The following is a 48,861-nucleotide window of genomic DNA, read 5'->3' on the forward strand; positions in this document are numbered from 1 at the left end:
AGCGCAATGCCTGGTCGTGCGGCACCAGCACGGCGGCTTCGGTGCCCTGCATGTTTTCCAATTTCGGGCGTGAAGCCTACGACTCGCGCCCCGCCAATTACGAAGGCATGCTGGATGTACTTCTGCATGCCGGCCTTGCCGTACTCTGGATCGATAACCAATCCGGCTGCAAAGGCGTCTGCGACCGCGTTCCCAGCGTGGACACCACACAACTAAAGGTGCCCGGACTGTGCGACGGCGGCGAATGTTTTGACGAAGTTATGCTGCGGGGCCTCGACGAACGCATTGCCGCCCTGCCGCCCGAGCGCAGAGCCAAGGGCGTGGTGTTGGTGATGCACCAGATGGGAAGCCACGGCCCGGCGTATTACAAGCGATCGCCGCCCGCATTCAAAAGGTTTTTACCTGAATGCACTGACAATGCCTTGCAAAGCTGTGAGCGCGCTGGACTGATCAACGCCTATGACAACAGCATTTTCTACACCGACCATCTTCTTGCCTCTGCCATTCAATGGCTCAAGACGCAGGAGACGCACAACGCGCCCGCCATGCTCTATCTGGCCGACCACGGCGAGTCGCTCGGTGAAAACAATCTGTACCTGCATGGTATGCCATACAGCATTGCACCCGATGTGCAAAAACGGGTGCCCTGGATCACTTGGTTGTCGCCAGAATTCGAGCAGCGTAGCAAGATCACCACGACCTGCCTCAAGCAGCAACTTGACGACCCGGTCAGCCATGACAATTATTTCCACTCAGTACTGGGTTTGATGAACGTGCAAACCAGCGTTTACAAACCCGCGCTGGATATCTACGCCCACTGCGCCAAATCCTAGGGTCAAGGGTGCTCGGCAAAGTGTTTAGGCTTGATACGGCGCCAGCCGTGCTGTTCAAACTGGATTTATTTTTTTCTTAAAAACCCAAGCTGCTGAACTCATCGGGCGGTGAGGCCAGCCTTGGTCACTGAGTACGAAGGTGCACCTCTGGACTCCACGCCCCAATACAAGGCTGCACCCGCCAGCAGCGACATCAAAAAGGCGACCAGCAAGCCGATGGCGTTAGCAATGACTTGCGTGGGCCAAAAACGGCTGACAACGGCATTGACCAGCAAGCACACCGGAAAATGAATGAGAAAAACCGAATATGAAACCTGACCGAGTTTCGACAGCCACCGCGGTTGTACCCAGCGCCCCGAAAAGATGTCCTGTTGAAGTCCGAACAGCCCGAACGCCACCACCAAGGCAACGACAAGTCGCCCCCTGAAATCAAGTGCCAACGCTACTCCGCCCAACCCGGCGATGGCGATCAACCACGCACTCCCCTTCCCTGTACTGGCATTATTTGCCGCTGCTGATGCCCAAAAAGCCAGCAGGCCCAAGGCGTAAGAGCCAAAGAAATAGAGGCCGGTCATGTCCAGACCGGTGTCGCGGTTGAACAAAAGCAATGACGCCATAGCCAGTATCAGCAACAAAGCAATCCCCAGGAGCCGCACAGGCGCTCCCGGCCAGCGAACCTGAAGTTGCCGCGCCGTGCCGAAAACAAGCACCGTCATTGCAAACAACTGCAAATCGATCGCCACATACCAGACGCCTGCGGATAGCGCTTCCTGGCCCAGTACATCCTGCAGCAGCAGCACATGGGCAACAAGCTGTGGGAGTGTCGGTGCGGCAGGAACGGAGGGATCGTTAAACCACGGACGCACCCACGCGGCGATCAGCACACTCACGGCGAGTGCCACCAGATAGGGCAGCACCAGCCGGCGATAGCGCCGAAGAATAAGGCGGCCCGGTTGCCTGAAGGTCGCAACCCCCATCGGTGCCAGCGAACTGGCGACGAGAAACCCGCTGACAACCAGAAATACCTGAACCGCCATGCGCCCATAGTCGTACAGCCAATCCGTCAGACCCGGCACAAAGGGATACATCACGTCCGACATCGGGCCATAAAAAACCAGGTGATGCCAGACGATCATCACGCAAGCAATGCCCTTGAAGGCATCGATGCCGACCAAGCGCTTGTTAGGCAGGGTCATGGGCTATCAGGCGGGCTCCAGGGCGCTAAAGAGCCAGCCTTTCTCGTGCTTCCTGATACTCGCGCTTGAGCTGGGCCACAAAATCAGCCGTGCTTTGCACTTTGCCGATAGAGCCAATGCCTTGCCCGCAACCCCAGATATCTTTCCAGGCCTTGGACTTGTCACCGCCAAAGTTCATTTGACTCGGGTCGCTCTCGGGCAGGTTGGCTGGGTCCAAGCCGGCGGCACGGATCGATGGGGCCAAGTAGTTGCCGTGCACACCCGTAAACAGGTTGCTGTAGACGATGTCGTCAGAACTACCCTCCACGATAGCTTGCTTGTACGCATCGGCGGCGCGCGCCTCGTAGGTGGCGATAAAGGCTGAGCCAATGTAAGCAAAGTCAGCGCCCATGGCTTGTGCCGCGAGAACGGCGCCACCAGTCGAGATCGCGCCCGACAGCGCGATCGGGCCGTCAAACCACTGGCGGATTTCCTGGATTAGGGCAAACGGGCTTTTGACGCCGGCATGCCCGCCGGCACCGGCCGCCACTGCCACCAGGCCGTCAGCGCCTTTTTCTATCGCCTTATGCGCAAATTTGTTGTTGATGATGTCGTGCAGTACAACACCGCCGTAGCTGTGTGCGGCGGCGTTGATATCTTCGCGGGCGCCCAGGCTCGTGATGTAGATAGGCACCTTGTACTTCACGCACATCGCCATGTCGTGTTCCAGCCGGTCGTTGGATTTGTGCACGATCTGGTTGATGGCAAACGGTGCTGCGGGTTGATCGGGATGGGCGAGGTTGTAGGCGGCCAGCGTCTCGGTGATTTCGGCCAACCAATCGTCCAGCTGCGCTGCCGGCCGCGCATTGAGTGCCGGCATGGCGCCTACGACACCGGCTTTGCATTGCTCGATCACGAGCTTGGGGTTGCTGATGATGAATAGCGGCGAGCCGATGATGGGCAGCGGCAGCTTGTTCAGTGCGCCAGGAAGTCTGGACATGGTCGCTCCGTCATGGTGAATAAATAAATGAAGAACAGCCTGCAAGGGGAGGTCATTGAGATCCCGCAGCTATTAATTTGGTAAAAGGAAAAGCCACGAGAACCTAGAAGGCCTCCAGCGCCAGTGCGCTTACGCAGTCCGCGCCTTCGACGATGCTGTCACGCAGGCCGGGCGCTTTGGTCAACAGGTGGTCTGCGTAAAAGCGGGCCGTGGTGATCTTCGCCTGCATGAAGCCGCTATCCAAGCCTTGCACGCCTTGGGCCAACTGCTCCTGGGCCACCAGCAAGGAGCGCGCCATCTGCCAGCCTGCAACCACATTCCCCGCCAGCATGAGGTAAGGCACGCTACCCGCAAATACGGCATTGGGGCTGGTCTTGGTGTTGCTGGCTACAAACTCCGCCACATCCACAAACGCGAGGCGCGCGGCCTTCAGGCGCTTGGCTACCGCCACCGCGTCGTCGCCACCCTGCTGGAGTAACTCTTTTTCAGTCGCTTCAATCTGCTGGGCAATGCCTTTGGCGGTCTGCCCACCGTCGCGCGCGGTTTTGCGCCCAATCAGGTCGTTAGCCTGGATGGCGGTCGTGCCCTCATAGATGGTGAGGATCCTGGCATCGCGATAGTACTGCGCCGCGCCAGTTTCCTCAATAAAGCCCATGCCGCCATGGACCTGCACGCCGAGCGAGGTGACTTCCAGGCTCATCTCGGTGCTGTAGCCCTTGACCAGCGGCACCATGAATTCGTAGAACGCTGCGTTCTGCTTGCGCACGTCCACATCCGGGTGGTGGTGGGCCGCATCGTAAGCGGCGGCGGCCACCGACGCCATGGCGCGGCAGCCTTCAATATAAGCGCGCATGGTCATCAGCATGCGTTTCACGTCAGGGTGATGAATGATGGCTACGCTGGCTTTGATGGAACCATCAACGGGGCGGCTCTGCACGCGTTCTTTGGCAAACGATACCGCTTTTTGGTACGCCCGCTCTGCAATCGCAATGCCCTGCATGCCGACAGCGTAGCGCGCCGAGTTCATCATGATGAACATGTACTCCAGACCGCGATTTTCTTCGCCGACAAGATAGCCCACGGCGCCGCCATGGTCACCGTATTGCAGCACGGCCGTAGGCGAGGCCTTGATGCCCAGCTTGTGTTCGATGCTGACGCAATGCACATCGTTGCGGGCACCCAGGGAGCCGTCTTTATTGACCATAAATTTAGGCACGACGAACAGGCTGATGCCCTTCACGCCTTCGGGCGCCCCGCTCACCCGCGCCAACACCAGATGGACGATGTTTTCAGCCATATCGTGCTCACCGTAGGTGATGTAAATCTTGGTACCGAATACCTTGTAGGTGCCGTCCGGCTGCGGCTCGGCGCGGCTACGGACCATGGCGAGGTCTGAGCCGGCCTGTGGCTCAGTCAGGTTCATGGTGCCGGTCCACTGGCCGCTGACCAGCTTTTCAAGGTAGACCGCCTTGAGTTCATCAGAGCCGGCGGTCAGCAGCGCCTCGATAGCGCCGTCGCTCAGCAACGGACACAGAGCAAAACTCATATTGGCGGAGTTAAGCATTTCGCCGCAGGCCGCTCCAATGGTTTTAGGAAGGCCCTGGCCGCCAAAGTCTGCCGGGTGCTGCAGCCCTTGCCAGCCGCCTTCGACGTATTGCTTGAAAGCTTCCTTGAACCCGGGGGTGGTCGTGACGACGCCGTCTTTCAGGCTCGAAGGATTTTTGTCCCCTTCCCAATTGAGCGGCGACAGCACGCCCTCGTTGAACTTGGCGCATTCCTCCAATACAGATTGCGCAGTTTCAAAACCTGCGTCTTCAAAACCTGGCATCTGCGCGACCTGGTCGATACCGGCCAGGTGCTGGATGTCGAACAGCATGTCTTTGAGGGGGGCTACATAACTCATGAACGTCTCTCCACTTAATTCGGGGTGCCGTTGCCTATTACTTCAAGCAGTCAGCGCACTAGCTACCAGATATACATACAAAAAGGGCATCTAACGAGATGCCCTTTGATTTCATTGCCGTGACGCGTTTCAACGCTACAGCGCGGCAACCAGCTCCGGCACGGCCGTGAACAGGTCCGCCTCAAGTCCGTAGTCAGCCACGCTGAAAATCGGTGCTTCAGGGTCTTTATTGATCGCCACAATGACTTTGGAGTCCTTCATGCCGGCCAGGTGCTGAATGGCACCCGAGATACCCACAGCAACGTAGAGTTGCGGTGCCACGATCTTGCCAGTCTGACCCACCTGCCAGTCGTTGGGCGCGTAACCCGCATCCACCGCCGCCCGCGACGCGCCCAGCGCAGCCCCCAGTTTGTCAGCCAGCGGCGTCAGCACTTCGTCGAATTTCTCGCTGGAGCCTAGCGCGCGACCACCCGAAACGATGATCTTGGCCGCCGTGAGTTCAGGCCGATCGCTCTTGGCAATTTCGGCACTGACAAACGACGACTTGCCGCTATCCGTCACGCCCGCCGGAGTTTCAATCGTCGCGGTTCCCCCACTGGCCGCTGCAGGATCAAAACCGGTTGTACGAACAGTAATGACCTTGGTCGCGTCCAGGCTCTGAACGATCGCAATGGCGTTGCCGGCATAGATGGGACGCTCAAAAGTATCGGTCGCATCGACTTTGGTGATGTCCGATATCTGCGCGACGTCTAGCGTTGCGGCCACGCGGGGGGCAATGTTCTTGCCGGACGCCGTGGCCGGAAACAGGATGTGCGAATAGGCCGGCGCCAGAGCGACCACCTGCGCCGCCATGTTTTCAGCCAGTCCATGCGCAAACTGCTCGCCTTCGATGTGAATCACTTTGGCGACGCCAGCGATCTGGCTCGCGGCCTGGGCAGCCGCTTCTGCACCTTTGCCGGCGACCAGCACATGCACATCACCTCCGCATTGGGCGGCAGCGGTCACGGTGTTGAGGGTCGCGGGCTTGATGCTCGCGTTGTTGTGTTCGGCAATCACTAAAGAGGTCATCGTTTTACTCCATTCAGACTGGCTACTTTTAAATTACTTTGGCTTCGTTTTTGAGCTTGTCGACCAGCGCGGCGACGTCAGCCACCTTGACACCGGCGCTGCGCTTGGGCGGCTCGCTGACTTTGAGTGTCTTGATGCGCGGTTTGACATCCACCCCGAGGTCTTCAGGTTTGAAATTGTCGAGCTGCTTTTTCTTGGCCTTCATGATGTTGGGCAAAGTCACATAACGCGGCTCATTGAGGCGAAGGTCGGTCGTGATAATGGCCGGCAAGGTCAAAGACACGGTTTCGAGGCCGCCATCGACTTCGCGCGTGACCTTGACCTTCTCGCCTTCCACTTCCACCTTGGACGCAAAAGTGGCTTGCGGCCAGTTCAGCAGCGCGGCCAACATCTGACCGGTCTGGTTGCAATCGTCATCAATCGCCTGCTTGCCCAGAATCACCAGTTGCGGCTGCTCCTTATCCACCAGCGCCTTCAGCAACTTGGCCACCGCCAGCGGCTGCAGCTCTTCGGCAGTTTCGACCAGAATGGCGCGGTCGGCACCAATCGCCATGGCTGTGCGCAAAGTCTCCTGGCACTGCAGCACGCCGCAGCTTACCGCGATCACTTCCGTCACGACGCCCTTTTCCCTGAGCCTTGTGGCCTCTTCGATAGCGATCTCGTCAAAGGGATTCATGCTCATCTTGACGTTGGCAATATCGACGCCGGTGCCGTCTGATTTGACGCGGACTTTCACGTTGTAGTCGACTACACGCTTGACGGGTACCAAGACCTTCATTGCAAAACTCCAGAGTTTGTTAATTGACGTTGACTTAAAAATAGGTTTTTCATTTTAGACTGCTGCCTTTAAGGTGTCGCATGCGGGTTGGCAGAAGCCGCTTTTTTTATGCCAGCAGACAGTAAAAAGAACGATCGTACTATTTTAGTATAAATGGAGGCGCGTGAAAGTTAAAGCACCCAATCAGACGGGGGTCTTGCCCACCGCAATGACAGCTGGCAGTAACTCCGCCCCTTTGCCGCCGGTATGAAGCACCCGCTGCGGAAAAGGAATTTCAATATGGTGCTCCCGCAGGGCATGGAGAATAGCCACGTTAATATGGGAGCGAAGGTTTTGCTGACCATTTTCGGGATCTCCCATCCAATAGTTCAACGTGAACTCAAGACCATCCGCCCCGAAGTTTGTCAGATTGACTCCGGGCTCTGGCTCCGATAACACGCGGGCTTGCATCACGGCGGCCTCAATCAGCAAGCGCATCACCAGCGCAACGTCGCTGTCGTAACCAACCGACACCACCGTGGACTGCAGTAGCCGGGAATCACTAAGCGACAGGTTCTCTATGCGGTTGCTGATAAACATCTCATTGGGAACGATGGATTCCCGGCCCGACAACGCACGTATGATCGTGTAACGGGCGTTGATGTCGGTGATGCGCCCTTCAAAATTGTCGACGCGCACGTTGTCTCCGATGCGCACACTGCGTTCGGCGAGAATCACAAAACCGCTCACGTAGCTGGCTGCCAGTTTCTGCAAGCCGAAGCCAATCCCCACGCCAATCGCCCCACCAAGTACCGACAAGGCGGTCAGGTTAATACCGACTGAGGACAGTGCCAGCAGCAGGCCCACGAACATCAGCACCGCCCGGGTGGCGTTGCTCACGGCCTTGCGCAAGGACAACTCGCCGCCCGTGGCCGAGCGCAGCAGACGAGATTCGATGGCCGAGGAAATCCACAAGGTGATGAGCAGCACGACAGCCGCCGTGAGAACGCCTTCCAGCATGGTGCGCACCGACATCATTGAGCCGCCGACCTTCCACTTGATGTCGTCTAGCTCGTCAAGAATGACGGGTAGCAAACCGCTGACCCAGAGCACCATGGCGATCCACGCCAGCCATGAAATGCTGCGCTCCAGGGCGCGCACTATCGGCGCATTTTGAAACGCGGACTGGAGTACCTTCACCCCGAGTCGAATCAACGCCAAGGACAACAGTACCGGAATCGCCACTTTGAACACGGCCAACGGAAACAACCGACCCAATAGCGCCTGGGCCGCATAAGCGAAAGACAACAGCAGCATAGGAAAGAGCACGCCGTCCACCAACCGGCGTCCAAAGAAAATCGAGGCATCGTCAACCACACGGCGGGCTCGGCTGAGTACCCGCACTACCAGCCAGGCCAGCAGCGCGCAAGTCGCTAAAACCGCCAGTTCAGTCAGCGCGGAAGGCTGGGTCAGCGCCGCAAACCAGGCGTCCAGGCTGTCAATTCGCGTCGAGGGCGCATTCAGAAAATTCAAGATCCCGCCACTGGCCATTGGGGCTTCCTTTTGTCTATGAAGGCTTGTACGCCTTCCTGGGCGATTGCGTGGATCATGTTGCATGCCATGGTTTGGCCTGCAAGCTGGTAAGCGGCTTCTACGCTGGTTTCGCGTTGTTTATAAAAGAGCGCTTTCCCCATGGCAACTGCCTCGCGCGGCTTGGACAACAACGCTTCAAGAAGTTTTTCGACTTCGGCGTCAAGCGCCTCAACCGGCACCACGCGGTTGACCAGACCGCGCACGCGGGCCTCATCGGCCGTAATGAACTCACCCGTCAGCAACATTTCCATCGCCTGCTTGGCCGGGATGTTGCGGACCAGCGGCACACTGGGTGTGGCGCAAAAAAGGCCCACGTCAATGCCATTGACCCCAAAGCTGGCATGGCTCGCGGCCACCGCCAAATCACATTGCGCCACCAACTGGCACCCCGCTGCGGTTGCCAGGCCCTGAACCTTGGCAATCACGGGCACTGGCAAATTCTGGAGGCTGAGCATCATGCGCGTGCATTGGGCAAACAGCTTTTGATAATAAGCAAGTTCAGGCCGTGCGCGCATGTCCTTGAGGTTGTGGCCAGCGCAAAATGCCTTGCCTTGCGCCGACACCACCACTGCCCGGGCGGAACGGTCAATCGCAATGGTATCGAGCGCAGTTTGAAGGGCTGCCAACACCTCTTCACTGAGCGCGTTAAAGGTGCTCGCCCGGTTCAGGACGAGGCTATGAACCCCTCGCTCGTCCTGCGTGTGCAGCACCGGAGGCGACAGATCAGCGGAAGCAGCGGTCATGAAAATTCCTATAAATCAGCCAGCACCCGGATGTGCGCCTCCACGCTGCGCGCCAACGCGCTAAGGTTGTAGCCACCTTCGAGCGACGACACGATCCGGCCCTTGGAATGGCGCTTGGCCACATCCTTGATGCGCTGCGTAATCCAGGCGTAGTCCTGCTCGACCAGGCCCATTTGACCCATGTCATCTTCACGGTGCGCATCGAATCCAGCACTGATAAAAATCATTTCGGGCTTGAACTCTTCCAGGCGCGGAATCCACATCATCTCGATCAGCTCGCGCACATCCATCCCTTTTGTGTAAGCAGGTACGGGAAGGTTGACCATATTGCTGGCGTGCCCCTCAAAGCCGCTGTAGGGAAAGAACGGGTGCTGGAAAAAACTTACCATCAGCACCCGGTCATCCCCGCTGAGAATGTTTTCGGTTCCGTTGCCGTGGTGCACGTCGAAGTCAACAATGGCGACGCGCTTGAGGCCGTGGCGCTCCAGCGCGTATTTGGCCGCAATGGCGATGTTGTTGAAAAAACAAAATCCCATGGCCTTGTTGCGTTCCGCATGATGCCCCGGCGGGCGCACGGCGCAAAACGCGTTCTCCATTTCCCCCGCCAACACGCTGTCGGTGGCGGCAATGACGGCGCCTGCCGCACGCAGCGCCGCATTCCAGGTGTGGACGTTGAGTGAGGTGTCAGGGTCAATCTGAGCGTAGGCAGGGCCGCCCGCCGTGATGTCATCCGCCAGTTGATCGCACAAACCTCGAATCGCCGCCACCAGCATGCGGTCGTGCGCGAGTTCGATATCTCCGAGCGGGGCCTGCGGGGCCTCGCGCCGGACCAATGCGTCCCCCACGCCGGTGATCAGCAACCGGTCTTCAATCGCATCCAGTCGCTCGGGGCACTCCGGGTGCCCTGCGCCCATTTCATGCTTCCAGCAGTCTCTGTGAGTGAAATAACCAGTCGCGTTCATAACGGAAAACTTTTGCGGTAAGGTTGACGACATGCACGTTAAAGAAAAACTTCAAGCGCTCCTGAATCAGCTTAACACGGTCATTGTCGGAAAGCCGTCACAAGTCAGCGACTGCGTAGCGTGCTTGCTCGCAGGGGGGCACCTCCTTATTGAGGATGTTCCGGGGGTAGGTAAAACCACATTGGCTCACGCGCTGTCGCGCTCTTTTGGACTTCAGTTTTCGCGGGTGCAATTCACTGCCGATTTGATGCCCAGCGATTTGTCGGGTGTCTCGATGTACGAGCGCGAAAAGGAAAGTTTTGTATTTCACCCTGGACCGGTGTTTGCCCAGGTGCTGCTGGCTGATGAAATCAACCGCGCCAGCCCCAAAACCCAAAGTGCCCTGCTGGAGGCGATGGAAGAAAAGCAGGTCACGATCGACGGCGAAACCCGCCCGCTACCGGTTCCCTTTTTTGTGATTGCCACGCAAAACCCGCACGACCAGCTCGGCACCTACGCCTTGCCGGAATCCCAGTTGGACCGTTTCCACATGCGGATTTCGCTGGGTTACCCGGATCGCGACGCCGAGAGAAAACTGCTCAACGGCATTGACCGCCACGAGATGGTCGACAACTTGCGCGCCGTGCTGACGCCGCTCGACCTTTTAGAGCTGCAGCAGCGGGTTCAACAAATTCATGCCGCTGAGCCGCTGCTGAACTATCTACAGGATTTGATTGCCGCGACCCGCTCTGGGCGCTGGTTCTTCCAGGGCCTGAGTCCGCGTGCAGGCATCGCCATCATGCGCGCTGCCAAGGCGCAGGCTTTCATGAGCGGCCGGGACTATGTCGCGCCCGACGACGTTGCCGCGGTGCTGCCGCAAACGGCAGCACATCGCCTCACGCCTGTCAGCAATGCCGGCCGGGGTTCGGTGGAGCAGGTGCGCGCCATGCTTGACGCCGTCGCGCTTCCCTGAGCGCTCGGACCACAGCTTGTCATGACCGCTTTCGCGTTCATTCCTAACCCGGTGGCCTTCATCAGGGCTCGCATGCAGGCCTGGTGGCTTGCCAAATCACCGTTCACCGATTTCGTCACGCTGACCCAGCGAAATGTTTACATACTGCCGACACGCCCGGGGCTGATGCTGGCCCTTACGCTGCTGGTGCTGCTGATCGCGTCCATCAATTACCAGCTCAACCTGGGCTACCTGCTGACGTTTTTGCTGGCGGGCGCCGCCTTGGTGGGGATGCACGTCAGCCACGGTACCCTGCGTGGGCTGGCTCTGAATTTAGAAGCACCGCCGCCACACTACGCAGGTGCAGCAGCTGTTTTTGATGTAAAGCTTACGAATACCCGACGCTCGGCGCGCCACGGCATCGGCCTGAGTGTTCTCAGTCACCAAGCGGGAGATACTGAAGAAAACAAGCACCGCCACTGGGCGTGGACCGACGTACCGGCGCAGGGCAGCAGCGTGGTACAGGTCGCGTTCACACCAGCGCGACGCGGGCTGCACCGCTTACCAACGTTGACTGCCGAAACCCGTTTTCCGCTCGGCACTTTCCGGGTCTGGACCGTCTGGCGACCTGCTGCTCAGGTGGTGATCTATCCAACTCCGGAAATCAATCCGCCGCCACTGCCGCCCGCCGAACCCCGTTCCGGCGGCGCTGCGGCTGCGGCGCGACCGCAGAACAGCGGTGAATTTGACGGTATCAGGGCATACCGGCGCGGCGATCCCATGAAGCGGGTGGTCTGGAAAAAGGCTGTGAATGCGCTGAATGCCAGCGGCCCGAGGGGTGGCCAGGACAGTGGGCTGGTGGTGCGTGACAGCCAGCAAGCCCAGCGCTATGAACTTTGGTTGGACCTCACGCAGGCAGGTCCGCTGGCAGCGGAGCAAAAGCTCTCCCGGCTCTGCGCCTGGATTCTTCAGGCCGATCGACTGGGGCTGGACTATGGCTTGCGCCTAGCGGCACTGGAAATCACACCGGACAGCGGCGAGACGCATAAGCGGCACTGCCTGGAGGCACTGGCCCTGTGCTGACAACGACGCACCTCAATTTTTCGAGGCTTCGCCATCTGCCACGCGACAGTCGGGACACGCTGTTTTTGTTAGGTGTGATTGCCTGGGTGCTTTTGCCGCAAGTGAATCACCTGCCGCTGTGGTGCAGCGCGCTGGCAGGGGTCGTCTTGCTCTGGCGCGGCTGGCTCGCCGTGGTGACCGGTCCGCTGCCTGGAAAATTATGGTTGTTGACCTTGCTGGGCGTTACTCTTGTCGCAACATTTTTGACGCACGGCACCTTACTGGGGCGAGACGCCGGCGTGACTTTGCTGGTAGTGCTGCTGACACTTAAAACAATGGAACTGCGCGCCAAGCGCGACGCTTTCGTAGTTTTTTTCCTCAGCTTTTTTTGCATGCTGAGCAGTTTTTTCTACTCACAGTCTTTATTGACAGCGTTCAGCATGCTGTTGGGGTTAATCGGACTGCTGACCGTTTTGGTCAATGCACACCTGCCGGTCGGCAAACCACCCTTGCTGCTCGCTGCCAAAACCGCCGGCTGGATGACCCTCCTGGGCGCACCCATCATGCTTGTGCTTTTTTTGCTGTTCCCCAGATTGGCCCCTTTGTGGGGGGTGCCCAGCGATGCCATGACTGGACGCAGCGGCCTGAGCGACAGTATGCGGGTCGGCACCATTGCCCGTCTGGCATTGGACGACAGTGTGGCCATGCGAATCAAGTTCGCGGGCAGGCCCCCCCCTCAACAAAGCCTGTATTTCCGCGGGCCGGTACTGTCAGCCTTTGATGGTCGTCAGTGGCAGCCCGCGCCTGCCAGCCTGCCTTCTCGCTATTTGCTGCCGGCCAACCTGCAAGTCTCTGGCTCCCCGATCGACTACGAAGTCACGTTGGAGCCGACCAGCCGTCCCTGGCTTTTTGTGCTGGAAGCGGCGATCCATAGCCCGGAATTAGCCGGTTACCGCAGCGTCATGGAAAACGACCTTCAATGGCTCACCAGTCGCCCCGTCAGCGACCTCGTGCGCTACAAGGCCCAGAGCTTCCCGGCGTTCACGCATGGGCCGCTGCAGCCTGTGGCCGGTCTACAGCAGTTTACAGATCTGCCGCCGGGTTTTAACCCGCGCACGCTGGCACTGGCTGGCGAGTTACGGCGCGACCCGCGTTACGTCAATGCGAGTGCACGCGTGCTGGTGCAAGTGGCGCTCGACCGCCTGCGCAGCGGTGGCTACACCTACACGCTTGAGCCCGGCGTGTATGGCCGGAACACAGCCGACGAATTCTGGTTCGATCGGAAGGAAGGCTTTTGTGAGCACATCGCCTCGGCTTTTGTGATTCTGATGCGCGCAATGGACATCCCCGCCCGAATCGTCACCGGCTATCAGGGCGGCGAGCTCAATGGTGTCGATGGATTTTGGGTCGTCCGACAAAGCGATGCGCACGCCTGGGCAGAGGTCTGGCAGGCCGGCGTGGGCTGGATGCGCGTGGACCCGACGGCTGCCGTAGCACCCGGACGCACCGGCTCATTTCAGCGGCTGGTCGCACCTCAAAGCGTCGTTGCGCAGGCCTTGGGTAACTTCAGCCCCACCTTGACAACCCAACTTCGCGCCACTTGGGAAGCCATGAACAACGGCTGGAATCAGTGGGTGCTTAACTACACCCAGGGCAAGCAACTGAACCTATTGAAAGACATCGGTTTTGATTCCCCAAGCTGGGAGGATTTAAGCTACGTCCTGATAGGCATCATCGTCAGCGCGAGCTTGGCTGGCGCGGCCTGGACGCTTTGGGAGCGTGCCCAGCACGACCCCTGGTTGCGCCTGCTAGCGCGAGCGCGCAAGCGGCTGACCAAGGCCGGGTTTGAAAGTACAGCCGCCACTTCCCCACGCCAGTTGGCCCTGCAGGTGCTGGCACTGCAGGGGAGTCAGGGGCAGGCACTGCATGACTGGCTCATGGCGCTGGAATTAGAGCGTTACGCCGCCACGGTCGCCGGCGCAGCGAGCCGGTTACAGCAGCTCAATAAACTAAAACACCAATTCAACCGACTTGCATGGCCTGCTTAAAATTGAAGCCAGCCGATCTACTTTCTTCGCATGACACTTCCAACCCTTCCTCCTCCTCATCGTCTTCTATTCACTATTTTTTTTATAGCTGCTGTTGCCGGTACGGCCCTCGTTAGCGAGGCAAAACCGCTTAAAAGGCTGGTCTCTGCCACCGCTGATGAAGCTTTAGAAGACACGTTTTATTCAACCCGCCCCGAGGCCATGCAGTTTGCCGACGACCTGGCCAGCCGCCGCAACCTGGACCCAATCTGGGTTCGGGACGCGATCGGCCGGTCGCGCTATATTCCGACGGTTTCGCGGCTGATGCAGCCCGCCACCAAAACCTTTGTCAAAAACTGGCAGGTTTACCGCAGCCGCTTCGTTGAGCCCATCCGCATTGCGGCGGGCGTGCGCTTCTGGCAGGCCAATCGGCAGGCACTGGAGCGCGCAGAAAAAGAATACGGTGTGCCGCCTGAAATCATCGTCGGCATCATTGGCGTGGAAACTATTTACGGCCGCAATACCGGCAGCTTTCGCGTGATGGACGCGCTGGCCACGCTGGCTTTTGATTTCCCGGACAACCACCCGCGCGCCAAGGAGCGCAGCGAGTATTTCAAAGGAGAAATCGAGCAGTTTCTGACCCTGCAAAGCCGCCGGGGCGCCGATCCTTTTGATGCCCTTGGCAGCTATGCTGGCGCCATGGGCATGCCGCAATTCATGCCTTCCAGCTGGATCAAATACGCGGTGGACTTCGACGGCGACGGCATCATCGATTTGTGGAACAGCCCGGCCGACGTGATAGGCTCCGTGGCCAATTATTTCAAGTCGTTCAACTGGCAGCCCGGCATGCCCACCCATTACCCGGTGACTTTCGACGCGAGTCGTCTGGACATGGACGCCTTGATGGCGCCTGACATTTTGCCGACGTTCAGCGTCGCCAGTTTCACGGCCAAAGGCGCGGTGCTTGAAGGGTCCGCGCTGCAACACGCCGGGCCGCTCGCATTGATCGAATTACTCAATGGCCCGGCTGCACCGACGTATGTGGCGGGCACCGAGAATTTTTACGCCATCACGCGCTACAACTGGAGCAGCTATTACGCGATGGCGGTGATTGAGTTGGGGCAGGAAGTGGCGGCGCGCGTCAGGGAGTAAACCGCTCCTAAATGGCTCGCTCCAGAGCGGGCCGCAACACTGAACTCGTCCATGCGGTTACCAAAGTGCGTGGCCCATGGTAGGGAGTGCCTCCTTTGCAAGATAGTACCTCTCCCCATTAGCCTTCACCCAGAGCACATGTATTCTCCAAATCACATGACCTAGCAAAGTCAACGGATCGGAGGGAGGCATATGACGACATACATGTTTCTGAAACGCGCAGCATTCTCACTGGCGTTTCTTGCCATTTTTGGATATATCCCGGTCGTGAAAGCTAATCCGCTTTTTGCAAGACAAACCGGTTTGAAATGCGCTTCCTGTCATACCATTTATCCAGAACTGACGCCGTTTGGCCGAAAATTCAAATTGGGTGGCTATACCCTTGGAGAGCGGCAGAAAATTCCGCTTGCGCTAATGGCTATCGTTTCAAGGAATTCGATTAATGACAACACGGATAAATCGACTGGCGAAAAAATTTACGGCAAAAACGGAGATTTTGCCTTGGAAGCCATCAGTCTTTTTTCAGGTGGCAAATTTACTGATAATGCCGGTGGCTTTATTCAATGGACTTATAACAATATAAGCACTACGGATAATCAACACTTTTATGGCCATAGCGCGCTCGATAACACGGACCTGCGCTTGGTAAAAACAATTGGGCCTGAAGAAAAGTCGATGCTTTTCGGCCTCACATTGCACAACAATCCTACGGTTCAGGACGTTTTTAACACAACACCAGCCTGGAGTTATCCGTATTACAGTCCGAGTCTTGCAGCCCCCGGCCGAGGTACACAGACTTTTCTAGAGTCGGGCGCCCGTGTGGCCGGCGTTGGCATCTATTCCTATTTATTTGATTCGCTTTATCTGGAAGGTACCTCCTATCAAACTGCGAAGGGTGCTTTCTCGGTCTTGCGTGCCGGCACTCCAGAAAGTCAGAGGATTTCCCTTTCCGGATCCAATCCTTACTGGCGAATTGCGTATACATTTGGCGATGAAAATCAGAATCTAACACTTGGTCACTTCGGCGCGAATGTGGCGGTCGATGTGGCGGATGGGATCACCCCGGCGGATCGATTTCGTGACCGGGGATTCGATGTCCAATACCAGTTTTTTAGTAAAGATAAACATCATATTGTCACTGCTCATGCTTCCGTGATTAAAGAAAAAACCGATTGGCGGTCCGGCTTTCCTAACGGGATTAATGACAATCCAAGCTCTACGCTGCGTTCCACCCGAGCGAAGATAAGTTATCTTTATGATCGAACTTATGGAATTACCGCCGGCGGGTTCAAGGTCACAGGAGATGCTGATTTCGCCCGATTTGGATCGACTACGGGAAATCCAGATACTACCGGCTACATTCTTGAATTAAATTATTGGCCAACTTTCAACTTTCTTTGGGATCCTCAAATGAACGTACGATTCGGCCTCCAGTACACCGCCTATACCAAATTTAATGGCAGCGCATCAAATTATGATGCCACTTTACGAGATGCCAAAAATAATAATACCCTTTACCTCTATGCCTGGTTTATGTTCTGAAATTTTGTCGTTGGTCTTTTAACCAATAAAGAAATAAGTACTGACTACCTCTCTGGGGTGAATTGAACCAATTTGCATTTTACCGTGTAGAAATCTTACCCACTCGAATTACAGGAAGCAGGAACATGAATAAAATCGAACCCATCTCTCGGCGAAAGATGATTTTGGACAGCAGCGTACGGGGTTCCATTATATTTTTGCCAATCGCTATCTTCTCAGCGTCAGTCAAAGCCGGTTCTTCCAATAAGGCCATGCTTCATTATCAGGAAGACCCCAAAGATGGACAAATGTGCTCTGGATGCGCAGCCTTCACTCCTTCAGCTGCATCGGATGAGGGCAATGGTTCCTGCAAGATTGTTGGGGGGCCAGTGAAACTACGTGGGTGGTGTATAGCTTTTTCACCCCGTTGAAAATCCAAGCGGGGAATTCCTCTCCACTAACCCAAAATTCTTAATGTTCCCGACGAAGCCGGGTAGACGTCCACCCCCAGTGGCAAAAACCCGCTGATATTTTTGTTGCGACGGTCAGCGGCTTTTGAAGGCATTCTGCTTTAGCAAAGCGTCATCCTCATAGACTCGCCCGAGCAGTCGGTTGAGCGCCGACAGCCGCTCAGGCTCGGTTGGTCGAAGCACCCCCTGATTCTGCAGGATCGTGATCAGCTTGGTCGGTGACACGTGCTTGTCACCAACGATCTCGACATGACCAGCACGCGCCTCGACCCGTCGCGCGCGGCCATCAGTTTCAACGGGCAGACTACGCTGTTCGTCCAGGGAGAACACGTCGTCCGCCTCGACGCAACGCCCGTCTTTTTCGCGCCGGCAGCTGCCACGTTCGTCCGTATCGATCTTCAGATAGCTACTCACTTGCGGCCGCAGCGCGCCCGGTTCGAGAATAAAGCGCGAGGAGTAGGTGATGTCAGCCCACTTGGCCCCCGTTATCAGGTAGCAAGTCGCTGGCAGCAGACCCAGCGTGAGCGGGTACAACCAGACCTTGCCGCAGGTCTGCGCCGCCGCTATGCCGGCAAAAGGGCCAGAGATGGTCACCAGGCGCAGATCCGTCAGAGCAGACCCTGGCGCCGCCGTGAGCTCAAGTTCGGTCAGTGATTTGCGTGCGATCAGTGCACCCTGGCTGTGCCCGATCAGCGTGATTTGCGGCGATCGGGTTTGCGCAGCAAGTTGATCCACCGCGCGATGGAGATCAACAGCGCTGCGGGTGAGTCCGGCGCGGTCATCGTAACTGAAGCAGGCACTCTGTTGACCGTGGAACGCCAGGACTTGCGCCAAACCCCTAAACTCACCGGCAGAGCCGAAGCAACCGTGCACCAGCACATTAATCGGTTGACTGGAATCCAAACGCAAACGGCGATCCGGATTGTCGGTGCAAGGCCCTAGGCCGGGGATGGAAAGCGTCACGTCTGCCGGTGGCAGGCGGCCGGTTTCAATCTCGAAATTCGCCGGGTCCAGCGGCTCACGCGAGGCGCAGCCGCCGAGCAAGGAAATTAGTGTGATGAGCGCGGCAAGATGCCTCATGACCGACCTCGTGACGAAAGGGTAGATTTGCGAGTTTAAGGGCTTTTCGCCTCCGGCGTGTGCAGATCGTTTGGCGCAGAAATGCGCCCTAAAAACTCAAACTGGCTGGATCGTAATCTTCACACTCATGGACTCCACGCCGCCGCCCTGCCGCACACCCTTGATCGGGGGGCAAGCGTTGTAGTCGGTACCCATGGCGAGTCGTATATGGCGTTCGTCAATCAGGCAACTGTGGGTCACGTCGATGCTGACCCATCGCCTGGAAGCCACATCGAGGCACACCTCCACCCAGGCATGACTCGCAAGGTCGGGCTCGTTGGCGGCGTAAAAATAGCCACTCACGTAACGGGCCGGAATGCTTAGGCTTCGGCATATCGCAACCATCACGTGGGCCTGGTCCTGGCACACGCCAGCACCTGCTTCAAAGGCCTCCAGCGCTGTGGTAGTCACGCTTGTGCTATATTTTCGATAGCTTACTACGTCAGCTATGCCTTGGCTAAGCGCTAAAAGCATACCCAAATCAACCACGCTGGAGCCACTTATCGGACTCACGAAGCGACGGCCGAATTCAGCCAGTTTCGGATGCGGTCGCGCTAAATGCGTGGCGCGCAAATAGAAAAGAGGGTGTGGCAGGCTGTCCACATCGGTGAACTCGGCCACCCCCAACGTTTCGACATCGCCCGCTGCGTTGACAAGACTCCAGCGCACGTTGTCCGCGACCTTACCGACAAAGGTGTAGGAATGAATGCTGTTACCAAAAGCATCGCACTGGGCAAAAAGCTTCTCGGGCGCACCGAGGCTCCAGAAATGAACCGTTTGCGCAGGGCCGGACTGCGGCGTCAGCCAGAGTGTTTGCAACGCGTAGCGCAGCGGCTCGGTGTAGCGATAGTCGGTGGTGTGCCTGACGTGCAGCTTCATGGTCAGAGCCTGAGGTTTCTCTTGAACAACGCACTGTTCAACGGGTAGCCGGCATCAAAAACTCACGGTTGATGTTCGCGCCAAGTTCGTTGACGCGGTCCAGAAATTGCGTCAAAAAAGCATGCAGGCCCGTCGCCAGGATCTCGTCGATTCGGGCGTAGCGCAAATCAGCCCTCAATTTGCCCGCGCAACGCAGCGTTTCACTCGACGCGTCGCTGGTGACCATGGCAAGGTTGCTCATCACCTCGTTAAGGCAAGCCAACAAAGAACGCGGCATGTCGGCCCGCAAAATCAGTAATTCGGCCACGCGCTCAGGTTTGACGACATCACGGTAGACCTTGCGGTAGACCTCAAAGGCCGAGACGCTGCGCAGGATCGCGCTCCAATGGTAAAAATCGTATTCCTGATCACTGTCGCTGCCGGCGCCAGCGGAATCGCTTTGCACGGCATGAAACTTCACATCCACCAGCCGGGCGGTATTGTCGGCACGCTCCAGAAAAGTACCCAGACGGAGAAAGTGGAACGCTTCGTCCTGCAACAGGGTGCCCAGCGTTACGCCGCGCGACAAGTGCGAGCGAAATTTGACCCATTCAAAAAACTGGCCAGGATTGCGCTCAAAATCACCTTGGCGCAACATGCGGATGACTTCAAGGTAAGTCTGGTTCTGCGTTTCCCACATCTCGGTGGTCAGCGTGCCCCGCACAGCGCGGGCGTTTTCGCGGGCGTTCTGCAGGCACGAAATAATGCTTGAAGAGTTTTTCTCGTCACGCACCATGAAGTCCATCACATCGCGCCGATTGATGCTGTCGCCATACTTGACGGCGTAGGGGACTTTCAGCTCGCTGATGCTGAGCAGGCCTTCCCATCCCAGTTGGGCCACCGCAGTGGATTGCGGCAGCAAGGAGGTCTGGTAGTTCACATCCAGCATGCGGGCGGTATTTTCAGCCCGCTCCGTGTAGCGAGACATCCAGAAAAGGTGGTCAGCAGTACGTGACAACATGGTTAGAGTTCTCCACCGTTTGACTGTGCCTGTGACGGTGATGGGTGTTGCCCCGGTGCTGCGGTGCCCGTTTGCAAAACCCAGGTGTCTTTGGTCCCACCGCCTTGTGATGAGTTAACTACCAGCGAGCCTTCTTTCAGCGCCACCCGCGTCAGGCCACCGGGCACTATTTGCACCTCTTTGCCGCTCAGCACGAAGGGCCGAAGGTCAATGTGGCGCGGTGCCACACCGCTTTCCACGTAAGTTGGACAGGTGGACAGACTCAGGGTGGGTTGGGCGATGTAGCCCGACGGGTTCGCCAGCAGCACCCGCCGAAAGTCTTCAATTTCTGCGCTGGTCGAGGCCGGGCCCACCAGCATGCCGTAACCGCCGGCCCCATGAACTTCCTTGACGACCAGGTCTTTGAGATTGGCCAAGGTGTACTGCAGGTCTTCTTTGTTTCGGCACAGGTAGGTCGGCACGTTCTTGAGGAGGGGTTTTTCTCCCAAATAAAACTCGATCATTTTCGGCACATAGGGATAAATCGACTTATCGTCTGCCACACCGGTGCCAATGGCGTTGCACAGCGAGACATTGCCGCTTCGATAGACGTTGAGCAAACCAGCGCAGCCCAGCGTGGAGGTTGGCCGAAAAGCCAGCGGATCGAGAGATTCGTCGTCCACCCGACGGTAAATCACGTCGACGCGTTTGGGGCCGCGCGTGGTGCGCATGTAGACAAAATTATCCTTGACGAAAAGGTCCTGGCCTTCGACCAGCTCTACGCCCATCTGCTGCGCCAAAAACGCGTGTTCAAAGTAGGCTGAATTGAACATGCCGGGCGTAAGCACTACAACAGTAGGCTCGTCCGTGGCGGGGGGCGCCATGGCACGCAGCGTCTCCAGCAAAAGATCTGGGTAGTGCGCTACCGGGGCGACGCGGTTCTCACTGAACAGTTCAGGAAACAGCCGCATCATCATCTTCCGGCCTTCCAGCATATAGCTCACACCACTGGCCACACGCAGGTTGTCTTCGAGCACGTAGTACTCGCCCTCTCCTTGCGCTCCGGGCGCGCGCACGATGTCAATGCCGCTGATGTGCGAGTAAATGTCGCCGGGTACGTTGACGCCCATCATCTCTGGACGGAACTGGGCATTCTGAAAGATCTGCTCGGATGGAATCACGCCAGCCTTGATAATTTCCTGCCCGTGGTAGACGTCGTGGATGAATCGATTGAGGACTGTCACGCGTTGAATCAGCCCTTTTTCAATGCTAGCCCATTCATGCACCGGAATGATGCGCGGAATCAGGTCAAACGGGATCAGCCGCTCGGTGCCGGCACCGTCTTCATCTTTGTCGCCGTACACGGCAAAGGTAATGCCCACGCGGCGAAAAATCATTTCCGCTTCAACACGGCGAGCCTCCATCATGTCCGCTGGCTGCATTGCCAGCCAGCGCTGGTAACCCTGGTAGTGCGCACGGACACTGGATGCCGTCGCATTCATCTCATCAAACGTCAGTCGGCTCATTAACTAGATCTCCAGCAAGGTTGGCGCACGGCATCACTTGGCGCGAAGAGGCACATCTCAGACCGCCCGAGCCTTTGTCTGCGGGGCTCTCGACGGGTCATACCGAGGTTTCCCTGTAGCTTAGCAAGGTATAGGCCAGGTCGGCTCACTGGTCGCTTCTTTATAGATCAATCACATGCTGCCAGTAGCGCTTGTTTTCCTGACGCTGGCAGGTGATGTCGCCTGGCTTGATGCTCTGCCAGGTCGCAGCGCCGCACTGTGGCGACCTGATCACCCGAATGCCGCGCTCCCGATAGCGCGCCAGCACCGATTCGACCGGGTGGCCGAACCGGTTGCGATAACCTGCCTGGGCTAAAGCCAGTTGCGGCTGCACGGTATCCAGAAAGACCGCACTCGACGAGGTCTTGCTGCCATGGTGCGGCACCAGCAAAAAATCGGCTTTCACATTGGCAGCGCTGGCACCGGCGGACAACCTGAGTTCTTGCGGTGACTCAATATCTCCCACCAGTAGCGCCGTCCGGGTGCCGTTGGAAACGCGCAGGACACAGCTGAGGGCATTCGATTTATTCTTTACCTCGTAATCGGCGGTAGCGGGATGCAGCACTTCAAAAGTCACCGAGTCCCACTCCCAGCGCTGGCCCGCCGCGCAACGGGTCGACTTGCGCAACGCCTGCAGCTCGTGGCCGTCTTCAATCGAGCTCAGCAACTTCGCCTGCGGCTGCATGGCCAACACGGCAGCGGCGCCCCCGGTGTGATCGCTGTCCCGGTGGCTGAGCATCAGCACGTCCACCCGCTCGCCCAGCGCACGCAGGAGCGGCACGAGAACGCGGTTCCCGGCATCGCTTTCGCGTGAGAAACGCGGCCCGGTGTCGTACAGCAGGGTATGGCTGGCCGTGCGCACCAAGACCGCATTTCCCTGTCCGATATCGGCGGCCAGCAACTCGAACTGCCCCGGTGCCGAACGCCCTGGTTGCCACAACAAAACAGGCAGCATCAGGGGGATGCCCAGCACCCGCCAGTGCCATGGCAAGCGCATGGCCATCAAACCGCCTCCCAGCACACCAAAGGCACCACACCAAAGCGGCGCTGCAGCGAGACTGAGGGAAGCCAGCGGCCAATTGGCAAGCCACTGAAGAAACATCGCCAGCAGGCTCACCGACCACGCAGCACCGTCCCACACCGGCGGCCAGAGCACGCCCAGCATCGCCAAGGGGGTCACGAGCAGCGTCACCCAGGGGATTGCCACCGCATTCGCCAGCAAGCCAACAAGGGAAACCTGATTGAACAGCAGCAGCGACAACGGTGTCAGCGCCAGCGTGACGACCCACTGCTCTCGGGCGGCACGCCCCAGGCCTCCCATCAGTTGCGAAAGACGAGACCGCCAAAATCGGGGCGGCACTAAACGCCCTGAAGCGCGTTGAGATTCGGCTTTGGCGTGACCGGCCTCACGTTCGCCTGAAGCTGAGGCAAAGAGAACGCCCACCGCGACAAACGATAACCAAAACCCTGCCTGCATCAGCGCCCAGGGATCAAGGGCAACTACCACCGCCATGGCGAGCAGCCAGGTCTGCAACCAGGGCCACTGTTTTCCACTTTGCCGCAGCATCACCACCGTAGCGAGCATCCAGATGGTTCGTTGGGCCGGTACGCCCCAGCCCGAAAACAGCGCATACAAAGCGGCCAGAAAAAGCCCACCCAATGCCCCGGCACTGGCGGCCGGTAGCGCCAGACACAGCCGGGGTGTCAGCTTGGCAGAGCGCCGCCAAAAGCTACTTAGAAGCAAAGAAGCAAGCCATGCAAACATCGTGATGTGCAAGCCCGAAATACTCATGAGGTGGGCAACCCCGGTCGCGCGGAAGACATCCCAGTCGGCACGCTCAATGGCGTTTTGGTCGCCCACGACCAAGGCTGCAAGCACACCGGCGACTTGCCGGTTTTCGACGCGCTCGAAAATCGCTTCCCGCACAGACTGACGGGCGCGCTCCACGGGGTGCTCCCAACTGCTGGAGAGCTTCGCGGGCGGCGCATCATGCAGCCCGGCACGCACATAGCCGGTGGCCTGAATGCCCTGCTCCCACAGCCAGAGCTCGTAATCAAAACCGTAGGGATTGCTGCCGCCGTGCGGCGCCTTGAGCCGCACCGTCATCTCCCAGCGCTCCCCGGCGCGCAGGGTTTGCGGCTGACGCTGCAACGCCAGCCCCGACTCGAAAGGATCCGCGTCTTGCGCCGACCCGCTTGGTGCGTCCCGCGCACCGAAGCCGGTATACCAGCCCAGCAAAATTTGCGGTGGCAAGGTCACCCGTTGCCCGTTAAGGTTGGCAGTTTCGAGGCGAAGGCGAAACCGAACGCCGTCATCGCCAAACTGCGGCATGGCCAGCACGCTGCCCGTCACCGCGATATCGCGCCCTTCCAGCGCTGGGTTCAATGCAGTGACCTGAAACGTGCTGGCCCGCCAGCCGGTCAGACCGAAACCGAGCAACACGGCGACTACGAAAACAGCCAGACCCGCGCCACCTAGCGTCCTGTTTTTCAGAACCGTCGCACCACATACAGCAACCACCGCGGCACCGGCCAGCGCGGCAAGCAAACCATACCAGCCGCCAGGCCACAGGCTAGGCTGCTGCAGTTGCACCGCCACACCGGCGATGAAACCACTGAAAACAAGCCCCGGGCTGATCGCCCTCGCAGGGGATTTGCCCAAAACGGGTCGATCCATTGCCGCCTCCGCAGTTATTATTTTTCAACCGCAAAATCGCCTTCTTCAACAGGCCCGCAACGCCAAAGCGCGACAAGCTTGCTGAACCCACCATTCGTCAGCAGGCCTGCCGACGAACCCGAGTCAACCGATCCAGCAGCCGATCGATTGTCCACTGCATTACGTTAAGATAAAACCCGAATGGCACCAGTGAAGCTATGTTTTCTATAGCGCGTTGCGTCCGGCTTGTGTCCACTAGCGACCGATTCATTATAAATTCCATTTAAATTCATATTCAAAGGAAATCACCATGAGTAGCGCTCCACAAAACATCTACGAAAAGCTCAAAGCACTTAACATTACGCTGCCTGCAGTGGCGACCCCGGCCGCCGCTTACCTGCCGTTCGTGCAGACTGGCAAGCTGGTGTTTCTGAGCGGTCACTTGGCAAAGAAAGACGGCAAGGTCATTGTGGGCCAGCTTGGAAAAAACCTCAGCACCGAAGAAGGCAAGGCTGCCGCCCGCGCAATTGCCATCGACTTGATGGGCACACTGCACGCCGCCGTCGGCGACTTGGGCAAGGTCAAGCGCATCGTCAAACTCATGAGCCTGGTCAACTCCACGAGCGAATTTACCGAACAGCACCTGGTGACCAACGGCGCCAGTGAATTACTGGGAGAAGTGTTCGGCGACGCTGGCAAACATGCCCGGAGCGCGTTTGGCGTTGCACAGATTCCGATGGGGGCTTGCGTGGAGATTGAACTGATCGCCGAGGTGGACTGAAGTTGCTAGTGCGCCTATTCAAAGACTAGCCGCCATTTTTCATTACTCAACCCGCATGATTCCCGTCGGCTTGAATCCCAAATCCGCCGCCTTGCCTTTGCGGGCGCGCGCGGCGCGCGCATTGTTCAGGCTGCGGATTTCCAGAGTTTCCTCGCGCGCCTTACTGCCGCGACCAATGCCTTCGATTCGTACGCTGCGGGTGTAAGCCGCCGCACCGGCCAGCGCGTCTTTCGAGTCCAGGTCAATCAAGACCAGTCCGCGCCCGCCCTTTTCCATCTGCTTGATCTCGTTGATCTCAAAGGTGAGGATGCGTCCCGCCGTTGAGGCGCACGCCACATAGGTTGCGGGTGGTAACGGCTGGGCACCCGTACTGCCCTTTGCGTGAGAGGGCCGACAGATGGTTTCACCCTCTCCCAAGGTCATAAAAGCCTTGCCGCTCTTGTTGCGCGAAACCATGCCCTCAACCGTGGCCAGAAAGCCGTAGCCGCCCGAGCTGGACAACAGCAGCATGGCGGACGCAGGCCCGGCAAAGTAGTGAAGCAATTGCGTGCCCGACTCCAGTTCGATCAGCGTCGTCACGGGTTGACCGTCCCCGCGCGCGCCCGGCAACAGGGCAACGGGCACGGAGTAGACGCGCCCGTTGCTACCAAAGCCCAGCAAGGTATCGACCGTCCGGCATTCAAAAGTGCTGTAGAGCGCGTCGCCGGCTTTAAATGCGAAGCTCGACGAATCGTGTCCGTGCCCGCCGCGTGCGCGCACCCAGCCTTTGGCGCTCACCACGACCGTGACAGGCTCATCCAGCACCTTCACTTCCAGAACGGCCTTTTTATCGGCCTGAATTAAGGTCCGTCGCGGGTCGGCAAACTGCTTCGCATCGGTTTCGATTTCCTTGATCAGCAGTCGGCGAAGCGCCGCCGGGCTGCCCAGAATTTCTTCGAGCTTGCCCTGCTCTTCACGCAAGGCTTTCAGTTCCTGCTCAATTTTGAGGGCTTCGAGCCGCGCCAGCTGGCGAAGTCGGATTTCAAGAATGTCCTCAGCCTGCCGGTCGCTGAGACTGAATCGCGCTATCAACGCTGCCTTAGGCTCATCGGATTGGCGAATGATCGCAATCACTTCGTCAATATTGAGCAGCACCAGATGCCGCCCCTCCAGGATGTGAATACGGTCCAGCACCTTGTCGAGGCGATGCTGCGAACGCCGCTGCACGGTGGTCTGCCGGAACGTAATCCACTCCTGCAGCATCTGCCGCAAAGATTTCTGCGTTGGCTTTCCATCCAGCCCCACCATGGTGAGGTTGATGGAGGAAGAACTCTCCAAGCTGGTGTGGGCCAGCAAGGTGTTGATGAGTTCGGATTGTTCGATCTTGCTGGTCTTGGGTTCAAACACCAGACGCACGGCCGCATCTTTGCTGGACTCGTCGCGCACCACGTCGAGAACCGCGAGTACGGTTTGTTTGAGTTGTACCTGGTCCTGGCTGAGCGCTTTCTTGCCGCTCCTGATTTTGGGATTGGTGATCTCTTCAATCTCTTCAAGCACCTTCTGCGAGCTGATGCCAGGTGGAAGCTCCTGCACCACCAGTTGCCATTGGCCCCGCGCCAGGTCTTCAATTTTCCAGAGTGCGCGCACTTTGAGTGAGCCACGACCCGTGCTGTACGCCGCCGCGATTTCTGCAGCGCTCGAAATGATCTGTGCGCCGCCTGGGTAGTCGGGACCAGCGATCAGTGCGTACAACTCCGCATCGCTGAGCAGCGGAGTTTTGATCAGGGCAACGCAGGCGTCGGCCACCTCCCGCAAGTTATGGCTGGGTATCTCTGTGGCGAGCCCGACGGCAATGCCGCTGGCACCGTTGAGGAGCGTGAAAGGCAAGCGGGCCGGGAGTTGACGCGGCTCTTCAGTCGATCCGTCGTAGTTGGGCACAAAATCTACCGTGCCTTCATCGATTTCCTCCATCAGCAGGCTGGTGATGCGGGCCAGTCGCGCCTCGGTGTAGCGCATGGCGGCGGCGCCATCGCCGTCGCGGCTGCCAAAGTTTCCTTGTCCATCGACCAGCGGATAACGCTGCGAAAAATCTTGCGCCATGCGGACCATGGCGTCGTAAGCCGCCTGGTCACCGTGGGGATGGAAGCGACCCAGCACATCGCCTACCACGCGGGCGCTTTTGACGGGCCTGGCCCCGCTGTTTCCGTTGGCCCCGCCAAATCCCAGACCCATCCGGGCCATGCTGTACAAAATGCGTCGCTGGACCGGCTTTTGGCCATCGCACACATCAGGCAGCGCCCTGCCCTTGACCACGCTGAGCGCGTATTCCAGGTAGGCGCGCTGCGCGTAGGCGGCGAGCGAATCTTGGTCAGCAGCGTCGGGGTTCTGGGCTTCCGGGCCCGGCGAAAAAAGATCCGTCATGAATTTGCTTGGGTTAGACAGGTTATGCGCTGCCGGAACGCATCGGTTGCGTCAGGCACAGCGGTTGGTCGGCCGAGTCGATTACGATCCGCCGCGCTTAATGATCTGGTTTTCTTCGACAATCCATAGGCTGCACACTCGATGGCTGCCAGGCCGCGACACAAAATGGTCGGTGGACGCTGTCAGCCAAGTCTGAGCCTTCGTCAAGGTGAGAGGCGGCTTCAATCTCAAAGTACTGACAATCACGCGAAATTGGAACGCCCCACCAGACAACAGGGGGCGCTCAATCCCGCACAGCCTTGACCTCTGGCACGGCAGTGGAAACCATTGTCGACGGAAGCATGTTGCTGCGGCCAGTGGCCCCACCCATCATTTCCATGCGCACTCTGCCAGCGGCGGCGATCATGCTCGGCGGCTTCAAATGGTTATAGAGTTGCATCACGGTTTTGACGTAATTTTTGGTTTCCGGGTAGTTGGGTATCTTGTTGCCGGCGCGCTGCACCGCGCCTTCACCGGCGTTGTAGGCGGCAACGGCCAATTCAAGCTGGCCAGGAAACATCTTGATCAGATCGCTCAGGTAGCTTGCACCGGCCCCAATGTTGGTCTTGGGGTCTGTGAGCTTTTTCTGGATGGGCGAATTCTTGTCGGCCCTCACGCCATAACGCTCCGCAGTGGGCGGAATCAACTGCATCAAGCCCACCGCACCTTTCGGTGAAACCGCGTGGGTATCGAATCCCGACTCCGTGGCGATCAAGGCCTGCAGTAATTCGTAGTCAATCCCGTGCGTCAGCGAGGCTTCGCGCAGCAAATGCTTGACGGCCTTGTAATTGGGCGACACATCAAAGTAGGCCAGTAGCTTGGGCGGCGCCGCCGCCACGCCCGTAGTCGCATAAGAACTGCTGGTCAGCGCTTCATCGGCGCTTCCCACAATGCGGGTACGGCTGGGGTTACCGGCATCGAAACTTTCGCCTCCGCGAAAAAAGAGTTCGTAACGCTCGTCCAGTTGCGTCGCTGAAAAGTGAGCCGTGCCCTGGGCATTGACGTAGCCCCAAATATCAGCCCGGGCCGGCGTGACATGCAATGCAGCGAGCACCAGAAGGAGTAAGGACAAACCCAGCGAGCGCAGCCGGGCGCCCGCTCGCAGCGGCGGCGTGTTGTACAAAAACTCCTTCAGGCTCAGGTCCATCAAATATCAATTTCTACGGCGTCGCCGTGTAGCTCCATCAGTTCGCGGCGTGCCGCCGCTTCGCCCTTGCCCATCAACTTGGTGATTAGACTCTCGGTTTGCAGGAAATCAAAGTTTCCAAGTTGCACCGGCAACAGGCGGCGTGTGTCTGGATTGAGTGTGGTATCCCACAATTGTTCCGCACTCATTTCGCCCAAGCCCTTGAAACGGCTGATGGTCCACGCATTCTCGCGAACTCCATCTTTGCGTAATTTATCCAATATGGCGTTCAACTCGCCTTCATCAAGGGCATACACCTTGGATGCCGGCTTTTTGCCACGGGCCGGTGCATCGACACGGAACAGCGGCGGGCGGGCGACATAAACATGTCCGGCTTCTATCAATTTTGGGAAGTGACGGAAAAAGAGGGTCAGCAGCAGCACTTGGATATGGGAGCCATCGACGTCCGCATCGCTCAGAATGCAAACCTTGCCGTAGCGCAGTCCGCTCAAATCGGGCGTATCGTTAGGCCCGTGCGGATCGACCCCAATCGCAACCGCAATGTCGTGAATCTCGTTGTTGGCAAACAGGCGGTCGCGCTCGACCTCCCACGTATTCAGCACCTTGCCGCGCAGCGGAAGAATGGCCTGACTTTCTTTGTTGCGGCCCATTTTGGCGCTGCCACCAGCAGAATCACCCTCTACCAGGAACACTTCGTTGTGCGCCAGATCCTTGCTTTCGCAGTCGGTCAGCTTGCCTGGTAAAACGGCAACGCCCGAGCCCTTGCGTTTTTCAACTTTCTGACCCGCTTTCTGACGCGTTTGCGCAGCCTTGATGGCGAGTTCGGCGAGTTTTTTGCCGTACTCGACATGCTCGTTCAGCCACAGTTCCAGCGCCGGTCGTACGAAGTTAGAGACCAATCGAACGGCGTCACGGGAATTGAGTCGCTCCTTGATCTGGCCCTGGAATTGCGGGTCCAGCACCTTGGCCGAAAGCACGTAGCTCGCGCGGGCAAAGACGTCTTCAGACAACAGCTTGACACCTTTCGGCAACAGCGAATGCAGGTCAATAAAGCTCTTGACCGCATTGAAGAGGCCGTCGCGCAGACCGCTCTCATGCGTGCCACCGGCGCTCGTCGGAATCAGATTGACGTAGCTCTCGCGCACTGGCAGGCCGAACTCGGTAAAGGCCACGCACCAACTGGCACCCTCCCCCTCGGCAAAACTGTCATGCGAGGCATCCGCAAAGCCTTCATTTTCAAACAGTGGAATAACGGGTTCACCCGTTAGCGTCTGCATCAGATAGTCGCGCAAACCGCCTTTAAAGACCCAGCTTTGCGTTTCCTTGGTTTTTTCATTAGTCAGCGTGACAGTCACGCCAGGCATCAGCACCGCCTTGCTGCGCAGCAAATGCGTTAATTCGGTCATCGGCAACGCGGAAGACTCAAAGTATTTGGCATCCGGCCAAGCGCGCACCGAGGTGCCCGTCTTGCGATCGCCTTCGCCCGCCGCGCGCAAGGTCAGGGGTTCAATCACGTCCCCACCCGAAAATGCGAGTTTGGCGACCTTGCCTTCGCGGTAAGAGGTGACTTCGAGCCGCTTGGACAACGCATTGGTGACGCTCACCCCCACACCGTGCAGGCCGCCCGAAAAACTGTAGGCGCCGCCTTTGCCTTTGTCGAACTTGCCGCCCGCATGCAGCCGGGTAAACACCAGTTCAAGCACCGGCGCTTTTTCTTCTGGATGCATGCCGAATGGAATACCGCGGCCATCGTCTTCCACCGTGACCGAGCCATCCGTGTGCAGGACGACCCTGAGCTTCTTGCCGTGTCCCGCCAGTGCTTCGTCAGCCGAGTTGTCGAGCACTTCCTGAATCACGTGCAGCGGGTTATCGGTGCGCGTATACATACCCGGACGCTGCTTTACAGGCTCCAGGCCCTTCAGCACGCGGATCGAGCTTTCAGAATAGTCGGTAGGGGTTTTGTCAGCCATGGCGGTAGAAATAATTGCCCCGATTGTAGTCCGAGCCTCCAAAGTACCTGTATAAATAACCAGCCTTCCTTGGCGATGAGAGCACAGCAGACGCACCGGCAACCTCAAATCTGCGCGGCGGCGGCGACTCGTCAGTATTTTCGTTAAAGTCTGCCCATGCATCCAAATACCGCCTATCCCAGCAAAGCGCTTTCGATGTTTCAAGTGCTGGCCTGTGGCGCGGCAATTGTCACGCTTTCCATGGGCATACGGCACGGTTTCGGGCTGTGGCTTCAGCCGATCACTCAGGCGCAGGGATGGACTCGCGGGACCTTTGCCTTTGCGATTGCGATTCAGAACTTGGCCTGGGGAGTTTTTGGAATTTTCGCGGGCATGGCGGCTGATCGATTTGGTGCCCTGCGCGTGGTCGTGGTCGGTGCATTGCTCTACGCACTGGGATTGGTAGGAATGGCTCTTTCACCCACGGCCTTGCTGTTTACCATGACCGCCGGGGTGTTGATTGGCGCGGCGCAGGCAGGCACCACGTATGCCGTAATTTACGGCGTGATCGGCCGCAATATACCGGCCGACAAACGCTCCTGGGCTATGGGTGTCGCAGCGGCAGCAGGCTCGTTTGGCCAATTTCTAATGGTCCCTACCGAGGGCTTCCTGATCAGCAGCTTGGGCTGGCAGACGGCATTGTTGGTCCTCGCTGCCGCCGTGCTTCTGATCATGCCGCTTGCGCTCGGCCTGCGGGAGCGTCATTTCGAAGGGGCCCCATCGGCCAGACGAGAACAAAGCGTCGGCCAGGCGTTGCACGAGGCCTTTAAATACCCGAGCTTTCAGCTGCTGATGGCTGGTTACTTCGTCTGCGGCTTTCAAGTGGTGTTTATTGGGGTGCACCTGCCCAGCTATCTTAGAGATAAGGGCCTTTCGCCGCAGGTCGCTAGCTACGCGCTGGCACTGATTGGCCTGTTCAATGTATTTGGCACCTACGCCGCAGGCGCGCTGGGCCAAAGAATCGCCAAAAAGAAAATTCTTGCAACCATTTATCTCTCACGCGCCGCGGTCATCGCTGTCTTTCTGGCAGCGCCGGTAAGCCCCGCCAGTGTCTATATATTTGCCAGTCTGATGGGGCTGCTCTGGCTGTCTACGATTCCTCCCACCAACGCCATGGTGGCGCAAATCTTTGGCATCCAGCACCTTTCGATGCTGGGCGGCTTTATTTTCTTCAGCCACCAGATGGGGTCGTTCTTGGGCGTCTGGCTAGGCGGCTATTTGTATGACCGCACCGGCAGCTATGACGTTGTCTGGTATATCTCCATTGGGCTCGGCGTCTTTGCAGCACTGGTAAATTTGCCCGTGCGCGAAGCACCGATTTCCAGGGCCGGCCACGGCAAACTGCTGCAGGGTGCCTGAGTTGGCCAAAAGAATCGGCATCTGGGCCATTGCGATCCTCGCGTCGCTGGGGGTGTTCACCCTTTATACCCGGCCGGAGTTCCTGTTCACACTTGCGAATCAGGTTTGGGCCTGTTTTTAAAGCTTCATTTCACGGTTATTTGGGCGTCCTGCCTCTTCGAGATAAAGATCAATCGCAATGAAAATAATAGTAATCACGGGTGCCTCGGACGGCATCGGCGCCGAAATGGCACGGCAACTGGCGCAAACGCATCGGGCGGCCGTCGCTTTGGTGCTGGCCGCGCGCGATGAGGTCCGACTCTCGGCAGTCGCAGCGCACTGTGAAGCACACGGTGCACAAACGCTGGTGGTTAAAACCGACGTCTCGATTGAGGCCCAATGCAGGCAACTAATAACCCTCACTATTGCCAAGTTTGGCCAGATCGACGCCTTGATCAACAATGCCGGCATGTCTGCGCAGGCTCTTTTTCAGGACGTAAGAGCTGACGATCTGGCCTGGTACGAGCAGTTGATGCGCATCAATTTATGGGGCAGCGTTTGGTGCACGCATGCCGCGCTGCCGTATCTAAAACAAAGCCGCGGCAGCATCGTGGCGGTCTCCAGTCTGGCGGGGCTGATCGGGGTACCGGGCCGCACGGCCTACAGCGCCACCAAATTTGCAATGACCGGTTTCTTTGAGGCCCTTCGCGCTGAATTAAAGGGTGCGGGCATCAGCGTCACGACGGCTTACCCGGGCGTGGTGTCCACCAACATCCGGCACCACGGCTTCAACGCGCTCGGTGTCGCTGCGGGCTCCAGCGGACTCAAAGAAGACGACGCCATGAGCGTAGAAGAGTGTGCCGGGCTGATTTTGCAAGGTATGGGGAAGCGCGAACGCGAGGTCGTCATGACAGCCAAGGGCAAGCTGGGTCGGTGGCTCAAGCTAATTGCGCCAGCCCGGGTAGAGCTTATGGCGCTTGCCGCCCTTAAAGACGAGGTGAAACCACATTGAAAGAGACGCCGTCCGCTTGGGTGCAGCGCTGGTCGCATCTTGTTCCGAATCGGGGGGTGGTGCTGGACGTTGCTTGCGGACAAGGCCGCCACGCTCGCTGGTTTTATGAAAGAAATCACTCTGTTGTGCTTGTAGACAGGTCGCAGGAAGCGATTGATTCAATCGCAATTCCGGGACAAGCCTGCGAAGCTATAGTGGCCGATATTGAGAACGGTCCCTGGCCGTTCGCGGGGCGGCAGTTTGACGCGGTGGTCGTGATCAACTACCTTTGGCGCCCGCTCCTGTCGACCTTACTGGAGAGCCTGGCGCCAGGCGGCGTACTGATTTATGAAACCTTTACGCAAGGCAACGAAACGGTAGGCAAACCGTCCCGACCCGATTTTCTGTTGCGTCCCGGCGAGCTGCTCCAGGTCTGCGCGGGCTTGCGCGTAGTGGCTTTTGAAGACGGTTTTCAGAACGGTTTGAAGCTAGCGTCTGGGGAGCAACTGCCACGATTCCTACAGCGCATTGCCGCGGTCCGCGAACCTGCCAAGCGTTGCGCTTTGCCCGAGCACCCAGGCCCGGAAGACGACCGACCGCCGCGCTATAGACTACCCTAGGCTCTGGGTAGAATGCAGGATTGGCTCTTTGGGCCGGTCTTTTGATTGTTGAGCCCGACCAACATTAACATCCGCAATCGCGAACCTGACAAGCAAGACATGAAACCCATTACTGGCAGCATCGTTGCATTGGCAACTCCCTTGCATGAAGATGGCACGGTGGACTACCCCACTCTGCGCAAACTGGTCGATTGGCACATCGCGGAAGGGACCGACTGCATAGGCGTGGTAGGTACCACCGGGGAGTCGCCCACCGTCAATGTTGAAGAACATTGCGAAATCATTCGCGTCTCGGTGGAGCAGGCAAAGAAACGCGTCCCCATCATGGCCGGATGCGGCGCCAATTCAACGGCTGAAGCGATCGAGCTCGCCAAATTCGCCAAGGATGTAGGCGCCGACTGCCAGTTGCAGGTGGTTCCTTATTACAACAAGCCCACCCAAGAAGGTCAGTACCGTCACTTCAAGGCCATTGCCGAGGCAGTCGGGGATTTGCCGATCGTGCTGTACAACGTCCCGGGCCGCAGCGTGGCCGATATGGCGCACGCGACCGTACTGCGCCTGGCTCAGATACCCGGAATTGTGGGCATCAAGGAAGCGACCGGCAACATCGAGCGCGCACAGTGGCTGATCAAAGAAGTTCCGAAGGGATTTGCCGTGTATTCTGGCGATGACCCCACTGCTGTGGCCCTGATGCTGTGTGGTGGCCAAGGCAACGTCAGCGTGACCGCCAACGTTGCGCCCAAGCTGATGCATGAACTGTGTGTGGCGGCAGTAGCGGGCGACGTCAGGCGCGCCATGGAATTGCAGTTCAAACTGTTGCCCCTTCACAGAAACCTGTTTATCGAAGCCAACCCTATTCCGGTTAAATGGGCCATGGCCCGGATGGGACTTTGCGGCGGCACGCTGCGCCTGCCTATGACGTCGCTTGAGACCTGCAACGAATCTGCCGTTGAAGGCGCCCTGCGCGCCTGCAGCCTGATCTAATTTTTTAGGGAACCCCAGTGAAGACATTGCCAAATCGTTTTACCTTCTTAAAAGCTCGAAGCGCTGCAGCCGTCGCTGCTTTGCTTGCCATCAGCCTGCTCGCTGGCTGCTCCACCATCAAAAATACGATGGAGGGCGATCGGGTCGATTACAAAACAACCGGCGTCAAAGCCCCCTCGCTGGATATCCCGCCCGACCTGACGCAGCTCACCCGCGATACCCGTTACGTTGTTCCCGGCACGGCCGTCACGGCAAGCAGCTACCAAGTGGCCCAGCCTACCCAGACGGTGCCGACCGCAGCCGCGACAGTTGGCGACGTACGGATCGAGCGCTCAGGCAGCCAGCGCTGGCTCGTGGTTAACCGGCCTGCGGACAAGCTTTGGGGGCCGGTGCGCGATTTCTGGCTAGAGAACGGATTTTTGCTGTCACTAGACCAGGAAAATCTAGGCATCATGGAAACGGACTATGCCGAGAACCGTGCCAAATTACCGCAGGATTTCATCCGAAATACTTTGGGCAAAGTACTGGAAAGCCTCTACTCCACCGGAGAACGTGACAAGTTCCGGACCCGACTTGAGCGCAGGCCAGACGGTGGCACTGAGATCTACATCAGTCACCGTGGGCTGGTGGAAGTGGTGACAGGTGCCAAAAGCGGCGCGTCTTCGGGCGACAGCACGATCTGGCAACCCCGCCCCGCCGACCCGGAGTTGGAAGCCGAGTTTCTGCGCCGCCTGATGGTCAAGCTGGGCGTGACGCAGGAACAGTCGAAAGCACTGATCGCAGCGGGCGCAACCAAACAAACCTCTCGCGTCGCCGTGGTGAACAACCTGCCCGTGGTCCAGATCGACGAAGGGTTCGAACGCGCATGGCGCCGGGTTGGCCTAGCGTTGGACCGTACGGGCTTTACCGTCGAGGACCGTGACCGCAGCCAAGGCACCTACTTCGTGCGTTACGTCGAGCCCGTAGCCAACAAAAGTGAGCCAGGATTCTTCAGTAAGCTGTTCAGCGGTTCGTCAACCGCGCCACCGCCGCTGAAGTACCGCATCACGGTCAAGAGTCAGGGTGAAAGCACAACGGTGTCCGTCCTCAATGCCCAAGGCGCTGCTGAATCGTCAGCCAATGCGCAGCGCATTGTTCAGGTGATTGCGGACGACCTGAAGTAAAGGCGGGAAAGTTTGCAGCGACATAACCGCGCCTTGCCCTGGTGTTAAGGTTTAAAAGCCTCGGCAGTGGCAGTACGGGCAACGCTACGCTTGTAGAGGTTGCGGGCCGAAAGCCGGTGCGCCTGCTGGTTGACTGCGGCCTCGGGCAGAAACGACTCGCACTGCGACTGGCCGGCGCCGGACTGATCACTGACGACATTGATGCCATCTTTATCACGCACGAACACAGCGATCACATTGGATGCACGCGCCAGTTCGCGAAGCGCCACAGGGTGCCGGTTTGGATGAGCCGCGGCACTTATGAGGGGATCGGCTCGCCCGACTTCGACGGCCTTCTGAATACCGCACGCGACGGCGAAGGCATTGATCTGGGCGCTCTCCAGATCATGCCCTTTACGGTTCCGCACGATGCCCGCGAACCGTTGCAGCTCACCTGCACGGACGGGACTGCGAAGCTTGGGATTCTGACCGACCTCGGCCATGCGACGGCTTACCTGCTGGACCATCTGGCGCTCTGCGATGCTTTGCTGCTTGAGTGCAACCACGACTGCGAGTTGCTGGCCCTGTCGGCCTATCCGCCTTTTCTCAAGCGGCGCGTCGGGGGGATGTACGGACATTTATCCAACACCGCTGCGAGCGCGATTGCCCGCTCCGTGGTCCACAGCGGACTCAAGCATCTCGTTGCCGCTCATCTGAGCGAAAAAAACAACCGGCCGGAACTTGCGCATCGCGCCATGTCTGAGGCGCTGGGAGACTCCACTGAGGTAGTGATTGCCGACGCCAATGCTGGCACTCGCTGGCTTGAAATATAGGATAGCTCCAGCGGTAGCCTCGTCGTAACGCTCTCAAATCAGGTTATCGACATAAGGGTCAGGAACACAAAAAAAGCCGCCCGAAGGCGGCTTTTTTCTCAAGCGAAAGAAATTACTTCTTCATTGCATCTTTGGCAGCGCTAGCAGCTTGGGCAGCGGCGTCAGCGGCGCTGTTAGCCGAGGCGCCGGCAGCAGCAGCGGAACCAGCTGCGTCGCTAGCGGAACCGACAGCAGCAGCAGCTTCAGGCGCTGGTGCGGGAGTAACCACAACCGGTGCAGGCGTCACGACAACTGGTGCTTCTTCTTTTTTACCGCAAGCAGCCAGAGCAATAGCGGCAACGATAGCGGCCAAAACAAGTGATTTGTTCATTTTTACGATCCTTGATGAATTAAGAAAACAATTTCCGGAAATTGTCAAAAGACAACCTAAACTAAAATACAAGTTACTTTTTGACTGGGGAAAGGACTCGAGCTTTTCCTACCCAGCTATAAATTATATGCCGGATAGTACAAGGCTGAAAACCCTAAGCCGGAAAACTGCCAGCAGAAATGGGGCACAGCAGCCATCAAGGGCCAAAAAACCACACCTTACTCTACAGTCCCAAGGTGGTTGACGGGAAAGCCGGGGAACTTTTCATCAATCGTTGGTCCAGCCGCTCCTTCAACGCCACGCGCCTAGCGGCTTCAGACCCGGCTATTCCCGCGCACCGTTGCGGGTCCAGTCGTTCAAATACCCAGCCAGGGCTCCACAGAGCACTCGGCAATTCAGTGTCCGGCGCACACACCATCCGCTGGCATTTTACAATGTGCGCCCAGGTTCGGCGCCACGTCACAAAGCGCGTGTGCCTCCGCGCTATCTCGTCGTAATTATTAGCAAGCATCGTTAGTTTTCGGCCGGTTTTGGACCAGTCATTTAGCGCTTGATCCACAACGCGTTCGCCTAACGGCCAGTCTTCAAAGTTTGCATCGCATAAAATTATTTCGCGCCACCCCTGGCGGGACGCAGCGGCAAAGGCGTGACGGATCAAATCGGTAAACTCGGTGCGGCCGGCGAATCGACCTTCCAACAAGGCAGCCGGCATTGCAGGCGTTTTTTCAGAATCCATAAGATTTTCTCCTTGGTTTTTATTCGCCTTTTCCGCTCCTTTCGAAGTTACCACCGACTACTTTAGGTATTCGCACCCGGCAGTCCATGCCGCTCTTGCTGCAGCCAACCTGCATCGTGCCACTCCCCTAGAAGCGCAATGGCGGACACGCTGGCTTTACTCAGCTCGTGCGCCGAAAGACCTCGCTGGTCGGCCAACCGCCGCATCAGAGTTGCGTCGGCACCCTTGGCTCGGTAGCTTTCTCCGTTGATAAAAACATGGTCACTGTCGTACAGCATGCGGGTCCGCGCGTCCAGACGAATGCTGGTTTGGTGCGCTTTCGCAGCATCGGGCGCCCAAGCCTGCAGGGGCTCATCAAACAATACGGATGGTTTTGGCTCGGTCATGCATTCACCCAAGGCACAGCTAATGGCCAGAGGGTCTTTCAGCGCCTGAACAACAGCTTGTTCTGCGAAGGTCACTAAAGCTGCGGGTAATGCCGCTGGGGTCGCGGTCGCGGGCTGACCCGGATCACGATACAGCCGAGCCAGCGGCGCAGCTCGACGACGCCCTTCGACGGGTGCTGTGTCCACCGCGTCTTCGCTAAATTCAGCCAAGCGGTGCAGTAATTCGGCGGCCAACACGTTACGAATGGGGACCCGAAAGCCAACGGAGTAAGTCATGCAATCGGCCGCTTTTCCATCGCTCCCGATAGCGGCTTCAGCGACGCCATCGTGCGCATAACCCGGAGGCAGATAAAGCATATCTCCCGCCTCCAATAGAAACTCTTGATCAGGTTCGAAGTTCTGCAAAATTTTCAGAGGCACCCCTTGTTGCAGGGTCAGGTCTTTTTGCTGGCCTATCCTCCACCGCCTTCGTCCACTGGCTTGCAACAAAAACACGTCGTAACTGTCAAAGTGGGGCCCCACGCCCCCCCCCGTCGTTGCAAACGAGATCATCAAGTCGTCCAATCGCGCATCGGGCGCAAAACGGAACTGTTGCAGCAAAGCGTGCGCGCCCGCATCGTGCATGTCGACCCCCTGCACCAACAGGGTCCAGCCATCTTTGCTCAAGGGCGGCAGACTTCTAGCTGCAATCGGCCCTTGTTTCATGCGCCAACCCTTTGGCTGCTGAACGATCAACCGCGATTCAACATGCTCGAATGTCGCCAGCTTAACCAGCGCTGCGCGGCTCAACAAGGGCTGAAAGCCGGGAATGGCTTGGCGCACAAGCAGCGGCTTTTTTTGCCAGTATTGACGCATGAACTGCGCCGGGCTCAGGCCAGCGAGAAGAGCTAGAGATTGATTTATATCCATGGGACAATTGTGCGATGAAAATCACCCCGCAATGCGTTGTAGCCCTGACATGGACGCTGAAAGATACTCTGGGCGAGGTCTTGGATGAATTAGACGAGCCAGTTGAATTCCTGCTGGGGGGTGATGACTTGCTGGCAAAAATCGAGGAATCTCTACAAGATCACGAGGCGGGAGACCAGCTTGACCTGCACTTGGAACCCGAAAACGCTTTCGGCGACTATGATGAAAATCTTGTTTTTCTCGAGCTTCGCAACATCTTCCCGGCCGAACTGGAAGAAGGTATGACCTTCGATGGCGTTGCTCTTCCAGCGGGTGTTAGCGCCCCCATTCCGCATAACCACATTTACACGGTGACAGAAATCTACCCTGACCATGTGGTTCTGGACGGTAACCATCCCCTTGCGGGAATCGCCTTAAGGCTCACTGCCAAGGTCGAGTCCGTGCGCGACGCTACCGAACCGGAAATCGGAAAAGGTTCGTTGGGCACAGGATTTTTCAAACTTGAGCCGCAAGCACCGGTCAACACAACGGTGCACTGATACCGCTTGCCATTGAAAAAGCCGGCCAGTCCTTATTGGACGAGGCCGGCTTTGCATGAAGAGTCAAGCGCCTACTGGATTCGAAACACCTGGCCATTTTCAACTTTTACCCGATCACCTATGCGCAGGTCGCCGTACGACTGCACGTCATAGGCACGGAAGGCGCCATTGTCTAGCTGAACGGAGACGCGATAGCTCTCGCGAACGTTGGTGCCGCGATTTTTCTCAATCGCATTTCCAGCGACCGCGCCGCCCACAGCGCCGAGCACGGTGGCAGCATCGCGGCCGCTGCCGCCGCCGATCTGATGCCCGATGACCGCTCCGGCCACACCCCCTAATACGGCTCCCACGCCCGAGCCCTTACCCTGCTCCTGATTTTGAAGGACCTCCACATTACTGACACGCCCATACTCAATGTAGTTGCTTTGCTGAGTCGGGGCCGGGTAAGACGAGGTGGGATAAGCCGAGCTGGGATAGGACGACATCGGAACCGGTGAATACATCGGTGCCGAGCCGCAGGCGGCCAGACCGGCCACTAGAAGCACCGAAGAAGCAACCGCAATAAGGCGGGAAAGATGGCGCATGAAAATCTCCTGTCTATACCGTTCATGGAACCCTTGCGCATTAGCTCATTGCAATTAACGAGCAGATTGCCTCCGGCTCTCACCATCGATTAAGCGCGCGCAAAGGACATCGCAAGGTGGGGTCCTCGGCTATCCCGCCGTGGGAAGTCGCCATCAATGCCCGTAGGAGAAACCTGACGCCTTAGGAAAAACGCTGAATGGGTTTTTTTGCTCGCTAGGCTTTACCGGTCGATCCGTAGCCGCTCTCGCCGCGCTGGCTGGTGGCAAACTCATCGACAACATTGAACTCGACCTGCGCGACCGGCACGATTACCAATTGGGCAATGCGTTCCATGGGTTGGATGGTGAAAGACACATCGCTCCGATTCCAAGCGCTAACCATCAACTGGCCCTGGTAATCACTGTCGATCAGGCCTACCAAATTACCGAGCACAATGCCGTGTTTGTGACCCAGCCCGGAGCGCGGCAGGATGAGCGCGGCATAACCGGGGTTGTGCAGGTAAATAGCAATCCCCGTGGGCACAAGTTGCCAGGCATTGGCGCCGAGTACGAGTGGTGCATCCAGACAGGCGCGCAGGTCCAGCCCGGCACTGCCGGGCGTGGCGTAGTTGGGAAGATTACCTTTGAGGCGGCCGTCTATGATCTTGAGGTCAATTTTCATCAGTTGTTTTTTTGAATAGTTGCGGTCTTTTGACTTCTTGGTTGCCACGCTACCGAGCAAGCGCCGACATTCTGATGGTAATTTCCCGAACCAGGCGCCGCGCGAGTGACAGCTTCGACGCCCGCGGCAACTCGGTGCTGCCCTGCTCGTCCACCAAAAGCAGCGCGTTGTGGTCCTGACCAAAGGTATCCGGTCCAATATTACCGATCAGCAGGGGTACCTTTTTTCGCACCCGCTTGGCTTGGGCGTTTTCAAGCAAATCATGACTTTCAGCCGCGAAACCGACACAAAACAGCTTGCCCGCCTGAGCGGCAGCGGAGTGAGAGACGGTCGCCAGAATATCCGGGTTTTCGGTAAATTCCAACCGGGGCGCATGGCCAGACCCGTCTTTCTTCATCTTTCGGTCCGACGGCGTTGCGGGCCGCCAATCGGCCACAGCGGCAGTTGCTATAAAAATAGTAGCTTGTTGTGCTCGCTCTATAACGGCCTCAAGCATATTTTTTGCCGACTTCACGTCGATTCGGCTGACCCCGCGCGGCGTAGGCAAACTCACGGGACCAGCAACCAGCGTCACCTCGGCGCCTGCTTCGCGCGCTGCACGGGCGACGGCAAAACCCATTTTTCCACTCGACAGATTGGTGATGCCGCGAATCGGATCGATGGACTCATACGTAGGGCCGGCCGTGACCAGTACGCGCTGGCCAATCAGCACCTTAGGGGTAAAAAAAGCGATGATGTCTTCGAGAAGTTGCTCCGGCTCCAACATGCGACCATCGCCGGTTTCACCGCAGGCCTGAAAGCCACTCCCCACACCCAGCACGCGGGCACCGTCCGACTCAAGCTGAGCAAAGTTGCGTTGCGTGGCTGGGTGGGCATACATCTCGCGGTTCATCGCTGGCGCCACCAGCAAAGGCACCTTGTCGATAGGTCGGGCTAGGCACATCAGGCTAAGCAGATCGTCGGCGCGGCCATGCAACAGTTTGGCGATAAAGTCGGCACTGCAGGGCGCAATCAAAATGGCGTCAGCTTCGCGCGACAAGTTGATGTGCGCCATATTGTTGGACTCGCGGCGGTCCCACTGGCTGGTGTAGACCGGCCGGCCACTGAGCGCCTGCAGAGTGACGGGGGTGATGAACTGCTCGGCCGCTTGGCTCATTACCACCTGCACCGTCGCACCTGCCTTGACAAGGGTGCGACAGAGTTCTGCCGCCTTGTAACAGGCGATACCGCCCGAGAGACCCAACAAAATATGTTTACCGGCCAACTCCAGCGTTTCCTCTCCGCCCGTATCATTTGCTTGATTCATCATGTTCCGCAATGTAGCAGTTGGCGAGACCCCTCCTTTTAACTTGGTGTAACGCCCGTCCCCGGCGGTCTGTTTTTTGCGTCGTCGTGCCGACTGGAAAATGTTACCGCTTTTGTAGCGCTGTCTGCCGGGCATTGCCCGGTCCACCCATATAATCTCCGTTTACCACCTCAGCGAACTTGTGGTTCGTAACTGACATGACCAAATTTGTCTTCGTCACCGGCGGTGTGGTGTCCTCCCTCGGCAAGGGAATCGCCTCAGCCTCCTTAGCTGCGATCCTTGAATCGCGAGGCCTCAAAGTCACTTTAATTAAGCTCGATCCCTATATCAATGTAGATCCGGGCACCATGTCGCCGTTTCAGCACGGCGAGGTCTTTGTGACCGAGGATGGGGCGGAAACCGATCTGGATTTAGGCCATTACGAGCGTTTCGTCGAAACGCGCATGCGCAGGTCCAACAACTTCACGACCGGCCAGATTTACAAAAGCGTGCTCGAAAAGGAACGCCGCGGCGACTACCTGGGCAAGACCGTGCAGGTGATTCCGCATGTCACCAACGAAATTCAGGATTTCATCAAGCGCGGCGCGTGCTATGAAACACCGGAAGCCGTCGATGTGGCCATCGTTGAAATCGGCGGTACGGTCGGCGACATTGAGTCGCTTCCTTTCCTGGAAGCGGTGCGCCAGATGAGCCTTCGCATGGGCCCTAACAACACCGCGTTCGTGCACCTGAGCTATGTTCCCTGGATTGCTGCCGCAGGCGAACTCAAAACCAAGCCGACGCAACACACCGCCAAGCAACTGCGCGAGATCGGCATACAGGCTGACGTGTTGCTGTGCCGCGCAGACCGCCCTATTCCCACGGAAGAGCGCGACAAAATCTCCTTGTTTTCCAACGTCCCCGAATGGGGCGTCATTTCCATGTGGGATGTGGACACGATTTACAAAGTCCCGCGCATGCTGCACGAGCAGGGTCTGGACGGACTGATTTGCGACAAGCTGCGTCTTAACACCCCGCCTGCCAATCTAAAGCGATGGGACGACTTGGTGTATGAATTCGAGCATCCAAAAACCGAAGTCAGCATTGCCATGGTCGGAAAGTATGTGGACCTGAGCGATAGCTACAAGTCACTTAACGAAGCGCTGCGCCATGCCGGCATGAAAAACCACACCAAAGTGGTCATCGAATACATAGATTCCGAAACCATCACGCCAGAGAACGTGTCGCGCCTGTTGCAGTTTGACGGCATTTTGGTGCCCGGAGGCTTCGGCATACGCGGCGTCGAAGGCAAAATTTGCGCCGCCCGGGTTGCGCGTGAAAACAAAATTCCTTACTTGGGCATCTGCCTGGGTATGCAGGTTGCGACGATTGAGTTCGCTCGCCACGTCGCCGGCCTCCAAGGTGCCAATAGCACCGAGTTCGATCCGGCCAGCCCTTACCCCGTCATTGCGCTCATCACCGAGTGGAAAGACGCCGACGGCACCATCAAGAAACGCGACACCAAATCCGATCTGGGCGGGACCATGCGGTTGGGAGCACAAAGCTCCGATGTTGAAAAAGGAACGCTCGCCCACAAAATTTATGGCGATGTGGTGACGGAACGTCACCGCCATCGCTATGAAGCCAACGTCAACTATCTCGATGCTTTGCGCAAATCTGGCCTGGTCATCTCTGCGCGCACACAGCGTGAACACCTGACGGAGATTGTCGAGTTGCCGCAAGACGTCCATCCCTGGTTTATGGGTGTCCAATTTCATCCCGAATTCAAATCCACGCCTTGGGATGGCCATCCGCTATTTAACGCCTACATTGCGGCGGCGCTCCAACACCGCGCTATGGCAGGCCAGGAGGGCAAAGCCACCGCAAAACCTCTGAAAGCGGTCGCCTGATCATGAAACTGTGTGGATTTGACATCGGCCTGAACCAGCCTTTTTTTCTGATCGCTGGTCCTTGCGTCATTGAATCTGAGCAGTTGCAGATGGACACCGCCGGAACGCTGAAGGAAATTACTTCGGCGCTTGGCATTCCATTTATCTTCAAGAGCAGTTTTGACAAGGCCAATCGGTCCTCCGGCAATACTTTTCGCGGCCCGGGTATGGACAAAGGCCTTGAAATTTTGGCTAAGGTCAAACGTGAATTATTGCTGCCAGTCCTGACCGATATTCACGTTGAATCGCAAATTGCGCAGGTAGCCAGCGTGGTGGATGTATTGCAAACCCCTGCTTTTCTGTGCCGCCAGACCGACTTCATTCACGCGGTTGCGCAATCCGGCAAACCGGTGAATATTAAGAAGGGTCAGTTTCTCGCGCCCGGCGATATGAAAAATGTGATTGATAAAGCCCGGGCGGCGGCCCGCGAAAAAGGCCTCAATGAAGACAATTTCATGGCCTGCGAGCGTGGTGCCTGTTTTGGCTACAACAATCTGGTGTCCGACATGCGCGGCTTGGCGATCATGCGCGAGACCAATGCCCCTGTAGTATTTGACGCCACCCACTCCGTGCAATTGCCCGGTGGCAACGGCACCAGCAGCGGTGGCCAGCGCGAAATGGTCCCGGTGCTGGCACGTGCCGCCGTAGCGGTTGGTATTGCCGGCCTCTTCATGGAAACCCACCCCGACCCCGCCAAAGCAATGAGCGACGGCCCCAATGCCGTTCCGCTCAAACACATGAGAGCTTTGCTTGAAACGCTGCTGGAATTGGACCGAGTGACCAAAAAGAATGGCTTTCTGGAAAACGATTTTCAATGAGCGGCTACATTATCGCCAGCGTGACCGTCACCGACCCGGTGCAGTATGAGGAATACAAAAAGTGGTCTGGCGCCGCCATGTTGGCGCATGGCGCAGAGGTGTGCGCGCGTGGCGGCAAGATCGAAGTACTGGAAGGCGACTGGCAGCCAGCGCGTCTGGTTATTTTGAAGTTTTCCACATTCGAAGCGGCCAAGGCATTTTCGGATTCGCCCGAATATGGCAAGGCCAGAACCGCTCGACAGGGTGCGGCGATCATGCAGATGATCGCCGTTGAGGGGGCTTGAGCCGCGCGTCAGTTCGTGAGTAGTCTTAAAACGAAGTTAAAAGCAAGTTCAAGGTTTGTAATTTTTGATTTGAAAGAACATAAATGAGCGCAATTGTTGATATCGTCGGCCGCGAAATTCTCGACAGCCGTGGCAACCCTACAGTTGAATGTGATGTGCTGCTGGAGTCCGGCGTCATGGGCCGCGCATCGGTGCCCTCGGGCGCCTCCACCGGTTCGCGCGAAGCAATCGAGTTGCGCGATGGGGATAAATCACGTTACCTCGGCAAAGGCGTTCTCAAGGCCGTCGAGCACATCAACACTGAAATCTCTGAAGCCGTGTTAGGGCTCGACGCCAGCGAACAGGCCTTTTTAGACCGTACCCTGATTGACCTGGACGGTACCGACAACAAATCCCGCTTGGGCGCAAATGCCACGTTAGCCGTCAGCATGGCAGTGGCGCGCGCAGCGGCTGAAGAAGCAGGGCTGCCCTTGTACCGCTACTTTGGCGGTAGTGGCGCCATGCAAATGCCGGTGCCGATGATGAACGTGGTCAACGGTGGCGCGCACGCGAACAACAACCTGGACTTACAGGAATTCATGATTATTCCGGTGGGCGCACCGAGCTTTCGCGAAGCGGTGCGCTATGGTGCCGAAGTATTTCATGCGCTGAAAAAAATCCTGCATGACAAGGGTATGAGCGTGGCGGTGGGTGACGAAGGCGGCTTTGCGCCGAACGTACCCAGCCACGAGGCCGCTATTCAAATGATTCTGGAAGCGATTGACAAGGCGGGTTTTGTGGCCGGCGAGCAGATTGCGCTGGGCCTGGATTGCGCGGCCTCCGAGTTTTACAAAGACGGCAAATATGTGCTGTCCGGCGAAGGCCTGAGTTTGTCAGCTGAAGAGTGGACCAACATCCTGGCGACCTGGGTGGATAAGTACCCCATTATCAGCATCGAAGACGGCATGGCCGAAGGTGACTGGGACGGCTGGAAACTTCTGACCGACCGCCTGGGCAAAAAGGTGCAAATTGTGGGTGATGATTTGTTCGTTACCAACACCGAAATCCTCCGGGAAGGGATTGACAAAGGCATTGCCAATTCGATTCTGATCAAAGTCAATCAGATCGGCACGCTGACCGAAACCTTTGCCGCGATTGAAATGGCCAAGCGCGCTGGTTACACCGCTGTGATCTCGCACCGCTCGGGCGAAACCGAAGACTCCACCATCGCCGACATCGCGGTAGGGACCAATGCTGGCCAGATCAAGACCGGCTCCCTCTCCCGGTCTGACCGCATGGCCAAGTACAACCAGCTACTGCGCATTGAAGAAGACTTGGGCGAGATCGCGTACTACCCGGGTCGGGCAGCGTTTTATAACCTGCGCTAACTTCGCCACCGCTGGCCGCACCCTTTCAACCGTCACGTGCGAAACCGCCTTATTCCTGCGATCCTGATTGCGCTGCTGCTGTTATTTCATGCTCAACTCTGGATTGGCCGGGGTAGCATTCCAAGCGTTCGTGAGATGCAGCAGCGGCTGGATGCACAACGCGCAAAGAATGCGCAGGGCCAAGCCATAAATGATCAGTTGGAAGCCGAAGTCCGGGACCTTAAGGAAGGTCTGGAAATGGTCGAAGAAAAAGCCCGGAGTGAGTTGGGCATGGTCAAGCCGAATGAAATCTTCGTGCAGATTACCAAGTAAGCAACTTGCTCCACAGCGTGAAAGCGGCTTTACTGGCCTGAAAAAACTTTCACCTTATCGGCTGACATAACTATGCTGAAAATCGCATTGGCGGGCGCAAGCGGCACTGGAAAATCTCAACTGGCTGTCGCGTTGTCCGAGGCACTGAAAGCTTCGGAACAAGAAGCGGTCGTGCTGGTGGCCAACATTGCGGCGTTTCAAGCAGACTGTGCCCGCTACGATCTGACGCTGCTTATGGGGCTAGAGATTGGCGTTGAACAAACGGGGGAAAGCACGCTCACTGAAACCTCGTCGTTGATGCGGGAAGCTGACGACCATTCAATTCGCAATGCATTGACAAACGCTGGCGTGCCTTACCAAGTAATTTATGGCTCACACGAAGAGCGCCTTAGCCAAGCAATCGATGCGATTGGGGGCCTGCTGCGGCGTGCTAAAAATCCACGCCAAATCAGCACCCGAGGGGGCGGAAAAAATAGCGCCTGGGCCTGGATTTGCGACAAATGCGGCGACCCGCAATGCGAGCATTTGCTGTTAACGGCTTTGTTGACCCGGCGCTCAGGCAGCGGCTGAACAGGCCCAGCACTTCGGCCGAAGCGACGATCAGGGCACAACTTATTGCACCGTAGACGTGGGCGGTTGCTGGCGGCTCTGATGGGTAAAAATCTGCGCCGCATCCACCGGATCAAAATCGTACTGCGCGCCGCAAAATTCGCACCCTACCTCGACCTTGCCGCGCTCGGCGAGGATACTTTCAATTTCTGCCGTGCCCAGGCTGCGCAACATGTTGCTCACGCGATCGAGCGAACAGCTGCAGGCAAAACTGGGCGTCACGGGCTCAAACCGCGTTAGGGGCTCCTCCCAGAACAGGCGTCGCAAAATGGTGTCCACATCCAGGCTTAACAGCTCTTCGCGTTTGAGAGTACTGGCCAGCATCGCGATGCGTTTGTAGTCCTCGTTGATACCGATCTGATCTTCGTTGGCATCCCGGTCAATCTGACCTTCCAGATTGCCCAGACCCGTGACGGGTAGGCGCTGAATCAGCAGACCTGCTGCCACATTCCCATCCGCAGCGAGGATTAGCTTGGTGTCGAGCTGCTCGCTTTGCAGCATATAGTGCTCCAGCACCTCGCTCAGCTTTTCAATTTTCTCGTGCTGGTCGCCAAAAAGTGGCACCACGCCCTGATAGGGCTGTTGCCCGGGGAACTTATCTTTCGGGTCCAGCGTAATCGCGCAACGCCCTTTATTGTTGACATTAACCAGCTGGCTCAGCGAATTTCCCGCATCGACGTTGCCCGTCACGGTCGCCGTGGCCCGTAGACTCAAGTCAGGCTGCACTTCCACCACCGCAAGCTTGACCGGGCCGTCGCCGAAAATTTGCAAAATTAAAGCACCATTGAATTTGATATTGCTCTGCATCAAGGCGCCTGCCGCCGTCATTTCACCGAGTAAATGCATGACCTCAACCGGATAACCTCCGGCGGCTTGACGGCGCTTGAGGATTTCTTGCCAGGAATCAGTCAGGCGCACGAGCATTCCACGCACCGGCAGGCCGTCAAATAGGAATTTATGAAGTTCGGACATGTTAAGGGGTAAGGTTTGGTGCGCGAATGGAATGTAACCGGCAGAAATCTGTTGCTTAGGCCAGCTTCTTGAGCCCGGTTTTATAGCGCCGGGAATTGTCTATATAGTGCTTGGCGCTCATTTTTAAACCCTCTATCTGTTCTGCGGAGAGTTGCTTTACCGCCTTGGCCGGGCTACCGAAGATCATGGAACCATCGGGAAACTCCTTACCTTCGGTCACGAGAGAACCCGCACCGACCAAGCAGTTCTTGCCAATTTTGGCGCCATTCAGGACCACCGCCTGAATGCCAATTAAAGAACCATCGCCAATACTGCAGCCATGCAACATCACCTGATGGCCGACGGTGACATTTTCACCAATGCTTAGCGGCATGTCCTGGTCGGTATGCAAGACACTGTTG

General features: G+C 57.6%; 45 protein-coding genes. 21 read left to right on the forward strand and 24 right to left on the reverse strand.

The features are described from left to right. Window positions 1-833, forward strand: an 833-nt coding sequence (locus HHJ16_RS09765; RefSeq protein ID WP_293642474.1) for a sulfatase-like hydrolase/transferase, incomplete at its 5' end; no start/stop codon positions are given. Window positions 834-931: 98 nt separating this feature from the next. Here HHJ16_RS09765 and HHJ16_RS09770 read toward each other — a convergent pair. From HHJ16_RS09770 to HHJ16_RS09805, 8 genes are all read right to left on the reverse strand, one after another. Then, the gene (locus tag HHJ16_RS09770) at window positions 932-2,029 is read right to left on the reverse strand and encodes an acyltransferase family protein (RefSeq protein ID WP_293642475.1); all 1,098 of its coding nucleotides are present in this window, start codon (window positions 2,027-2,029) and stop codon (window positions 932-934) included. Between the two features lie 25 nt (window positions 2,030-2,054). After that, complete coding sequence (locus HHJ16_RS09775) at window positions 2,055-3,008, reverse strand: nitronate monooxygenase family protein (protein WP_293642476.1); 954 nt, start codon at window positions 3,006-3,008, stop codon at window positions 2,055-2,057. 103 nt (window positions 3,009-3,111) lie between these two features. After that, window positions 3,112-4,911 (reverse strand): acyl-CoA dehydrogenase, encoded by a 1,800-nt coding sequence (locus tag HHJ16_RS09780; protein WP_293642477.1) that lies wholly within the window; start codon window positions 4,909-4,911, stop codon window positions 3,112-3,114. A gap of 135 nt (window positions 4,912-5,046) precedes the next feature. After that, window positions 5,047-5,979 carry an electron transfer flavoprotein subunit alpha/FixB family protein gene (locus tag HHJ16_RS09785; protein WP_293642479.1) on the reverse strand — a complete coding sequence of 311 codons (933 nt, stop codon included), beginning with the start codon at window positions 5,977-5,979 and terminating at the stop codon, window positions 5,047-5,049. Between the two features lie 28 nt (window positions 5,980-6,007). Continuing rightward, window positions 6,008-6,757 (reverse strand): electron transfer flavoprotein subunit beta/FixA family protein, encoded by a 750-nt coding sequence (locus HHJ16_RS09790; RefSeq protein WP_293642480.1) that lies wholly within the window; start codon window positions 6,755-6,757, stop codon window positions 6,008-6,010. Between the two features lie 183 nt (window positions 6,758-6,940). Beyond that, the gene (locus HHJ16_RS09795) at window positions 6,941-8,287 is read right to left on the reverse strand and encodes a mechanosensitive ion channel domain-containing protein (protein WP_293642481.1); all 1,347 of its coding nucleotides are present in this window, start codon (window positions 8,285-8,287) and stop codon (window positions 6,941-6,943) included. Further along, a complete protein-coding gene (locus HHJ16_RS09800; protein ID WP_293642482.1) occupies window positions 8,266-9,072 on the reverse strand; it encodes an enoyl-CoA hydratase in 807 nt (268 codons plus the stop codon). The genes HHJ16_RS09795 and HHJ16_RS09800 overlap by 22 nt, the downstream gene beginning before the upstream one ends. An 8-nt stretch (window positions 9,073-9,080) precedes the next feature. Next, window positions 9,081-10,034 (reverse strand): histone deacetylase family protein, encoded by a 954-nt coding sequence (locus HHJ16_RS09805; protein ID WP_293642483.1) that lies wholly within the window; start codon window positions 10,032-10,034, stop codon window positions 9,081-9,083. 31 nt (window positions 10,035-10,065) lie between these two features. Between HHJ16_RS09805 and HHJ16_RS09810 the strand changes: the two genes are divergently transcribed. From HHJ16_RS09810 to HHJ16_RS09835, 6 genes are all read left to right on the forward strand, one after another. After that, window positions 10,066-10,986 (forward strand): MoxR family ATPase, encoded by a 921-nt coding sequence (locus tag HHJ16_RS09810; RefSeq protein WP_293642485.1) that lies wholly within the window; start codon window positions 10,066-10,068, stop codon window positions 10,984-10,986. A 21-nt stretch (window positions 10,987-11,007) separates the two neighbouring features. After that, window positions 11,008-12,048, forward strand: coding sequence for a DUF58 domain-containing protein (locus HHJ16_RS09815; RefSeq protein WP_293642487.1), 1,041 nt, complete (start codon window positions 11,008-11,010; stop codon window positions 12,046-12,048). Then, entirely contained in the window at window positions 12,042-14,075 is a 2,034-nt protein-coding gene (locus HHJ16_RS09820) for a DUF3488 and transglutaminase-like domain-containing protein (RefSeq protein WP_293642488.1), read from the forward strand. The genes HHJ16_RS09815 and HHJ16_RS09820 overlap by 7 nt, the downstream gene beginning before the upstream one ends. A 30-nt stretch (window positions 14,076-14,105) precedes the next feature. Beyond that, window positions 14,106-15,206 (forward strand): lytic murein transglycosylase B, encoded by a 1,101-nt coding sequence (gene mltB / locus HHJ16_RS09825; RefSeq protein ID WP_293642489.1) that lies wholly within the window; start codon window positions 14,106-14,108, stop codon window positions 15,204-15,206. 192 nt (window positions 15,207-15,398) lie between these two features. Continuing rightward, window positions 15,399-16,748 (forward strand): cytochrome C, encoded by a 1,350-nt coding sequence (locus HHJ16_RS09830; protein WP_293642490.1) that lies wholly within the window; start codon window positions 15,399-15,401, stop codon window positions 16,746-16,748. A gap of 251 nt (window positions 16,749-16,999) precedes the next feature. Next, entirely contained in the window at window positions 17,000-17,158 is a 159-nt protein-coding gene (locus HHJ16_RS09835; protein ID WP_293642528.1) for a high-potential iron-sulfur protein, read from the forward strand. A gap of 114 nt (window positions 17,159-17,272) precedes the next feature. Here HHJ16_RS09835 and HHJ16_RS09840 read toward each other — a convergent pair whose 3' ends face one another. From HHJ16_RS09840 to HHJ16_RS09860, 5 genes are all read right to left on the reverse strand, one after another. Further along, entirely contained in the window at window positions 17,273-18,277 is a 1,005-nt protein-coding gene (locus HHJ16_RS09840) for a hypothetical protein (RefSeq protein WP_293642492.1), read from the reverse strand. A 96-nt stretch (window positions 18,278-18,373) separates the two neighbouring features. After that, window positions 18,374-19,195 (reverse strand): transglutaminase family protein, encoded by an 822-nt coding sequence (locus HHJ16_RS09845; RefSeq protein WP_293642493.1) that lies wholly within the window; start codon window positions 19,193-19,195, stop codon window positions 18,374-18,376. A gap of 37 nt (window positions 19,196-19,232) precedes the next feature. Further along, on the reverse strand, window positions 19,233-20,195 hold the full coding sequence (locus tag HHJ16_RS09850) for an alpha-E domain-containing protein (RefSeq protein ID WP_293642494.1): 963 nt from the start codon (window positions 20,193-20,195) through the stop codon (window positions 19,233-19,235). Between the two features lie 2 nt (window positions 20,196-20,197). Further along, window positions 20,198-21,700, reverse strand: a complete 1,503-nt coding sequence (locus HHJ16_RS09855; protein WP_293642495.1) for a circularly permuted type 2 ATP-grasp protein — start codon at window positions 21,698-21,700, stop codon at window positions 20,198-20,200. 160 nt (window positions 21,701-21,860) lie between these two features. Beyond that, a complete protein-coding gene (locus HHJ16_RS09860; RefSeq protein ID WP_293642496.1) occupies window positions 21,861-24,416 on the reverse strand; it encodes a DNA internalization-related competence protein ComEC/Rec2 in 2,556 nt (851 codons plus the stop codon). Between the two features lie 289 nt (window positions 24,417-24,705). On the opposite strand from HHJ16_RS09860, the gene HHJ16_RS09865 reads away from it, so the two are divergent. After that, window positions 24,706-25,176, forward strand: coding sequence for a RidA family protein (locus HHJ16_RS09865; RefSeq protein WP_293642497.1), 471 nt, complete (start codon window positions 24,706-24,708; stop codon window positions 25,174-25,176). 42 nt (window positions 25,177-25,218) lie between these two features. Here the strand turns inward: HHJ16_RS09865 and parC are convergent, their stop codons facing one another. The 3 genes from parC to HHJ16_RS09880 all read right to left on the reverse strand — a co-directional run bounded on the left by parC (window position 25,219) and on the right by HHJ16_RS09880 (window position 30,732). Then, window positions 25,219-27,576 (reverse strand): DNA topoisomerase IV subunit A, encoded by a 2,358-nt coding sequence (parC, locus tag HHJ16_RS09870; RefSeq protein ID WP_293642498.1) that lies wholly within the window; start codon window positions 27,574-27,576, stop codon window positions 25,219-25,221. Between the two features lie 283 nt (window positions 27,577-27,859). Then, window positions 27,860-28,762 (reverse strand): lytic transglycosylase domain-containing protein, encoded by a 903-nt coding sequence (locus tag HHJ16_RS09875; RefSeq protein ID WP_293642499.1) that lies wholly within the window; start codon window positions 28,760-28,762, stop codon window positions 27,860-27,862. Then, window positions 28,762-30,732: a DNA topoisomerase IV subunit B gene (locus HHJ16_RS09880; protein ID WP_293642501.1), complete on the reverse strand. Its 1,971-nt coding sequence runs from the start codon at window positions 30,730-30,732 to the stop codon at window positions 28,762-28,764. Before HHJ16_RS09880 ends, HHJ16_RS09875 begins: the two co-directional genes overlap by 1 nt. Before the next feature lie 156 nt (window positions 30,733-30,888). On the opposite strand from HHJ16_RS09880, the gene HHJ16_RS09885 reads away from it, so the two are divergent. The 6 genes from HHJ16_RS09885 (at window position 30,889) to HHJ16_RS09910 (ending at window position 36,679) form a co-directional block, all read left to right on the forward strand. Beyond that, window positions 30,889-32,130 (forward strand): MFS transporter, encoded by a 1,242-nt coding sequence (locus HHJ16_RS09885; RefSeq protein WP_293642503.1) that lies wholly within the window; start codon window positions 30,889-30,891, stop codon window positions 32,128-32,130. Between the two features lie 178 nt (window positions 32,131-32,308). Beyond that, complete coding sequence (locus HHJ16_RS09890; RefSeq protein ID WP_293642505.1) at window positions 32,309-33,121, forward strand: SDR family oxidoreductase; 813 nt, start codon at window positions 32,309-32,311, stop codon at window positions 33,119-33,121. Next, on the forward strand, window positions 33,118-33,720 hold the full coding sequence (locus tag HHJ16_RS09895; protein ID WP_293642506.1) for a class I SAM-dependent methyltransferase: 603 nt from the start codon (window positions 33,118-33,120) through the stop codon (window positions 33,718-33,720). The genes HHJ16_RS09890 and HHJ16_RS09895 overlap by 4 nt, the downstream gene beginning before the upstream one ends. 99 nt (window positions 33,721-33,819) lie before the next feature. After that, window positions 33,820-34,704: a 4-hydroxy-tetrahydrodipicolinate synthase gene (gene dapA, locus HHJ16_RS09900; protein ID WP_293642507.1), complete on the forward strand. Its 885-nt coding sequence runs from the start codon at window positions 33,820-33,822 to the stop codon at window positions 34,702-34,704. A gap of 128 nt (window positions 34,705-34,832) precedes the next feature. After that, window positions 34,833-35,867, forward strand: a complete 1,035-nt coding sequence (gene bamC / locus HHJ16_RS09905; RefSeq protein WP_293642529.1) for an outer membrane protein assembly factor BamC — start codon at window positions 34,833-34,835, stop codon at window positions 35,865-35,867. Between the two features lie 41 nt (window positions 35,868-35,908). After that, on the forward strand, window positions 35,909-36,679 hold the full coding sequence (locus tag HHJ16_RS09910; RefSeq protein ID WP_293642508.1) for an MBL fold metallo-hydrolase: 771 nt from the start codon (window positions 35,909-35,911) through the stop codon (window positions 36,677-36,679). A 112-nt stretch (window positions 36,680-36,791) separates the two neighbouring features. On the opposite strand, the gene HHJ16_RS09915 is transcribed toward HHJ16_RS09910, so the two are convergent. The 3 genes from HHJ16_RS09915 to HHJ16_RS09925 all read right to left on the reverse strand — a co-directional run bounded on the left by HHJ16_RS09915 (window position 36,792) and on the right by HHJ16_RS09925 (window position 39,080). Next, window positions 36,792-37,049, reverse strand: coding sequence for a hypothetical protein (locus HHJ16_RS09915; RefSeq protein WP_293642509.1), 258 nt, complete (start codon window positions 37,047-37,049; stop codon window positions 36,792-36,794). Between the two features lie 223 nt (window positions 37,050-37,272). Then, on the reverse strand, window positions 37,273-37,785 hold the full coding sequence (locus tag HHJ16_RS09920; protein ID WP_293642510.1) for a hypothetical protein: 513 nt from the start codon (window positions 37,783-37,785) through the stop codon (window positions 37,273-37,275). A 62-nt stretch (window positions 37,786-37,847) separates the two neighbouring features. After that, window positions 37,848-39,080 (reverse strand): cupin domain-containing protein, encoded by a 1,233-nt coding sequence (locus HHJ16_RS09925; protein WP_293642511.1) that lies wholly within the window; start codon window positions 39,078-39,080, stop codon window positions 37,848-37,850. A 14-nt stretch (window positions 39,081-39,094) separates the two neighbouring features. Between HHJ16_RS09925 and HHJ16_RS09930 the strand changes: the two genes are divergently transcribed. After that, window positions 39,095-39,619: a peptidylprolyl isomerase gene (locus HHJ16_RS09930; protein ID WP_293642512.1), complete on the forward strand. Its 525-nt coding sequence runs from the start codon at window positions 39,095-39,097 to the stop codon at window positions 39,617-39,619. A 71-nt stretch (window positions 39,620-39,690) separates the two neighbouring features. Here HHJ16_RS09930 and HHJ16_RS09935 read toward each other — a convergent pair whose 3' ends face one another. From HHJ16_RS09935 to coaBC, 3 genes are all read right to left on the reverse strand, one after another. Then, a complete protein-coding gene (locus HHJ16_RS09935; RefSeq protein WP_293642514.1) occupies window positions 39,691-40,203 on the reverse strand; it encodes a glycine zipper 2TM domain-containing protein in 513 nt (170 codons plus the stop codon). 214 nt (window positions 40,204-40,417) lie between these two features. Then, window positions 40,418-40,864: a dUTP diphosphatase gene (gene dut / locus HHJ16_RS09940; RefSeq protein ID WP_293642516.1), complete on the reverse strand. Its 447-nt coding sequence runs from the start codon at window positions 40,862-40,864 to the stop codon at window positions 40,418-40,420. A gap of 49 nt (window positions 40,865-40,913) precedes the next feature. Further along, complete coding sequence (gene coaBC, locus HHJ16_RS09945; RefSeq protein ID WP_293642518.1) at window positions 40,914-42,173, reverse strand: bifunctional phosphopantothenoylcysteine decarboxylase/phosphopantothenate--cysteine ligase CoaBC; 1,260 nt, start codon at window positions 42,171-42,173, stop codon at window positions 40,914-40,916. A gap of 194 nt (window positions 42,174-42,367) precedes the next feature. Here coaBC and HHJ16_RS09950 point away from each other — a divergent pair, with 194 nt between their 5' ends. The 6 genes from HHJ16_RS09950 (at window position 42,368) to HHJ16_RS09975 (ending at window position 47,449) form a co-directional block, all read left to right on the forward strand. Further along, entirely contained in the window at window positions 42,368-44,059 is a 1,692-nt protein-coding gene (locus tag HHJ16_RS09950) for a CTP synthase (protein WP_293642520.1), read from the forward strand. 2 nt (window positions 44,060-44,061) lie between these two features. Then, window positions 44,062-44,916, forward strand: a complete 855-nt coding sequence (kdsA, locus tag HHJ16_RS09955; protein ID WP_293642521.1) for a 3-deoxy-8-phosphooctulonate synthase — start codon at window positions 44,062-44,064, stop codon at window positions 44,914-44,916. Continuing rightward, a complete protein-coding gene (locus HHJ16_RS09960) occupies window positions 44,913-45,200 on the forward strand; it encodes a DUF1330 domain-containing protein (RefSeq protein ID WP_293642522.1) in 288 nt (95 codons plus the stop codon). The genes kdsA and HHJ16_RS09960 overlap by 4 nt, the downstream gene beginning before the upstream one ends. Before the next feature lie 83 nt (window positions 45,201-45,283). Next, window positions 45,284-46,567: a phosphopyruvate hydratase gene (gene eno / locus HHJ16_RS09965; RefSeq protein ID WP_293642523.1), complete on the forward strand. Its 1,284-nt coding sequence runs from the start codon at window positions 45,284-45,286 to the stop codon at window positions 46,565-46,567. A gap of 36 nt (window positions 46,568-46,603) precedes the next feature. Beyond that, window positions 46,604-46,879, forward strand: a complete 276-nt coding sequence (locus tag HHJ16_RS09970) for a septum formation initiator family protein (protein ID WP_293642524.1) — start codon at window positions 46,604-46,606, stop codon at window positions 46,877-46,879. Window positions 46,880-46,951: 72 nt separating this feature from the next. After that, on the forward strand, window positions 46,952-47,449 hold the full coding sequence (locus HHJ16_RS09975) for a hypothetical protein (protein ID WP_293642525.1): 498 nt from the start codon (window positions 46,952-46,954) through the stop codon (window positions 47,447-47,449). A 42-nt stretch (window positions 47,450-47,491) separates the two neighbouring features. On the opposite strand, the gene HHJ16_RS09980 is transcribed toward HHJ16_RS09975, so the two are convergent. Together HHJ16_RS09980 and HHJ16_RS09985 are read right to left on the reverse strand one after the other, a co-directional pair. Continuing rightward, complete coding sequence (locus HHJ16_RS09980) at window positions 47,492-48,460, reverse strand: Hsp33 family molecular chaperone HslO (RefSeq protein WP_293642526.1); 969 nt, start codon at window positions 48,458-48,460, stop codon at window positions 47,492-47,494. 55 nt (window positions 48,461-48,515) lie between these two features. Beyond that, a partial coding sequence (locus tag HHJ16_RS09985; protein ID WP_293642527.1) for a gamma carbonic anhydrase family protein occupies window positions 48,516-48,861 on the reverse strand: 346 nt, incomplete at its 5' end.

It is taken from the genome of Polaromonas sp. (assembly GCF_012927485.1).
Lineage (GTDB): Bacteria > Pseudomonadota > Gammaproteobacteria > Burkholderiales > Burkholderiaceae_C > Polaromonas.

Excerpts from the sequence above, each read along its gene's own strand:
- parC (WP_293642498.1), bottom strand. The coding sequence starts at position 27,576 with ATGACGGATCTTTTTTCGCCGGGCCCGGAAGCCCAGAACCCCGACGCT.
- HHJ16_RS09840 (WP_293642492.1), bottom strand. The coding sequence starts at position 18,277 with ATGAGGCATCTTGCCGCGCTCATCACACTAATTTCCTTGCTCGGCGGC.
- HHJ16_RS09975 (WP_293642525.1), top strand. The coding sequence starts at position 46,952 with ATGCTGAAAATCGCATTGGCGGGCGCAAGCGGCACTGGAAAATCTCAA.
- HHJ16_RS09800 (WP_293642482.1), bottom strand. The coding sequence starts at position 9,072 with ATGACCGCTGCTTCCGCTGATCTGTCGCCTCCGGTGCTGCACACGCAG.
- HHJ16_RS09950 (WP_293642520.1), top strand. The coding sequence starts at position 42,368 with ATGACCAAATTTGTCTTCGTCACCGGCGGTGTGGTGTCCTCCCTCGGC.
- HHJ16_RS09925 (WP_293642511.1), bottom strand. The coding sequence starts at position 39,080 with ATGGATATAAATCAATCTCTAGCTCTTCTCGCTGGCCTGAGCCCGGCG.
- HHJ16_RS09770 (WP_293642475.1), bottom strand. The coding sequence starts at position 2,029 with ATGACCCTGCCTAACAAGCGCTTGGTCGGCATCGATGCCTTCAAGGGC.
- HHJ16_RS09775 (WP_293642476.1), bottom strand. The coding sequence starts at position 3,008 with ATGTCCAGACTTCCTGGCGCACTGAACAAGCTGCCGCTGCCCATCATC.
- HHJ16_RS09980 (WP_293642526.1), bottom strand. The coding sequence starts at position 48,460 with ATGTCCGAACTTCATAAATTCCTATTTGACGGCCTGCCGGTGCGTGGA.
- HHJ16_RS09920 (WP_293642510.1), bottom strand. The coding sequence starts at position 37,785 with ATGGATTCTGAAAAAACGCCTGCAATGCCGGCTGCCTTGTTGGAAGGT.
- HHJ16_RS09885 (WP_293642503.1), top strand. The coding sequence starts at position 30,889 with ATGCATCCAAATACCGCCTATCCCAGCAAAGCGCTTTCGATGTTTCAA.
- HHJ16_RS09875 (WP_293642499.1), bottom strand. The coding sequence starts at position 28,762 with ATGGACCTGAGCCTGAAGGAGTTTTTGTACAACACGCCGCCGCTGCGA.
- HHJ16_RS09785 (WP_293642479.1), bottom strand. The coding sequence starts at position 5,979 with ATGACCTCTTTAGTGATTGCCGAACACAACAACGCGAGCATCAAGCCC.
- coaBC (WP_293642518.1), bottom strand. The coding sequence starts at position 42,173 with ATGATGAATCAAGCAAATGATACGGGCGGAGAGGAAACGCTGGAGTTG.
- HHJ16_RS09915 (WP_293642509.1), bottom strand. The coding sequence starts at position 37,049 with ATGAACAAATCACTTGTTTTGGCCGCTATCGTTGCCGCTATTGCTCTG.
- mltB (WP_293642489.1), top strand. The coding sequence starts at position 14,106 with ATGACACTTCCAACCCTTCCTCCTCCTCATCGTCTTCTATTCACTATT.
- dut (WP_293642516.1), bottom strand. The coding sequence starts at position 40,864 with ATGAAAATTGACCTCAAGATCATAGACGGCCGCCTCAAAGGTAATCTT.
- HHJ16_RS09830 (WP_293642490.1), top strand. The coding sequence starts at position 15,399 with ATGACGACATACATGTTTCTGAAACGCGCAGCATTCTCACTGGCGTTT.
- HHJ16_RS09960 (WP_293642522.1), top strand. The coding sequence starts at position 44,913 with ATGAGCGGCTACATTATCGCCAGCGTGACCGTCACCGACCCGGTGCAG.
- HHJ16_RS09890 (WP_293642505.1), top strand. The coding sequence starts at position 32,309 with ATGAAAATAATAGTAATCACGGGTGCCTCGGACGGCATCGGCGCCGAA.
- HHJ16_RS09810 (WP_293642485.1), top strand. The coding sequence starts at position 10,066 with ATGCACGTTAAAGAAAAACTTCAAGCGCTCCTGAATCAGCTTAACACG.
- HHJ16_RS09845 (WP_293642493.1), bottom strand. The coding sequence starts at position 19,195 with ATGAAGCTGCACGTCAGGCACACCACCGACTATCGCTACACCGAGCCG.
- HHJ16_RS09795 (WP_293642481.1), bottom strand. The coding sequence starts at position 8,287 with ATGGCCAGTGGCGGGATCTTGAATTTTCTGAATGCGCCCTCGACGCGA.
- HHJ16_RS09855 (WP_293642495.1), bottom strand. The coding sequence starts at position 21,700 with ATGAGCCGACTGACGTTTGATGAGATGAATGCGACGGCATCCAGTGTC.
- eno (WP_293642523.1), top strand. The coding sequence starts at position 45,284 with ATGAGCGCAATTGTTGATATCGTCGGCCGCGAAATTCTCGACAGCCGT.
- HHJ16_RS09935 (WP_293642514.1), bottom strand. The coding sequence starts at position 40,203 with ATGCGCCATCTTTCCCGCCTTATTGCGGTTGCTTCTTCGGTGCTTCTA.
- HHJ16_RS09805 (WP_293642483.1), bottom strand. The coding sequence starts at position 10,034 with ATGAACGCGACTGGTTATTTCACTCACAGAGACTGCTGGAAGCATGAA.
- HHJ16_RS09880 (WP_293642501.1), bottom strand. The coding sequence starts at position 30,732 with ATGGCTGACAAAACCCCTACCGACTATTCTGAAAGCTCGATCCGCGTG.
- dapA (WP_293642507.1), top strand. The coding sequence starts at position 33,820 with ATGAAACCCATTACTGGCAGCATCGTTGCATTGGCAACTCCCTTGCAT.
- HHJ16_RS09930 (WP_293642512.1), top strand. The coding sequence starts at position 39,095 with ATGAAAATCACCCCGCAATGCGTTGTAGCCCTGACATGGACGCTGAAA.
- kdsA (WP_293642521.1), top strand. The coding sequence starts at position 44,062 with ATGAAACTGTGTGGATTTGACATCGGCCTGAACCAGCCTTTTTTTCTG.
- HHJ16_RS09790 (WP_293642480.1), bottom strand. The coding sequence starts at position 6,757 with ATGAAGGTCTTGGTACCCGTCAAGCGTGTAGTCGACTACAACGTGAAA.
- HHJ16_RS09780 (WP_293642477.1), bottom strand. The coding sequence starts at position 4,911 with ATGAGTTATGTAGCCCCCCTCAAAGACATGCTGTTCGACATCCAGCAC.
- HHJ16_RS09850 (WP_293642494.1), bottom strand. The coding sequence starts at position 20,195 with ATGTTGTCACGTACTGCTGACCACCTTTTCTGGATGTCTCGCTACACG.
- HHJ16_RS09865 (WP_293642497.1), top strand. The coding sequence starts at position 24,706 with ATGAGTAGCGCTCCACAAAACATCTACGAAAAGCTCAAAGCACTTAAC.
- HHJ16_RS09815 (WP_293642487.1), top strand. The coding sequence starts at position 11,008 with ATGACCGCTTTCGCGTTCATTCCTAACCCGGTGGCCTTCATCAGGGCT.
- HHJ16_RS09835 (WP_293642528.1), top strand. The coding sequence starts at position 17,000 with ATGCTTCATTATCAGGAAGACCCCAAAGATGGACAAATGTGCTCTGGA.
- HHJ16_RS09860 (WP_293642496.1), bottom strand. The coding sequence starts at position 24,416 with ATGGATCGACCCGTTTTGGGCAAATCCCCTGCGAGGGCGATCAGCCCG.
- bamC (WP_293642529.1), top strand. The coding sequence starts at position 34,833 with ATGGAGGGCGATCGGGTCGATTACAAAACAACCGGCGTCAAAGCCCCC.